At 64.9% G+C, this 54,429-nt stretch carries 55 protein-coding genes, 5 tRNA genes and 1 pseudogene (1 of these 61 only partly in view); 41 read left to right on the forward strand and 20 right to left on the reverse strand.

The window, feature by feature from the left end; translation table 11 throughout:
- Together A6723_RS32485 and A6723_RS22185 are read left to right on the forward strand one after the other, a co-directional pair.
- Positions 1 to 128 (forward strand): annotated as a pseudogene (locus A6723_RS32485) (DUF2802 domain-containing protein); the annotation flags it as partial.
- 166 nt (positions 129 to 294) lie between these two features.
- Positions 295 to 792: a hypothetical protein gene (locus A6723_RS22185; RefSeq protein ID WP_256233649.1), complete on the forward strand. Its 498-nt coding sequence runs from the start codon at positions 295 to 297 to the stop codon at positions 790 to 792.
- Between the two features lie 6 nt (positions 793 to 798).
- Here the strand turns inward: A6723_RS22185 and A6723_RS22190 are convergent, their stop codons facing one another.
- On the reverse strand, positions 799 to 1,140 hold the full coding sequence (locus A6723_RS22190) for an EscU/YscU/HrcU family type III secretion system export apparatus switch protein (RefSeq protein WP_054907298.1): 342 nt from the start codon (positions 1,138 to 1,140) through the stop codon (positions 799 to 801).
- Positions 1,137 to 2,747, reverse strand: a complete 1,611-nt coding sequence (locus A6723_RS22195) for a flagellar hook-length control protein FliK (RefSeq protein WP_054907299.1) — start codon at positions 2,745 to 2,747, stop codon at positions 1,137 to 1,139. The genes A6723_RS22190 and A6723_RS22195 overlap by 4 nt, the downstream gene beginning before the upstream one ends.
- 260 nt (positions 2,748 to 3,007) lie before the next feature.
- Here A6723_RS22195 and ccmA point away from each other — a divergent pair, with 260 nt between their 5' ends.
- From ccmA to A6723_RS22245, 10 genes are all read left to right on the forward strand, one after another.
- Positions 3,008 to 3,661, forward strand: coding sequence for a cytochrome c biogenesis heme-transporting ATPase CcmA (gene ccmA / locus A6723_RS22200; RefSeq protein ID WP_054907300.1), 654 nt, complete (start codon positions 3,008 to 3,010; stop codon positions 3,659 to 3,661).
- Complete coding sequence (ccmB, locus tag A6723_RS22205; protein WP_054907301.1) at positions 3,658 to 4,329, forward strand: heme exporter protein CcmB; 672 nt, start codon at positions 3,658 to 3,660, stop codon at positions 4,327 to 4,329. Before ccmA ends, ccmB begins: the two co-directional genes overlap by 4 nt.
- Positions 4,330 to 4,394: 65 nt before the next feature.
- On the forward strand, positions 4,395 to 5,141 hold the full coding sequence (locus A6723_RS22210; protein WP_139093035.1) for a heme ABC transporter permease: 747 nt from the start codon (positions 4,395 to 4,397) through the stop codon (positions 5,139 to 5,141).
- On the forward strand, positions 5,138 to 5,314 hold the full coding sequence (gene ccmD / locus A6723_RS22215; protein ID WP_024765945.1) for a heme exporter protein CcmD: 177 nt from the start codon (positions 5,138 to 5,140) through the stop codon (positions 5,312 to 5,314). The genes A6723_RS22210 and ccmD overlap by 4 nt, the downstream gene beginning before the upstream one ends.
- Positions 5,311 to 5,796: a cytochrome c maturation protein CcmE gene (gene ccmE, locus A6723_RS22220; RefSeq protein ID WP_024765946.1), complete on the forward strand. Its 486-nt coding sequence runs from the start codon at positions 5,311 to 5,313 to the stop codon at positions 5,794 to 5,796. The genes ccmD and ccmE overlap by 4 nt, the downstream gene beginning before the upstream one ends.
- 2 nt (positions 5,797 to 5,798) lie before the next feature.
- Entirely contained in the window at positions 5,799 to 7,772 is a 1,974-nt protein-coding gene (locus A6723_RS22225) for a heme lyase CcmF/NrfE family subunit (RefSeq protein WP_054907302.1), read from the forward strand.
- Between the two features lie 2 nt (positions 7,773 to 7,774).
- Positions 7,775 to 8,317: a thiol:disulfide interchange protein DsbE gene (gene dsbE / locus A6723_RS22230; protein WP_037013469.1), complete on the forward strand. Its 543-nt coding sequence runs from the start codon at positions 7,775 to 7,777 to the stop codon at positions 8,315 to 8,317.
- Entirely contained in the window at positions 8,314 to 8,784 is a 471-nt protein-coding gene (locus tag A6723_RS22235) for a cytochrome c-type biogenesis protein (protein WP_054907303.1), read from the forward strand. The genes dsbE and A6723_RS22235 overlap by 4 nt, the downstream gene beginning before the upstream one ends.
- Positions 8,781 to 9,992, forward strand: a complete 1,212-nt coding sequence (gene ccmI / locus A6723_RS22240; protein ID WP_054907304.1) for a c-type cytochrome biogenesis protein CcmI — start codon at positions 8,781 to 8,783, stop codon at positions 9,990 to 9,992. The genes A6723_RS22235 and ccmI overlap by 4 nt, the downstream gene beginning before the upstream one ends.
- A 23-nt stretch (positions 9,993 to 10,015) precedes the next feature.
- Positions 10,016 to 10,420, forward strand: a complete 405-nt coding sequence (locus tag A6723_RS22245) for a hypothetical protein (protein ID WP_054907305.1) — start codon at positions 10,016 to 10,018, stop codon at positions 10,418 to 10,420.
- Positions 10,421 to 10,529: 109 nt separating this feature from the next.
- Here the strand turns inward: A6723_RS22245 and A6723_RS22250 are convergent, their stop codons facing one another.
- A complete protein-coding gene (locus A6723_RS22250; protein WP_054907306.1) occupies positions 10,530 to 11,732 on the reverse strand; it encodes a GGDEF domain-containing protein in 1,203 nt (400 codons plus the stop codon).
- 221 nt (positions 11,733 to 11,953) lie between these two features.
- Here A6723_RS22250 and A6723_RS22255 point away from each other — a divergent pair, with 221 nt between their 5' ends.
- The 3 genes from A6723_RS22255 (at position 11,954) to A6723_RS22265 (ending at position 15,448) form a co-directional block, all read left to right on the forward strand.
- Positions 11,954 to 12,667 (forward strand): lipoate--protein ligase family protein, encoded by a 714-nt coding sequence (locus tag A6723_RS22255; RefSeq protein WP_054907307.1) that lies wholly within the window; start codon positions 11,954 to 11,956, stop codon positions 12,665 to 12,667.
- A gap of 58 nt (positions 12,668 to 12,725) precedes the next feature.
- Complete coding sequence (locus A6723_RS22260) at positions 12,726 to 14,540, forward strand: monovalent cation:proton antiporter-2 (CPA2) family protein (RefSeq protein WP_054907308.1); 1,815 nt, start codon at positions 12,726 to 12,728, stop codon at positions 14,538 to 14,540.
- A gap of 83 nt (positions 14,541 to 14,623) precedes the next feature.
- Positions 14,624 to 15,448, forward strand: coding sequence for an enoyl-CoA hydratase/isomerase family protein (locus A6723_RS22265; protein WP_054907309.1), 825 nt, complete (start codon positions 14,624 to 14,626; stop codon positions 15,446 to 15,448).
- Between the two features lie 19 nt (positions 15,449 to 15,467).
- Here A6723_RS22265 and A6723_RS22270 read toward each other — a convergent pair whose 3' ends face one another.
- Both A6723_RS22270 and A6723_RS22275 read right to left on the reverse strand, forming a co-directional pair.
- Positions 15,468 to 15,734, reverse strand: a complete 267-nt coding sequence (locus A6723_RS22270; RefSeq protein WP_024765952.1) for a hypothetical protein — start codon at positions 15,732 to 15,734, stop codon at positions 15,468 to 15,470.
- 248 nt (positions 15,735 to 15,982) lie between these two features.
- Complete coding sequence (locus A6723_RS22275; RefSeq protein WP_054907310.1) at positions 15,983 to 16,705, reverse strand: RNA pseudouridine synthase; 723 nt, start codon at positions 16,703 to 16,705, stop codon at positions 15,983 to 15,985.
- Positions 16,706 to 16,809: 104 nt separating this feature from the next.
- Here A6723_RS22275 and A6723_RS22280 point away from each other — a divergent pair, with 104 nt between their 5' ends.
- Positions 16,810 to 17,433, forward strand: a complete 624-nt coding sequence (locus tag A6723_RS22280; RefSeq protein ID WP_024765954.1) for a hypothetical protein — start codon at positions 16,810 to 16,812, stop codon at positions 17,431 to 17,433.
- Between the two features lie 22 nt (positions 17,434 to 17,455).
- Here the strand turns inward: A6723_RS22280 and A6723_RS22285 are convergent, their stop codons facing one another.
- The 3 genes from A6723_RS22285 to A6723_RS22295 form a co-directional block, all read right to left on the reverse strand.
- Positions 17,456 to 18,064 (reverse strand): DUF4893 domain-containing protein, encoded by a 609-nt coding sequence (locus tag A6723_RS22285; RefSeq protein ID WP_054907311.1) that lies wholly within the window; start codon positions 18,062 to 18,064, stop codon positions 17,456 to 17,458.
- A gap of 56 nt (positions 18,065 to 18,120) precedes the next feature.
- The gene (locus A6723_RS22290) at positions 18,121 to 19,230 is read right to left on the reverse strand and encodes an AI-2E family transporter (RefSeq protein WP_054907312.1); all 1,110 of its coding nucleotides are present in this window, start codon (positions 19,228 to 19,230) and stop codon (positions 18,121 to 18,123) included.
- A 182-nt stretch (positions 19,231 to 19,412) separates the two neighbouring features.
- Complete coding sequence (locus A6723_RS22295; protein WP_024765957.1) at positions 19,413 to 19,613, reverse strand: hypothetical protein; 201 nt, start codon at positions 19,611 to 19,613, stop codon at positions 19,413 to 19,415.
- A 157-nt stretch (positions 19,614 to 19,770) separates the two neighbouring features.
- On the opposite strand from A6723_RS22295, the gene A6723_RS22300 reads away from it, so the two are divergent.
- Both A6723_RS22300 and A6723_RS22305 read left to right on the forward strand, forming a co-directional pair.
- Positions 19,771 to 21,543, forward strand: a complete 1,773-nt coding sequence (locus A6723_RS22300; RefSeq protein WP_054907313.1) for an ABC transporter transmembrane domain-containing protein — start codon at positions 19,771 to 19,773, stop codon at positions 21,541 to 21,543.
- Positions 21,544 to 21,713: 170 nt separating this feature from the next.
- The gene (locus tag A6723_RS22305; RefSeq protein WP_024765959.1) at positions 21,714 to 22,550 is read left to right on the forward strand and encodes a S1 RNA-binding domain-containing protein; all 837 of its coding nucleotides are present in this window, start codon (positions 21,714 to 21,716) and stop codon (positions 22,548 to 22,550) included.
- A gap of 4 nt (positions 22,551 to 22,554) precedes the next feature.
- On the opposite strand, the gene A6723_RS22310 is transcribed toward A6723_RS22305, so the two are convergent.
- The 3 genes from A6723_RS22310 to A6723_RS22320 form a co-directional block, all read right to left on the reverse strand.
- Positions 22,555 to 22,968 carry a DUF5064 family protein gene (locus A6723_RS22310; RefSeq protein WP_054907314.1) on the reverse strand — a complete coding sequence of 138 codons (414 nt, stop codon included), beginning with the start codon at positions 22,966 to 22,968 and terminating at the stop codon, positions 22,555 to 22,557.
- A gap of 56 nt (positions 22,969 to 23,024) precedes the next feature.
- Positions 23,025 to 24,455, reverse strand: a complete 1,431-nt coding sequence (gene arcD, locus A6723_RS22315) for an arginine-ornithine antiporter (protein WP_054907315.1) — start codon at positions 24,453 to 24,455, stop codon at positions 23,025 to 23,027.
- A gap of 189 nt (positions 24,456 to 24,644) precedes the next feature.
- Complete coding sequence (locus A6723_RS22320; RefSeq protein ID WP_054907316.1) at positions 24,645 to 25,199, reverse strand: hypothetical protein; 555 nt, start codon at positions 25,197 to 25,199, stop codon at positions 24,645 to 24,647.
- Between the two features lie 220 nt (positions 25,200 to 25,419).
- On the opposite strand from A6723_RS22320, the gene def reads away from it, so the two are divergent.
- Positions 25,420 to 25,959 carry a peptide deformylase gene (def, locus tag A6723_RS22325; RefSeq protein WP_054907339.1) on the forward strand — a complete coding sequence of 180 codons (540 nt, stop codon included), beginning with the start codon at positions 25,420 to 25,422 and terminating at the stop codon, positions 25,957 to 25,959.
- A gap of 109 nt (positions 25,960 to 26,068) precedes the next feature.
- Here def and A6723_RS22330 read toward each other — a convergent pair whose 3' ends face one another.
- Positions 26,069 to 26,926 (reverse strand): MurR/RpiR family transcriptional regulator, encoded by an 858-nt coding sequence (locus A6723_RS22330; protein WP_024765963.1) that lies wholly within the window; start codon positions 26,924 to 26,926, stop codon positions 26,069 to 26,071.
- Between the two features lie 186 nt (positions 26,927 to 27,112).
- On the opposite strand from A6723_RS22330, the gene zwf reads away from it, so the two are divergent.
- Genes zwf through A6723_RS22345 form a run of 3 tightly spaced genes read left to right on the forward strand, consistent with a single transcriptional unit; the run spans position 27,113 to position 29,950 of the window.
- Positions 27,113 to 28,582 carry a glucose-6-phosphate dehydrogenase gene (zwf, locus tag A6723_RS22335; protein WP_054907317.1) on the forward strand — a complete coding sequence of 490 codons (1,470 nt, stop codon included), beginning with the start codon at positions 27,113 to 27,115 and terminating at the stop codon, positions 28,580 to 28,582.
- Positions 28,569 to 29,285, forward strand: coding sequence for a 6-phosphogluconolactonase (gene pgl, locus A6723_RS22340; protein ID WP_054907318.1), 717 nt, complete (start codon positions 28,569 to 28,571; stop codon positions 29,283 to 29,285). Before zwf ends, pgl begins: the two co-directional genes overlap by 14 nt.
- A gap of 17 nt (positions 29,286 to 29,302) precedes the next feature.
- Positions 29,303 to 29,950, forward strand: a complete 648-nt coding sequence (locus tag A6723_RS22345; RefSeq protein WP_054907319.1) for a bifunctional 4-hydroxy-2-oxoglutarate aldolase/2-dehydro-3-deoxy-phosphogluconate aldolase — start codon at positions 29,303 to 29,305, stop codon at positions 29,948 to 29,950.
- Between the two features lie 213 nt (positions 29,951 to 30,163).
- Here the strand turns inward: A6723_RS22345 and A6723_RS22350 are convergent, their stop codons facing one another.
- The 4 genes from A6723_RS22350 to A6723_RS22365 all read right to left on the reverse strand — a co-directional run bounded on the left by A6723_RS22350 (position 30,164) and on the right by A6723_RS22365 (position 34,410).
- Positions 30,164 to 31,996 carry an ABC transporter ATP-binding protein gene (locus A6723_RS22350; RefSeq protein WP_054907320.1) on the reverse strand — a complete coding sequence of 611 codons (1,833 nt, stop codon included), beginning with the start codon at positions 31,994 to 31,996 and terminating at the stop codon, positions 30,164 to 30,166.
- Between the two features lie 75 nt (positions 31,997 to 32,071).
- The gene (locus A6723_RS22355; protein WP_054907340.1) at positions 32,072 to 32,632 is read right to left on the reverse strand and encodes a peptidylprolyl isomerase; all 561 of its coding nucleotides are present in this window, start codon (positions 32,630 to 32,632) and stop codon (positions 32,072 to 32,074) included.
- A 28-nt stretch (positions 32,633 to 32,660) separates the two neighbouring features.
- Entirely contained in the window at positions 32,661 to 33,452 is a 792-nt protein-coding gene (locus A6723_RS22360) for an alpha/beta fold hydrolase (RefSeq protein ID WP_054907321.1), read from the reverse strand.
- Positions 33,453 to 33,483: 31 nt separating this feature from the next.
- Positions 33,484 to 34,410, reverse strand: a complete 927-nt coding sequence (locus tag A6723_RS22365; protein WP_054907322.1) for a LysR family transcriptional regulator — start codon at positions 34,408 to 34,410, stop codon at positions 33,484 to 33,486.
- 55 nt (positions 34,411 to 34,465) lie between these two features.
- Here A6723_RS22365 and A6723_RS22370 point away from each other — a divergent pair, with 55 nt between their 5' ends.
- The 9 genes from A6723_RS22370 (at position 34,466) to A6723_RS22410 (ending at position 42,135) form a co-directional block, all read left to right on the forward strand.
- Entirely contained in the window at positions 34,466 to 34,780 is a 315-nt protein-coding gene (locus A6723_RS22370; RefSeq protein WP_054907323.1) for a hypothetical protein, read from the forward strand.
- 147 nt (positions 34,781 to 34,927) lie between these two features.
- Positions 34,928 to 35,527 carry an FMN-dependent NADH-azoreductase gene (locus A6723_RS22375; protein ID WP_054907324.1) on the forward strand — a complete coding sequence of 200 codons (600 nt, stop codon included), beginning with the start codon at positions 34,928 to 34,930 and terminating at the stop codon, positions 35,525 to 35,527.
- Positions 35,528 to 35,724: 197 nt separating this feature from the next.
- A complete protein-coding gene (gene ihfB / locus A6723_RS22380) occupies positions 35,725 to 36,009 on the forward strand; it encodes an integration host factor subunit beta (RefSeq protein WP_003091441.1) in 285 nt (94 codons plus the stop codon).
- Positions 36,010 to 36,042: 33 nt separating this feature from the next.
- Positions 36,043 to 36,348, forward strand: coding sequence for a lipopolysaccharide assembly protein LapA domain-containing protein (locus A6723_RS22385; protein WP_054907325.1), 306 nt, complete (start codon positions 36,043 to 36,045; stop codon positions 36,346 to 36,348).
- Entirely contained in the window at positions 36,341 to 37,492 is a 1,152-nt protein-coding gene (locus A6723_RS22390; protein ID WP_054907326.1) for a tetratricopeptide repeat protein, read from the forward strand. The genes A6723_RS22385 and A6723_RS22390 overlap by 8 nt, the downstream gene beginning before the upstream one ends.
- A gap of 55 nt (positions 37,493 to 37,547) precedes the next feature.
- Positions 37,548 to 38,510, forward strand: coding sequence for an SDR family oxidoreductase (locus tag A6723_RS22395; RefSeq protein WP_054907327.1), 963 nt, complete (start codon positions 37,548 to 37,550; stop codon positions 38,508 to 38,510).
- On the forward strand, positions 38,507 to 39,532 hold the full coding sequence (locus A6723_RS22400; RefSeq protein WP_054907328.1) for a glycosyltransferase family 4 protein: 1,026 nt from the start codon (positions 38,507 to 38,509) through the stop codon (positions 39,530 to 39,532). The genes A6723_RS22395 and A6723_RS22400 overlap by 4 nt, the downstream gene beginning before the upstream one ends.
- 70 nt (positions 39,533 to 39,602) lie before the next feature.
- The gene (locus A6723_RS22405) at positions 39,603 to 41,591 is read left to right on the forward strand and encodes a nucleoside-diphosphate sugar epimerase/dehydratase (protein ID WP_054907329.1); all 1,989 of its coding nucleotides are present in this window, start codon (positions 39,603 to 39,605) and stop codon (positions 41,589 to 41,591) included.
- A 196-nt stretch (positions 41,592 to 41,787) separates the two neighbouring features.
- On the forward strand, positions 41,788 to 42,135 hold the full coding sequence (locus A6723_RS22410; RefSeq protein ID WP_054907330.1) for a ComEA family DNA-binding protein: 348 nt from the start codon (positions 41,788 to 41,790) through the stop codon (positions 42,133 to 42,135).
- 389 nt (positions 42,136 to 42,524) lie between these two features.
- Here the strand turns inward: A6723_RS22410 and A6723_RS22415 are convergent.
- Together A6723_RS22415 and A6723_RS22420 are read right to left on the reverse strand one after the other, a co-directional pair.
- Positions 42,525 to 42,600: transfer RNA gene (locus A6723_RS22415), tRNA-Asn, on the reverse strand.
- Between the two features lie 69 nt (positions 42,601 to 42,669).
- The gene (locus A6723_RS22420) at positions 42,670 to 43,866 is read right to left on the reverse strand and encodes an amino acid aminotransferase (RefSeq protein ID WP_054907331.1); all 1,197 of its coding nucleotides are present in this window, start codon (positions 43,864 to 43,866) and stop codon (positions 42,670 to 42,672) included.
- Between the two features lie 184 nt (positions 43,867 to 44,050).
- Between A6723_RS22420 and uvrB the strand changes: the two genes are divergently transcribed.
- Complete coding sequence (gene uvrB / locus A6723_RS22425; protein WP_054907332.1) at positions 44,051 to 46,066, forward strand: excinuclease ABC subunit UvrB; 2,016 nt, start codon at positions 44,051 to 44,053, stop codon at positions 46,064 to 46,066.
- A gap of 112 nt (positions 46,067 to 46,178) precedes the next feature.
- Here uvrB and A6723_RS22430 read toward each other — a convergent pair whose 3' ends face one another.
- The gene (locus tag A6723_RS22430) at positions 46,179 to 47,678 is read right to left on the reverse strand and encodes an MDR family MFS transporter (RefSeq protein WP_139093036.1); all 1,500 of its coding nucleotides are present in this window, start codon (positions 47,676 to 47,678) and stop codon (positions 46,179 to 46,181) included.
- 49 nt (positions 47,679 to 47,727) lie between these two features.
- Positions 47,728 to 48,762, reverse strand: coding sequence for an HlyD family secretion protein (locus A6723_RS22435; protein WP_054909153.1), 1,035 nt, complete (start codon positions 48,760 to 48,762; stop codon positions 47,728 to 47,730).
- 110 nt (positions 48,763 to 48,872) lie between these two features.
- On the opposite strand from A6723_RS22435, the gene A6723_RS22440 reads away from it, so the two are divergent.
- The 9 genes from A6723_RS22440 to A6723_RS22480 form a co-directional block, all read left to right on the forward strand.
- A complete protein-coding gene (locus A6723_RS22440) occupies positions 48,873 to 49,793 on the forward strand; it encodes a LysR family transcriptional regulator (protein WP_054909154.1) in 921 nt (306 codons plus the stop codon).
- Positions 49,794 to 49,856: 63 nt separating this feature from the next.
- Positions 49,857 to 51,341 (forward strand): glutamate--tRNA ligase, encoded by a 1,485-nt coding sequence (gene gltX, locus A6723_RS22445; RefSeq protein ID WP_054909155.1) that lies wholly within the window; start codon positions 49,857 to 49,859, stop codon positions 51,339 to 51,341.
- Positions 51,342 to 51,621: 280 nt separating this feature from the next.
- Positions 51,622 to 51,697, forward strand: a tRNA-Ala gene (locus tag A6723_RS22450).
- A gap of 53 nt (positions 51,698 to 51,750) precedes the next feature.
- Positions 51,751 to 51,826, forward strand: a tRNA-Glu gene (locus A6723_RS22455).
- 44 nt (positions 51,827 to 51,870) lie between these two features.
- Positions 51,871 to 51,946 (forward strand) — tRNA-Ala (locus tag A6723_RS22460).
- A 58-nt stretch (positions 51,947 to 52,004) separates the two neighbouring features.
- A tRNA-Glu gene (locus A6723_RS22465) sits at positions 52,005 to 52,080 on the forward strand.
- Between the two features lie 165 nt (positions 52,081 to 52,245).
- A complete protein-coding gene (locus tag A6723_RS22470) occupies positions 52,246 to 52,785 on the forward strand; it encodes a TetR/AcrR family transcriptional regulator (RefSeq protein WP_024766899.1) in 540 nt (179 codons plus the stop codon).
- 14 nt (positions 52,786 to 52,799) lie between these two features.
- Positions 52,800 to 53,639, forward strand: coding sequence for an alpha/beta fold hydrolase (locus A6723_RS22475; protein WP_054909156.1), 840 nt, complete (start codon positions 52,800 to 52,802; stop codon positions 53,637 to 53,639).
- A gap of 168 nt (positions 53,640 to 53,807) precedes the next feature.
- A protein-coding gene (locus A6723_RS22480; RefSeq protein ID WP_054909157.1) for a bifunctional 4-hydroxy-2-oxoglutarate aldolase/2-dehydro-3-deoxy-phosphogluconate aldolase crosses the window boundary here: on the forward strand, positions 53,808 to 54,429 show its 5' portion. Its footprint extends 29 nt past the window's final position; only the first 622 of its 651 coding nucleotides appear in the window; its start codon is at positions 53,808 to 53,810; its stop codon lies beyond the right edge, outside the window.

Genomic DNA, 54,429 nt, shown 5'->3' on the forward strand with positions numbered 1-54,429 from the left:
AGCTGCGCGAGCTGACCAAACAGGTCGCGCCGCTGCCGGAGCGCCTGGTGCGCATTGAGCAGCGCGACCCCACCAGCTTGTCCTTCAGCCAGGTCGCCCGCCTGCATGAGGGCAAGGCCCGCGACTGAGTGCGCACCGTCCCTTGTCCGCACGACTTTTCCGCGATCTCAGCCGTTTGTCGGGATTCCTGGTTTGTAGGAGTTTCACTACGTGCGATTAGGACTCGTCTGATAAGAAAGGCGGCAAATCGTCGCTAAATTGGCCTCGTCAAAAATTTCTCCCGAGGCCATCGATATGGCGACCATTTCCCGACGTGCCATGGTGCTGTGCTCGCATCCCGGTCGGCTGCTGAACTACAGCGTGCTGCTCAATCGTCTGGAGTTCTATCACCTGAGCCTGTGCCTGAACCTGGACGAAGTACGCAAGGCGCTCGCCACCCGGCAACGCTACAGCCTGTTCATCCATGACGACTTCCGCCCGGGCCCCAGCGAACTGCTGAGCCTCAAGGCGCTGAGCCAGAGCAATACCTTCCGCCAGTTCCTGCTGGTCGGGCACTATAGTGCCGAGGAAAAGCGCGGGCTGATGCAATGGGCCTGGGCCAACCGCGTGCCGCTGCTGGATGTTCTGGACAAGCCGTTGTCGCTGGCGCAGTTGCGCGAAGTGACCAGCGGCATGGTGCTCTATCACAGCGAGGACCGGCAGCCGATCCGTCAATCGGTGCGTGAGTTCTGCGACTTCGCTCCGGCAGGCGATCTTCCGCCGGCAAAGCCCGGCTGCGAGTGCCGCGGCTGAGGCAGGTCACTGGCGCCGGGAGTCCGGCCCTTCCAGCAACAGGGGCATCGCGTCCGGCGGCGCCCCTGGCGTGTCGTTCAGCGGGCTCTTGCCCTTGAGATACCAGGCGAAGGCGATGATTTCGGCGATGGTGCGGTAGAGCGCCTCGGGAATCGCGTCGCCCAACTCCAGGCGCGCCAGCAGGCGCACCAGTTCGCCATTCTCGTAGATCGGCACCTCATGGTGGCGGGCGATGGCGAGGATGGTTTCCGCCAGTTCGTCGTCACCCTTGGCGGTGAGGGTCGGCGCGCTCTGCCCGTCATAGTTGAGCGCGATGACCTGGCGCGGGGCTTTCCTGGCCTTCTTCATGCGGTCTCATCCACCCAGCGCTGTTCTACTGCCGTCCGCGCCCCCTGAGGCGGCTTGCCCTGGCGGCAGCTCAGCTCGCCCACGGTCAGGCCGGCGTCGCTCAGGCGTTGGCGCAGGGTGCCCAGTTCGCCATCGATGAGGTTGGCGGTGGTGCCGCGCTCGGCCCACAGCTGGGTGCCGATGCTGCCGTGGGCCAGGGTGGCCTGGACCTGCAGCGGGCCGAGGCTGTCCAGGTCGAATGCGAGGTCGACGCGCCAGAGCATGTCGCGGGTCTGCTGCTCGCGCTCGCTGGCCTGGCTGTCCTTTTCTTCCTGCTGGATACGCACTTGGATCGGCACCATCTGATGTTGATGGCGCAGGGGGATTTCCAGTTGCCAGGTATTCACCACGGTGCCGTCGGGGAGAACGTCGCTTTGCGCCAGGCTGCCCAGCTGGTGTGTCTGCAGACGCGAAACCGCGGCCGCGGCGAGCTTGAGCAGCGATTCGAGATCACCTTCCTGCTCCAGCTCACTGGCAAGCCGGCTGGGGAGCGGAAAGCTGATCGGTGACGGCGTGCGCCCGCTGGTCTGGCCGATGACACCCAGGGCGTTGCGCACGAAGGCCGGCATGGCCTGCGCCAGATTGCTGGCACCGGCCATGGCGTTGCCCGGCAGATTGTTCAGCACGGCCGCCGCCGTGCCGCCTTGTACGGCAGGCAGCAACTGGGCGATCAGCCGCAGCAGGTTGGCCTTGAGGTCCAGGGGAAGGCTTTCGACACCGCGCAGCATCTGCCCTTCGAGGAACGCGCCGCTCTGCTGGAAGGCCTGGGCCACGCCCTTGGCGTCACTGAGCTGGCGAATGTCCGGCAGTGCGCCGAGCAACTTATCCACCGACTGACGCAGCTCGGGGCTAACGTCCGGGTTGCTGCCGGCGCCCTGCAGCGCCTTGAGCAGCCCGTCCAGCGGGCCCTGGCGGCTCTGCTGGGCGCTGAGTTGCAGGCTCAGGTCGAGCTGTTCCAGACGGGCATTCATCGGCAGGAACTGCAAGGCCTGCTGGTCCTGCACACGGGCGCTGAGCAGGCTGTTGAGCGGTAGCGGGTTGGGCGATTCGATGCTCAGCTGGCGCCCGGCCAGCGGAGTGTTGAGCAGCGTCACCAGGACCTTGTAAACCACCTGTTCGGCCTTGCCGAGGACGACCAACTGGCTGGCATCGACCTTGCCCTGGATCAGCGTGCCGACCGGCAACACGTCGAGGTCGAGGCTGCCCAGCGGCGTCTGGCTAGTGCCGCCCAGGCCCAGCGAGCCCAGGCTTGGCTGGGTCAGCAGGGTGGCGGCGAGGCTGGTCTGGTTCAGTGTCGACAACTGTAGGGTGCTGCCCTTGGGCAGCGCCTGGGAGCTTTCTGCCACCACCAGCGCCTGCTGGCCGCTGGCCATGGTCAGGCGCAGCAGCAACTGGAAACTCACCTGCCCGTCACGTACCGCCAGCACTTCCGCATGGGCCTTGTCCCCCGGCGGCAGCAGGTCGCCCAGGCTTTGCGCGAGCTTGAGCGTCAGCTCGGCGGCGTTCTGCGTGCTGCGCAGCGACGGCGTAGGCGGTAGCGGACGGGAAGCGCCAATTTCGCTCGGCATCGGGGTCCTGTAGGCGGCGTGACGGGATTACGGCCAGTGTATCGGCGGCGACTGCAGGGACTTTAGACCGTCCGGCGGCCGCGGGGCAGGGCGCTTGAGGCTGGCAGGGTGCGCTGATTTGACGTTACAAGCTGTCGAAAAACCTGACGTCGGGTGTAGGAACGGCTGTGTATAATGCGCCGCCCGAGGCCGTGCTTGGCGGCCCGCGCGGCATGGCCGCGTTTTTGCACCACTGACTGTTTTCTGCCCGACGGTTGCCGATGCCCTTGAACCATCCCCTCCTCGAAACCGTGGCGCTCGCCTGCGAGCGGGACTGGCGCATGCTGTTCGAGCGTCTCGATTTGCGACTGGGCGCGGGCGAAATGCTACAGATCGTCGGCCCTAATGGCAGCGGCAAGACCAGCCTGCTGCGCTTGCTCAGCGGGCTGATGCAGCCCACCGCCGGTGAGGTGCTGCTCAACGGCAAGCCGCTCACCGAGCAACGCCACGAACTGGCCCGGCTGCTGTTGTGGATCGGCCACGCCGCCGGCATCAAGGGCCTGCTCACCGCCGAAGAAAATCTCGCCTGGCTCTGTGCGCTGCACCAGCCGGCCAACCGCGATGCCATCTGGCAAGCGCTGGAGGCCGTCGGCCTGCGCGGTTTCGAGGACGTTCCCTGCCATACCCTGTCCGCCGGCCAGCAGCGCCGCGTGGCCCTGGCGCGCCTGTACCTCGACGCGCCGCCGCTGTGGATCCTCGACGAACCCTTCACCGCCCTGGACAAACAGGGCGTGGCGCAACTCGAAGAACACCTTGCCGGCCATTGCGAGCGCGGCGGGCTGGTGGTGCTGACCACCCACCACACCCTGGAGCGCATGCCTTCAGGCTATCGCGCCCTCGACCTGGGTCAGCACGCACGGGAGGCGGCGCGATGAGCAACGTCTTCACCCTGCTGCTCGCCCGCGAAGCGCGCCTGCTGTTCCGCCGTCCGGCGGAGCTGGCTAATCCTTTGGTGTTCTTCGCCATCGTCATCGCGCTGTTCCCGCTGGCGGTCGGCCCCGAATCGGAAATGCTCAAGAACCTTTCGCCCGGCCTCGTCTGGGTCGCGGCATTGCTGGCGGTGCTGCTGTCGCTGGACGGCCTGTTCCGCAGCGATTTCGAGGATGGTTCTCTGGAACAGTGGGTCCTTTCGCCGCACCCCCTGCCACTACTGGTCCTGGCCAAAGTGCTGGCACACTGGCTGGTTTCAGGGCTGGCCCTGGTGCTGCTTTCGCCACTGTTCGCCCTGATGCTGGGCCTGCCGGCGCGCTGCCTGCCGGACCTGCTGCTGTCGCTGCTGCTGGGTACACCGGTGCTGAGCCTGCTGGGCGCCGTGGGCGCTGCACTCACCGTCGGGCTCAAGCGTGGCGGCCTGCTGCTGGCCTTGCTGATTCTGCCGCTCTACATTCCGGTGCTGATCCTGGGCAGCGGAGCGCTTCAGGCGTCGCTGCAGGGGCTGCCCACCGCCGGGCACCTGTTGTGGCTGGCCAGCCTGACGGCGTTAGCATTGACGCTGACGCCCTTTGCCATCGCCGCCGGGCTGAAGATCAGCGTTGGCGAGTGAACGAACGATCGCCGGGCTGGGAAGCGGCACCGGCGGCAGACTAGAGCTTTGAAATACAGAGCCTGATGATGAACTGGACTTGGTTTCACAAACTTGGCTCGCCCAAGTGGTTCTACGAGATCAGCGGACGCTGGCTGCCGTGGTTCGCCGTCGCTGCAATCGTGCTGATGGCTGCCGGCACCGTCTGGGGCCTGGCCTTCGCACCGCCGGACTACCAGCAGGGCAACAGCTTCCGGATCATCTATATCCACGTACCGGCGGCGTTCCTCGCCCAGTCCTGCTACGTCATGCTCGCCGTGGCCGGCGCCATCGGCCTGATCTGGAAAATGAAGATTGCCGACGTCGCCGTGCAGTGCGCCGCGCCCATCGGTGCCTGGATGACCTTCGTCGCGCTGGTCACCGGGGCCATCTGGGGCAAGCCGACCTGGGGCGCCTGGTGGGTCTGGGACGCACGCCTGACCTCGATGCTGATCCTGCTGTTCCTGTATTTCGGCATCATCGCCCTGGGCCAGGCCATCACCAACCGCGACAGCGCCGCCAAGGCCTGCGCCGTGCTGGCCATCGTCGGCGTGGTGAACATCCCGATCATCAAGTACTCGGTGGACTGGTGGAATACCCTGCACCAGCCGGCCACCTTCACCCTGACCGAAAAGCCGCCGATGCCGCCGGAGATGTGGATTCCGCTGCTGATGATGGTCGCCGGTTTCTACTGCTTCTTCGCCGTGGTGTTGATGATGCGCATGCGCCTGGAAGTGCTCAAGCGCGAAGCCCGCGCGAGCTGGGTGAAGGCCGAGGTGGAGCGCGTGCTATGAGTTTCGAGTCTTTCTCCGATTTCCTCGCCATGGGTCACCATGGCCCTTACGTGTGGTCCGCCTACGCCATCTGCGCGGTGGTCCTGGCGATCAACGTCGTCTCGCCCATCGTGGCGCGCCGGCGTTACCTGCAAGAAGAGGCGCGTCGTCTGCGCCGGGAGGCCAGCAAGTGAATCCGGTCCGCAAGAAGCGTCTGTACATCGTTCTCGCCATCGTTGCCGGTGTCGGTGTCGCCGTCAGCCTGGCGCTGTCGGCCCTGCAGGAAAATATCAATCTGTTCTACACCCCGACCCAGATCGCCAACGGCGAGGCGCCCCATGACACGCGCATCCGCGCCGGCGGCATGGTGGAGAAGGGCTCGCTCAAGCGTTCGGCGGATTCGCTGGACGTGGAATTCGTGGTCACCGACTTCGCCAAGGAAGTCACGGTGAAGTACCGCGGCATCCTCCCGGACCTGTTCCGCGAAGGGCAGGGCATCGTCGCCCTCGGCAAGATCAACGAGGCCGGCGTGCTGACCGCCGATGAAGTGCTGGCCAAGCACGACGAGAAATACATGCCGCCGGAAGTCACCAAGGCACTCAAGGACAGCGGCAAGCTGGAGCACTACGAAGCCAGCCAGAACGGTAATGCCGCGCCGCAACAAGGGAGCAACTGACGATGGTCCCCGAACTCGGCCACCTCTCGCTGATCCTCGCGCTGTGCATGGCGCTGGTGATGTCGTTCTTCCCGCTGATCGGCGCCTGGCGCGGCGATCGCCAGTGGATGAGCCTGGCGCGCCCGGCAGCCTGGGGGCAGTTCGCCTTCCTGCTGTTCTCCTTCGGCTGCCTGACCTGGGCCTTCCTCCACGATGATTTCTCGGTGGCCTACGTCGCCAGCAACTCCAACAGCGCGCTGCCCTGGTACTACAAGTTCAGCGCCGTGTGGGGCGCCCACGAAGGCTCGCTGCTGCTCTGGGCGCTGATCCTCGGCGGCTGGACCTTCGCTGTCTCGGTGTTCTCCCGCCAGTTGCCGGAAGTGATGCTGGCCCGCGTGCTGGCCGTGATGGGCATGATCAGCACCGGTTTCCTGCTGTTCCTGATCATCACCTCCAACCCCTTCAGCCGCCTGCTGCCGCAGGTGCCGGCCGACGGCAACGACCTCAACCCGCTGCTGCAGGACCCGGGCCTGATCATCCACCCGCCGATGCTCTACATGGGCTACGTGGGCTTCTCGGTGGCCTTCGCCTTCGCTATTGCCGCGCTGCTCGGCGGCCGCCTTGACGCCGCCTGGGCGCGCTGGTCGCGGCCCTGGACGCTGGTGGCCTGGACCTTCCTCGGCGTCGGTATCGTGCTGGGCTCCTGGTGGGCCTACTACGAGTTGGGCTGGGGCGGCTGGTGGTTCTGGGACCCGGTGGAAAACGCCTCGTTCATGCCCTGGCTGGTGGGCACCGCGCTGATCCACTCGCTGGCGGTGACCGAGAAGCGCGGCGTGTTCAAGAGCTGGACCGTGCTGCTGGCCATCGCGGCCTTCTCGCTGAGCCTGCTGGGCACGTTCCTGGTCCGTTCCGGTGTACTGACCTCGGTGCACGCCTTCGCCTCGGACCCCGAGCGCGGCGTGTTCATCCTGGCCTTCCTGCTGGTGGTGGTCGGCGGCTCGCTGACGCTGTTCGCCCTGCGCGCGCCAGTGGTCAAGAGCCAGGTCGGCTTCGCCCTGTGGTCCCGCGAGACCCTGCTGCTGCTGAACAACCTGATCCTGGTGGTCACCGCCTCGATGATCCTGCTGGGCACCCTCTACCCGCTGGTGCTCGATGCCATCAGCGGCGCCAAGCTGTCCGTCGGCCCGCCGTACTTCAACGCGCTGTTCGTGCCGCTGATCGCCATCCTCATGCTGGCCTTGGCGGTCGGTGTGCTGGTGCGCTGGAAGGACACTCCGACCCGCTGGCTGCGCAACATGCTCACCCCGGTGCTGATCGGCACCGTGGTGCTGGGTGGCCTCGGCAGCTTCCTGTATGGCGAGCTGCACTGGGAAGTGCTGACCGTGTTCATGCTGGCGGCCTGGGTGGTGCTGGCCGGTGTGCGTGACTTCTTCGACAAGGTCCGCCACAAGGGCGTGATCGCCGGTGCCGCGGGCCTGAACCGCAGCTACTGGGGCATGCAGCTGGCGCACTTCGGTATCGCCATCTGCGCCATCGGCGTGGTGCTGACCAGCCAGTTCAGCGCCCAGCGCGACCTGCGCATGGCGCCGGGCGAGTCGGTTGAGCTGGCGGGTTACCAGTTCCGCTTCGAAGGCACCCACCATTTCGAAGGTCCGAACTTCACCTCCGACAAGGGCACCATCCGCGTCACCCGCAAGGGCTCGGAAGTGGCCGTGCTGCACCCGGAGAAGCGCCTGTACAGCGTGCAGAACTCGATGATGACCGAGGCCGGTATCCACGGCAGCCTGACCCGCGACCTCTACGTCGCCCTGGGTGAGCCGCTGGACGACGGTGCCTGGGCCGTGCGCGTGCACATCAAGCCCTTCGTGCGCTTCATCTGGCTCGGCGGCCTGCTGATGGCCCTGGGCGGCGTGCTGGCGGCGCTCGACCGTCGCTACCGGCTGAAAGTGAAAACGCGTGTACGCGAGGCCCTGGGCCTCGCCGGACAGGGAGCCTGAGTGTGAAGCGTGCGATCCTGCTGTTGCCCCTGGCGATCTTCCTGGTCGTCGCGGTATTCCTCTTCCGTGGCCTGTGGCTGGACCCCAGCGAGCTGCCCTCGGCGCTGATCGGCAAGCCGTTCCCGGCGTTCTCCCTGCCCAGCGTCACCGAGCCGGGCAAGACCTACACCGAGGCCGATATCAAGGGCAAGCCGGCGCTGGTCAACGTCTGGGGCACCTGGTGCCCGACCTGCCGCTTCGAGCATCCGGTGCTGACCGACCTCGCCGCCAAGGGCGTGGTGATCTACGGCATCAACTACAAGGATGACGGCGCCGCCGCGCAGAAGTGGCTCAAGGAGCTGCACAACCCCTACCTGCTGAACATCGCCGACGCACAGGGCACCCTCGGCCTTGACCTGGGCGTCTACGGCGCGCCGGAGACCTACATCATCGACAAGGACGGCATCATCCGCCACAAGCTGGTTGGCGCCGTCGACGAGAAGGTCTGGCGCGAGCAGTTGGCGCCGATCTACCAGGGGCTGGTCGACGAGGCGCAAGGTAAATGAAGCGACTTCTTGCCGCCGCAGCGCTGGGCCTGGCTCTCACTGGTATCGCCCACGCGGCCATCGACACCTACGAGTTCGCCAACGACGCCGAGCGCGAACGTTTCCGCGACCTGACCACCGAGCTGCGTTGCCCCAAGTGCCAGAACCAGGACATCGCCGACTCCAACGCGCCGATCGCCGCCGACCTGCGCAAGCAGATCTACACCCAGATGGCGGCCGGCAAGAGCAACCAGCAGATCGTCGACTACATGGTCGACCGCTACGGCGAGTTCGTGCGCTACAAGCCCGAAGTCAGCGAGCGCACCTGGCTGCTCTGGTTCGGCCCCGCCGCGCTGCTGGGGCTGGGCGTGATCATCATCGGCGCCATCGTCGTGCGCCGCCGTCGCCCGGCCGCTGCCACTTCCACCACGCTGTCCGCCGAGGAGCAGGCGCGTCTCGACCAATTGCTGGATAACCAAGACAAATGATCGATTTCTGGCTCGCCGCCGGCCTGCTGTTGCTGGTAGCCCTGGCATTTCTCCTCGTCCCTCTGCTGCGTGGCCGCAAGGCCCAGGCCGAGGAAGACCGTACCGCCCTCAACGTCGCCCTGTACCAGGAACGCCTGGCAGAGCTGACCGCCCAGCGTGACGCCGGGACTCTCGACGACGCCCAGCTCGAAGCCGGCCGCGCCGAAGCGGCCCGCGAGCTGCTCTCCGATACCGAAGGTGCCAGCGAGGACCGTCGCTCGCGCCTGGGCCGTGCGGCGCCGATGATCGTCGCGCTGGTCCTGCCGTTCCTTGCCCTGGGCCTGTATCTGCACTGGGGCGCCAGCGACAAGGTCGCCCTGGCCCGCGAATTCGCCACCGCGCCGCATTCCATGGAAGAAATGACCACTCGCCTGGAGCGCGCGGTGCAGGCCCAGCCGGATTCCGCCGAGGGCTGGTACTTCCTCGGCCGCACCTACATGACCCAGAACCGCGCCGGCGACGCCGCCAAGGCCTTCGAGCAGGCCGCGCGCCTCTCCGGTCGCCAACCGGAAGTGCTCGGCCAGTGGGCCCAGGCGCTGTATTTCGCCGGTGACAAGGCGCTGACCCAGCAGGTCCGCGAGCTGGCCGACGAAGCCCTGAAGAAGGACCCACAGGAAGTCACCACCCTCGGTCTGCTCGGCATCGCCGCCTTCGAGGACGAGAAGTACGCCGACGCCATCGACTACTGGGGCCGCCTGGTTGCCGTGCTGCCGCAGGACGATCCGTCCCGCAGCGCCATTGCCGGTGGCGTCGAGCGCGCCCGCCAGCGCATGGTCGAGAAGGGCGAGACCCCGCCGGAGGCGCCTGCCGCTGCGCAGACCGCCGGTGTGACCCTGAAGGTGAAGGTCGACCTGACCGCCGCCGTGAAGGGCCAGGTCAAGCCGGACGACAGCGTGTTCGTTTTCGCCCGCGCTGTGAGCGGGCCGCCGATGCCGCTGGCGGTGAAGCGCCTGAAGGTCTCCGACCTGCCCAGCGAGGTTTCCCTCAGTGATGCCGACGCGATGATGCCGCAGCTCAAGCTCTCGCAGCATCCGCAGGTGCAGCTCGTCGCGCGGATCTCCCGCGCCGGCAATGCCATCACCGGCGAATGGATCGGACGCAGCGAAGCGTTGTCTACTGCCAACGCGGGCGAGCAGAGCGTCACCATCGACAGCCCGGATCAGAAGTAAGACGAACAAGAGAGGGTTGAGCGATGAAGGGCAGAGTGCTGGCGCTGGGCGCCATGCTGGTATTGGGTGGTTGTGTGGTGCAGCCGCAGCAACCTGAGCAGCCGCCACAACAGACGCCTCCGCCCGCGCATCCGACCACTCCGACACCGCCGCCCAAGCAGTCGTCTTCGCCGATCACCCCGCAGCCGAGCTCCGCACCGGCTGCCAAGCGCCCGACCCAGTTCGCCCCGCCGCCCGGTGGCAAGGGGCGCTGGGATGCCAGCCTGGGCGTCTACGTGATCCAGGGCCAGAAGGACCTCTACTACCGCCAGCGGACCTATTACCACTGGGACAACGGCTGGTACTGGGGCGTCGGCCCGCAAGGCCCGTGGACCGAGACCGACAGCAGCGGCGTGCCGCCGGGGCTGACGCGCAAGTACGCGCAATAACGCGGGCTTTTCGTAGGAGCGAGCTTGCTCGCGAACCGCTTGACGCCGGTGTCGCCGGGAGTCTCGTGCGCGAGCAAGCTCGCTCCTACAGGTTCCACCGAGGCGGCGCTCAATCGAACGTCCCCATCTCCGTCCCCAGCTCTATCACTTCCACCCGGTTGCGCCCACTGGCCTTGGCCTTGTACAGCGCCTTGTCCGCCGCCGCGTAGAGGCCCTCGTAGGTTCCCGGCATGCCGGCTTCCAGGCAGGCAATGCCGAAGCTGGCGGTGAGATAGAGCAGGCCGTCCTTCATCGGCAAGGGAGTTTCCTCCAGCAGACGGCGCACCTTTTCGGCGATGGTGCGCGCCTGCGGCTGCGAGGTGTCGGGCAACAGCAGCAGGAACTCCTCGCCACCCAGACGCGCCACGCTGTCGCCGGTGCGTGTGTAGTTGCGCAGGAGCGTGGCGGTATGGCGGATCACTTCATCGCCCAGTGGATGGCCATAGCGGTCGTTGATGAACTTGAAATGATCCAGGTCCACCATGAGCAGGCTGATGGGCGCCGGCTGGCGCGCGGCGCGGGACAGTTCCATGCCCACCAGCTGGTCGAACTGGCGGCGGTTGAACAACCCGGTCAGCGGGTCGTGGCCGGCGAGGTATTCCAGCTGGCGGTTCTTTTCCTCCAGTTCCAGCCGCTGTTGGCGGAGGAACTCGCGCTGGCGCAGGTTGCGCACATGGCCGTGCCAGAGGATCAGCGAAAGGATCACGCCGATGCCACAGATGGTCAGCCCGCCCATCTGGTTGGACAGGCGCAGCTGCGGATCGGCCTGGGTCAGGCCGATCGTCAGTTCGAAGGCGGCGAAGGCGAGAATGTAGAGGGTGACCGCCAGTCGGGGGCGCATCAGCAGGATCAGGGCGGCGGCCACCGAGGCCATCAGGAAGGGCGTGATGCTGCTGGTGACCTGTTGGTCTGCGCCGGTTATGGCGACGCCGAAGCCCAGCAGCAAGGCGCTGCCCAGGATGGTCAGCAGTTGCATGTACCACAGCGGCGCGCTGCGCCTGGGTGGTAAGGCGAGCCATGCCAGCAGCCCGAGCAGGGAGAAGAGTACCGCGACCGTGGCATGCACGCGGATGATGTCCATCCTCCAGCCGTCGTGCGCCGCGCTCGCCCCTTGCAGATTGAGCTTGAACACGATGATGTGGATCAGATCGAAGAGCACGGCCAGCGGTGCCGACAGATACAGCCGCCTGAGGTTTTCCCGGGCGATCGGCAGCGCCAGCGCGTCGTTGACCGCGATGGCGTGGTGCAGTCGCTGGAGCAACGTCCTGGACACGGGCTCTGGCCTCCTGCGCAAAGTGCCGGGCAGTTGCAGAATAGTCAGCCGCTGCCACGCTGTCGTGGCGATCGAGCCTGACGTGACCTGGCCTTGCATTGAGGGAGTCACAGGCCGCTATCGATAAATTTCCGACCCTGGCAACGAATTGGCCTGGAACATTGTCGGATAAGCCCTCTGCGGGCATAGTCCGCAACCCGGATCGCTCAAGGATATGCGTCATGAATAGAGTGCAAAGACTGCCGACGGAGCAGGGCCTGGATGCCGAGCGCGCCCTGCTGGACGCCACCTTTGCCGGCCAGCGTGACAGCGGCCTGCTGTTCTGGCGCCCACAGGAGCAGTCCCTGGTGATGCCGCGCCGGCTGAGTCGACTGGAAGGCTTTTCTGCCGCCGAGGCCGCGTGTGCCGGGCTGGGGTGGCCGATAGCCCTGCGCGACACCGGTGGCGAACCGGTACCGCAGTCCCCTGGCGTGCTCAATGTCGCACTGGTCTATGCGATCCCGCCGGGCGATAACGAGCAGACGCGTATCGAAACCGCCTATCTGCGCCTGTGCCAGCCGCTGTGCGACTGGTTGGCCGCCCTCGGCCTCGATCCGGGCCTGGGGGAAGTGGAGGGCGCCTTCTGCGATGGCCGCTACAACGTCAACCTGGGTGGTCGCAAGTTGGTGGGCACCGCCCAGCGCTGGCGCCGCCGGCCCAGCGACGGGCGCTATGTGGTCCTGGCCCACGGCGCGATCCTGATGGAAAACCAGCGCGAGCCGATGGTCGATGCGGTGAACGCCTTCTACGAGAATTGTGGGCTCGACGCCCGCGTGCGCGCCACCAGCCACGTGGCGCTGGATGAGCGGTACGAGCAGCCCTGGGACCAGGTTGACGCCCTGGCCGGGCAGTTCCAGCGGCACTTGCTGGCCGAGGGCGTGGCGCTGGATGTGTGATACGAACGACGTGGGTGGATATTCGCTTCGCCCCAACCCTTCCAAGGAGTCTTGATACATGGAACATGGGACGAATTACCTGCAATCCACGGTGGTCTTCCTGATCGCCGCGGTGTTCATGGTGCCGTTGGCCAAGCGCCTGCAGCTCGGCGCTGTGCTGGGTTACCTGCTCGCTGGGGTGATCATCGGGCCGTACCTGCTGGGCCTGATCGACAACCCGGAAAGCGTCGCCAGTCTTTCCGAGCTGGGTGTGGTGCTGCTGCTCTTCATCATCGGCCTGGAGCTGTCGCCCAAGCGCCTCTGGGTGATGCGCAAGCAGGTATTCGGCGTGGGCCTGGCACAGGTGCTGCTGACCGCCCTGGCACTGGGCAGCCTCGCCGTGCTGGTGTTTGAGCTGCCGGTGAATACCGCCGTGGTGATCGGCGGCGGCCTGGCGCTGTCGTCCACTGCCTTCGGCCTGCAGATCCTCGCGGAGCGCAAGGAACTCAACAGTCCCTATGGACGCCTGGCGTTCGCCATCCTGTTGTTCCAGGACATCGCCGCGATCCCGCTGATCGCCATGATCCCGCTGCTGGGCGCCCGCGCCGACACCCTCGCTCCCGGTGGCGATGTCGCCCATGTGATCGAAGTGGTGGGCAGCATCGCCGTGGTGGTGATCGGCGGGCGCTTCCTGCTGCGCCCGGTGTTCCGCTCGGTGGCGCGCACCGGTCAGGCTGACCTGTCCACCGCTACTGCCTTGCTGGTCGTGGTCGGTACGGCGTGGTTGATGGAGGAGGCCGGTGTATCCATGGGGCTGGGCGCCTTCCTCGCCGGCCTGTTGCTGGCGGATTCCGAGTACCGCCATGAACTGGAAGCGCAGATCGAACCCTTCAAGGGCCTGTTGCTGGGGCTGTTCTTCATCAGCGTGGGCATGAGTGCTGACCTCGGCCTGCTCAAGAACGAGCCGTTCCGGGTCATTGGCCTGACCCTGCTGCTGGTGGCGATCAAGCTGCCGCTGCTGTTCGTCATCGGCCGTCTGGCCGGTGGCCTGGACAAGGTATCGGCGCTGCGCCTGGGCGTGCTGCTCGGTGCCGGTGGCGAATTCGCCTTCGTGGTGTTCAAGCTGGCGGCGGCGCAGGGTCTGATGGATGCCGACATGCATTCGCTGCTGGTGCTGGGCATCACCCTGTCCATGGCGATGACGCCGCTGATGGTGCTGGCCCTCGCACGCAGCATCAAACCCAAGCCCGAGGTACTGCGAGAGCCGCCGCCGGAGTACAGCCAACTGCCGGACGACGCGCCGCGCGTGGTGATCGCCGGTATGGGCCGGATGGGCCAGGTGGTTGCCCGTATCATGCGCGCCCAGGGCGTGCCCTTCGTCGCGCTGGATACCTCGGTGGACACCATCGAACTGACCCGCAGCTACGGCAATATCCCGATCTTCTACGGCGACCCGCTGCGCCCGGAAATCCTCCGGGCAGCCCAGGTGGAGAAGGCCGAGTTCTTCGTCGTCGCCACCGACGACCCGCAGACCAACATCGAGACCGCGCGCCTGGTGCGCAAGCTCTACCCGCACATCAAGGTCATCGGCCGGGCGCGTAACCGCCAGCACGTCTATCACCTGCTGGACGCCGACGCGACGCCGGTGCGCGAAACCTTCCACTCGAGCCTGGAAATGAGCCGCCTGCTGCTCACCGGCCTGGGCCTGAACGAAGAGCAGGTCGGCGCGCGCATCCGCCGCTTCAAGCGCCACGACGAGGCGGTGCTGATGGCCCAGTACCGCGTCTACGACGACGAGAAAGCCGTGGTCCAGACTGCCCGCGAGGCACGCAAGGAACTGGAAACCCTGTTCGAGGCTGACCACCTGGAAGACCAGGGTATCGGCCACCACTGACGGGCCATTCCGCGCATCGATAGTGCTGGGGCGGGCTGCCCGCCCCGGCGCATCCTCGGGTCTTCGCAACGGAGGCCCCATCGATGAGCGACTACCGCACCTTTATCCGGGAGGACCGCGACGGCGTAGCCGTGGTGAGCTTCCGTCACCCGCCGATCAACCTGATCGACCGCGCCATGGTCATCGACCTGCTGCACCTGGCCGATGAGCTCGAGCGCAATGCCGATATCCGCGTGGTGTTGTTCCGCAGCAGCAACCCGGACTTCTTCCTTGCCCATTACGACCTCGGCAGCCAGCTCGACGCGCCGCCGATGAAGCTGCCCGTCGGCATGGCCAGCCCGCTCAGTGCGCTGTTCAGCCGCTTCAGCCGGCTGCCGCAGGTGACCATTGGCGAGTTGCGCGGCCGCGCGCGTGGCGCCGGCAGCGAATTCCTCCTGGCGCTGGATATGCGCTTCGCTTCCCGGGAGCGCGCTCTGCTCGGCCAGCCGGAGGTCGCGGTTGGTTTGTTGCCTGGCGCGGGCGGTACGGTGCGCCTGGCACAGATGCTCGGGCGGGGCAGGGCGCTGGAGGTCTGCCTGGGTGGCGAGGACTTCGATGCGGACACGGCAGAGCGCTACGGCTGGATCAACCGGGCACTGGCGGACGCGGAACTGGAAGGATTCTGCGAGGCCCTGGCGCGACGGATCGCGGCCTTCCCGGCGGCGGGCATCGCCCATGTGAAGGCGGTGGTGGATCAGGTGACGGCGGCGGATCAGGCGGCGCTGGCGGAGGAATCGCAGCGCTTCGTCGGTGACATGTCTGCACCCGGAACGGTGGAGCGGGTGCGCTGGATGATGGACAACGGTGGCCAGCGGGACGGGGAGCTCGAACGCGACCTGGGGGCTGCGCTCGGGCGCTACCCGGGCTGAATCGCTGGCGAGGACGGCGTCACGCGGTCTTCGCCAGGATCGGCTCGTTCGCCACGGCGACCAGTATCGGCCGGGCCAATTGATGCTTGACCGCCGGACGCGGCTGGCGGCTGACCGAGGGGCGACGGTCGGGGATGACCACGGCCGAGCCCGGCGAGCGCAGGGTCAGCACGGCAATGACGCTGAGCAGCACGACGGCGGCGAGCACGATGCTGGCCAGGGCGACGTAAAGCAGCAGCTCCACCAGGGAGCCAACGAGCAGCAGGAAATCGAGAATGACTTGCATGGTGGTGTCCTCTTGACGATCCGTTGGGGGCGTCTCGCGAGTAGCTCGTTCGCCCCTGCGGCCCGACTGCGGGGCCGGCGAATCTCCTGCCAGCGAGTTGATGGGGCAAAGATGCCGCGCACGGACTATCAAGAGAACTGAATGCGTCGACTGGTGACTATCGACGTTATCGATAACGGCTGGAAGCCGCAGTTTAGAGAGGCACCCTGGCTAATTTCGGGCGCCTGCGACCTTGGTCTCGTAGACGCTCAGAACTTCTCGCCCGGCTGCAGGAAGCGCCACTGGCCGGCGGGCAGCTTGCCCATGGCCACGCCGCCCAGGCGCAGGCGGCGGATCGACAGGGCATGCAGGCCTACGGCGCGGCACATGGCGCCGATCTGGCCGGGGCGGAACTGCTTGCCGGCGAAGCGCAGGCGGTTCTCGCTCTGCCAACTGACCTTCAGCGGCGGCAGCTCGCGGCCGTCGATGACCAGGCCACGGCACAGGCGCTTCAGGCCATTGTCGGCAATCTGCCCGCTGACCTCGACCACGTACTCGTGCTCGATGTTGTCCGCCTCGTCCACCAGCCGGCGCTGCACGCCGCGGCTCTGGGTGTAGACGAGCAGGCCGCTGGCGTCGGTCTCCAGCACCGTGGTGTTGAACTGGTGGCCGAAGTGCTTGCGCAGCAGGCGCTGCTGCAGGTTGTCCTCGGCCCAGCGCTTGTCCGGCGTCAGCAGTTGCTGGGCGGAGTTGGCGCCGTTGCCGCTGCCCAGGCCGACCGGCTTGTGCACCAGGATGGTCACCGGCGGAATCGGGTCGGCGGAGGCACCCGGCAGCAGTTCGATGCGCTGGGCGTCGACCTTGAATTGCGGTTCTTCCACGCGCTGGCCGTCCACCGTGACCCAGCCGCCCTCGATGTACAGCTCGGCTTCGCGGCGCGAACAGGGCAGCAGCTCGGCGAGGCGCTTGGACAGGCGGATGGCTTCGGACATTTCGGGTAACCAGGCAGGGGAAAGCGATCATTGTAACCGCAAGCCGGTGGAATGATCCGCGCGGCTTCCGGTCACAACTCCAGAGCAAGCAATGAGGAAGCGCGATGCGGATCACCCTGATCGACGGCCTGGGCTGGGACCTGGACGAACACGGCAGCGGCGGCCTGATCAACAAGCGTGGCGAGAAGGTGCACCTGCGCCAGGGCGACATGGACGGCGCGTGCGGGCCGTACTGCCTGGTGATGGCGATGCTGGCGCGCAACCAGCTCGGCCGGCGCGCGGCCAAGGGCCTGGCGCCGGTGGATTCGCGCACCCGCTACGGGCGGCTGATGGAGGCGTTGAACGCGCACGAGACCCTGGTGCGCGTTGGCACCACCGGCGCGGATCTGCTGGAGCTGCTCAAGGTCATCAGCGACAAGGAATACCGCGTCGAACGCGGCAACGGTACGCGGATGGTCGAGCTGACCCGGCGGCACCTCGACGAGAATATCCCGGTGGTGCTGGGCTTCCACGGCCGCAAGGACAGCGATATCCGCCACTGGTGCCTGGCGGTGGGGATGAGCGACGACGCCTTTTTCCTTCTCGACCCGGCGCACGACCTGCAGCGCGGGCTGGCCTGGAACGCGGTGCTCACCACCCAGGCCAATGGTTCGCGCTTCGGTTATCGCTACCTCAACGCGAAAGGTACCTGGGCGGTGACGCTCAAGGAAATGGTGGCGCTGCTCTAGGCCTTTGCTGGTGTGGCAGGGCTCAGCGAGTGAAGCGGAACAGGTTGTAGCCACCCAGTTGCTCGGGTACCAGCAGCACGAAACCGTCGTGCGAGTTGCGCACCACGCCGACCACGTCGGTCTCGCGCGCCGCCGCCTGCTCCAGGCCGCTGTAACCCACCTGCGGGTCGTCGTTCACCGAAGCGCCGCCGACGAATACCAGCTGCTTGTCGTCCAGGCGTTGCAGATAGCCGCTGATGCGCTGCGAACCGCTGGTCTTCTCCAGGTACAGGCCCTTGGGCGTTTGCCGCACCGAGCACTTGAAGTTCGGGTAGCCGTACAGCGCTTCCGTTTCGATCTGCACCGAGCGGCATTTCCAGTTCCCGGTCAGGGCCGCGTCGGCCAGTGGTTCGGGATCTTCCAGCACGATGCGGTACAGATTCAGCGCTTCGTTGCGGGTGGTCTCGTCTTCGCTCTGCTGGAGCTGGTCGAGCAGGCGCTTGACCTCGCCATCGAGGGTCGTCAGGCGCTGCTGGTCGGCAGCGTTGACCACGGCGGGCCAGACGATCGCGGTGTCGTCGGCGAAGGCCAACGGGGAGAGCAGCAGGCCGGCGGCGAGCAGGGCAGCGGTGAGGGAGCAGCGTTTCGACATCTTGTGCATTCCATTGCAGGAGGAAATCCCGCGGCGCGCGCCGCGGGCGAGAGGTTTCAGGGGGCGTCCTGAACTGGTGGCTCGATGGGCGGAGCGACGGGCGCCTCGCGCTCGTGGACCCAGGACATGAACAGCTCGTAGCCCAGCGCCAGTACCACCGGGCCGACGAACAGGCCGATGATGCCATTGCTGAGCATGCCGCCCAGGGCGCCGATCAGGATCACCGGCATCGGCACCTTGCCGCCGCGGCCGAACATCAGCGGCTTGAGGACGTTGTCGGAGAGGCCGCCGGCCATGGTCCAGATCGTGAACAGGATGGCGACCAGCAGCGAATCGTTGGTCATGAACACATAGATGATCGCCGGGATGGTGATCAGCACCACCGGCAACTGGGTGATGCCCAGCAACAGGACGCCCAGGGCCAGCAGGCCGGCGCCGGGGATGCCCATGACGACGAAGCCCAGGCCGAGGATCATGGTCTGGATGAAGGCCACGCCGACCACGCCCTGGGCTACCGCTCGGATGGTGCCGGTGCATAACTCGGCCAGCCCCGGCCCGCGGTCCGGGCCGGAGATACGGATGGCGATATCGCAGGAGGTTCGGCTGCCCAGTTCGCCGTAGGCCATGATCACCCCGGCAATGACGAACGCGGCGAGGAACTGCATCAGGCCCATGCCCGCACCCGCCGCCTGACCCGCCAGGGTTTTGGCGACGCCCTGCAGGTGCGGGGCCATCTGGTGCACCACACCCATGAAGTCGGTGGCCACGCGTGTCCAGAAGGGATAGACGTACTGGCCGATCACCGGCCAGGTCTGCACCGAGTCGGGCGGCAGAGGTATCTGCAGGGTTCGGTTCTGGATCGCGTGCACCAGGTCGCGCACCGAATCGGCCATCGACATGCCGATCACCACCACCGGCACCAGCAGGATCACCAGGCCGAGGATCACGATCAGCGTTGCCGCGCTGTTGGGCCGTCCGCCTAGCCAGCCGCTGAGCAACTGATGCAGCGGGTAGAGGGTGATGGCGAGGATCACCGACCAGAGCATGAGGTCGAGGAAGGGATGGAAGATGCGGAAGCAGAACAGCGCCAGCAACAGGATCAGGCCGGCGCGGATCAGCACATCGAGCAGGTTGCGCGACAGCAGCTTTTCCGGGGAGGGCAGCATGGGGTGCTCCTTGCAGCGGGCGCGACGTGGCCCAGTCCTTAACTATCGGCGGACTCTGCCCGAGTGCAAGGTGTTCAGGCAATAAAGGAAGTTCGGTATTGCGGGGAGGATCGTGAAAAGCGCGGAGGTGGAGCGGGGGAGGCGGGCAGCCTGCCGAGGTTCGGCAGGCTTGCCAGCGGGTATTACTTCTTGCCGAGGCTGATGTGGCGGCTCGGTGCGCCGTAGTTCTGACCGGTCACGCCCTTGGCGATCTGCTGGATCTCACCGCCGGAGTTCAGGAAGGCGGCGATCTGGGCTTCCAGGGCTTCGCTGGTCGCGGTAGCGGCGGGAGCCTTGGGGGCGGCTTTCTGGCGGGTGGAGGGCTTGGTAGTCATATCTGCCATACCTGTCTGCGCAAATTGGCCGCCCATTGTACATCAAACGAGCAGCTTTCGGGGCGGTCATGGAACGAACGGTCCCATTCGGCTGCGTGAATCGTCCTTCGCGCGCGGTGTGGCGGCAGTGCTACCCTCTGCGCACTCCGGCCTTTCAGAGCCTGCCATGTCCCTGCTGTCGTCCCGCCAGCGCAATGCCTTGCGCCTGGCTCGCTCGTTCCTCGCACCTTACCGCTGGCGTGCCCTTGGCGCGTTGCTGGCGCTGCTGTTCACCGCCGCTATCACCCTGTCCCTGGGGCAGGGCATCCGCCTGCTGGTGGACCAGGGCTTCATCACCCAGTCCGAACAGCTGCTCACCCGCGCCATCGGTATCTTCTTCGCCCTGGTGCTGTGCCTGGCAGTGGGCACCTTCGTGCGCTTCTACCTGGTGTCGTGGATTGGCGAGCGGTTCGTCGCGGACATCCGCCAGCGCGTGTTCGACCACCTGATCGAGTTGCATCCCGGCTTCTACGAGAACAACCGCGCCTCGGAAATCCAGTCGCGGCTGACCGCCGACACCACGCTGCTGCAGTCGGTGATCGGCTCCTCGCTGTCGATGGCGCTGCGCAATGTGCTGATGCTGCTGGGCGGGGTGATCCTGATGTTCTTCACCAACGCCAAGCTGACCAGCATCGTGGTTGCATCGCTGCCGCTGGTGATCGCGCCGATCCTGCTGTTCGGCCGCCGCGTGCGCAGCCTGTCGCGGCTCAGCCAGGATCGCGTGGCGGACGTCGGCAGCTACGTCGGCGAGTCCCTCGGTCAGATCAAGACGGTGCAGGCCTACAACCACCAGGCGCAGGACCGCGCACGCTTCGGGCGCACGGTGGAAGACGCCTTCGACACCGCGCGCAAGCGCATCATGCAGCGCTCCTGGCTGGTCAGCGTGGTGATCCTGCTGGTACTTGGCGCAGTGGGGGTGATGCTCTGGGTCGGCGGCATGGACGTGATCGCCGGGCGCATCAGCCCCGGCGACCTCGCTGCCTTCGTGTTCTACAGCCTGATCGTCGGCATGGCCTTCGGCACGCTGAGCGAGGTGATTGGAGAGTTGCAGCGCGCTGCCGGTGCGGCCGAGCGCATCGCCGAGCTATTGCGGGCGCGCAGTGAAATCCACGCACCGGCCAGCGACCTGCTGCGTTTGCCCGAGCGCATTGTCGGCAGCATCGATCTGCAGGGCGTGCATTTCGCCTATCCGTCGCGCCCGGAGCAATGGGCCATCGATGGCATCGACCTGCGTGTGGAACCGGGCGAAACCCTGGCGCTGGTGGGGCCGTCGGGCGCGGGCAAGTCCACCCTGTTCGATCTGCTGCTGCGCTTCTACGACCCGCAGCAGGGGCGCATCCTGATCGACGGGCAGCCGATCGCACGGCTTGATCCGGCGGACCTGCGCCGAAGCTTCGCGCTGGTTTCGCAGAACCCGGCGCTGTTCTTCGGCACGGTGGAGGAGAACATCCGCTACGGCCGCCCCGGCGCCAGCGATGCCGAAGTGGAGGCTGCCGCCCGTGCAGCCCACGCCCACGAATTTATCCTGCGTCTGCCCGAGGGTTATCAGACTCATCTGGGGGAGAGCGGCCAGGGGCTTTCCGGCGGGCAGCGCCAGCGCCTGGCGATTGCCCGTGCGTTGCTGGTGGACGCGCCTATCCTGTTGCTGGACGAAGCCACCAGCGCGCTGGACGCCGAGAGCGAACACCTGATCCAGCAGGCGTTGCCGGGGCTGATGCGTGACCGCACCACGCTGGTGATCGCCCACCGCCTGGCCACGGTGCTCAATGCCGACCGCATCGCGGTGATCGAGCACGGTCGCCTGGTGGCGCTGGGGCGGCACACCGAACTGGTGGTCAGCAGCCCCCTGTATGCGCGCCTTGCCGAACTCCAGTTCGGCCAGAAGGAACACAGCCTTTAGGAGCGAGCTTGCTCGCGAACTGCTTAACTGCGGAGCTGCTGCACAGCCTGGTTCGCGAGCAAGGGCTGGGCGCCCCCCTCGGTCCTACATAAAGCCGGCGTTCGGCGGCTTGAGGCGCATCCTTGCGCCAATGCGCGTAGAATGCTCGCCCCGTTCACGAGGTAAGCGTCATGGCAGTCATAGGTCGGTTCAATTCGTTGCAGGTGGCCAAGCACACCGATTTCGGTCTCTACCTGGATGGCGAGAGCCACGGCGAAATCCTGCTGCCCAAGCGCTACGTGCCGAAGAACGAACCCACCGAGGTGGGCGACTGGCTGAACGTGTTCATCTACCTGGACAGCGAAGACCGTCTGATCGCCACCACCCAGAAGCCCAAGGTGCAGGTCGGCGGTTTTGCCAGCCTCAAGGTGGTGGAGGTCAATCGCATCGGCCTGTTCCTCGACTGGGGGCTGCCCAAGGACCTGCTCCTGCCGCACTCGGAAGAGAAACGTCCGCTGCAGGTTGGCGATTACTGCGTGGTCTACGTCTACCTCGACGAGCGCAGCCGCCGCATCACCGCCACCGCGCGCCTGGACCGCTACCTGGACAACACCCCGGCGAACTACAAGGCCGGCCAGGAAGTCGACCTGCTGGTCGTCGAGCGCACCGACCTGGGCTACAAGGCGATCATCGAAGGCAAGCACTGGGGGCTGATCCACAAGAACGAAGCGTTCAAGTTCCTGCGTGGCGGCCTGCGTGAGAAGGGCTACATCAAGGAAATGCGCGCCGACGGCAAGATCAGCCTGAGCCTGCAGCCGGCCGGCGCGGGGCTCTCGGATGCCCTGAGCGAGAAGATCCTCCAGGCTCTGCGCGATGCCGGCGGCAAGCTGGCGATCAGCGACAAGAGCCCGCCAGAGCTGATCGCGCAGCAGTTCGGCGTCAGCAAGGGCAACTTCAAGAAGGCCATCGGCGGCCTGTTCAAGCAGGGCCTGATCGTCATCCACGACGATCGCATCGAGCTGGCCTGACGGCTCAGCCGCGCCCGCGGACGATGGACTCGGCCACCGCGCAACGCGGCTCGGCCGGGGCCAGCGAGCCCATGCGCTGCAGGTCGACCGGCGTGCCCGGCTCGGCCTTCAGCTGGCGACGCAGGTCGTCGAACACCCGGTCATGCTCCTTGCGAAAGCGCAGTACCGGCCCGCTGCAGACCCGCAGGCCGTGCCGTCGCAAAATGCGCGTGGCGCTGCCGGCGAAGTTGAAGGCGAGGTCGCCGGGGAGTTCGAAGCCGTCATTGAAGGGCTGGCCGTCGATTTCGCCATCCAGCTCGAACTTCACTGTCGCATCACGGCTGGCGGCATTTTCCACGACGTAGCTCATGCGAATTCGGTACTGCTGCCGATCGAGGCCGGCGGTGGAGTGGATGGTGACCTGAGCGGGAACGGTCATTTTTTCTCCTGGTAACGCCAGCCCGCGACCGAAGCCGCGGGCGTTCGATATTGGGCTCAGAGGCTCAGCTGTCCGGAATAGAGACCGTAGCCGGCGCCCAGCGTTGCGGCCAGCAGGACGGCAAAGATCAGCCCTTCCGCCTTGCTGAACGCGCGTTCGCCGCGCTCGCGCTTGGCCATGATGAACAGCACCACGCCCGGGGTGTAGAGCAGCGCCGAGAGCAGCAGGTGATCCATGCCGCCGGCATACACCAGCCACAGGCTGTAGATGAGGGCGATGGCGCCGATTACCAGGTCCTTGCGGCGCTCGCGCAGCAGGCCTTCATAGTCTTCTCCGCGCAGGCACAGCAGCACGGCGTAGCCGGCGGAGAACAGGTAAGGCAGCAGCGCCATGGATGCGGCCAGGTACACCAGACTGGTGTAGGTGCTGGCGGCGAACAGGGTGACGATCAGGAATACCTGCACCGTGGCGTTGCTCAGCCACAGCGCGTTGACCGGCACGTCCGCTTTGCTCTCCCGGGCGAGGAACCTGGGCATGGTGTGGTCCTGGGCAGCGGCGAACATGATTTCCGCGCTCAGCAGAATCCACGCCAGTAGCGCGCCGAACAGCGAGACGACCAGCCCGGCGATGATCAGCACGGCGCCCCAGTGACCGACCACGTGCTCCAGCACGTAGGCCATGGACGGGTTGGGCAAGCCGGCCAGTTGCGCCTGGTTCATCATGCCCATGGACAGCACGTTCACCAGCACCAGCAGCGCCATTACCGAGACGAAGCCGATCACCGTGGCGGTGCCGACATCCGAGCGCTTCTTCGCGTGGCCTGAGTACAGGTTGGCGCCCTCGATGCCGATGAACACCCAGACGGTGATCAGCATCATGTTGCGTACCTGGCTCATCACGCTGTCGAAATCGACATGACCGTGGCCCCAGAAATCGGCAGTGAACAGGTCCATGTCGAACGCCACCAGGCCGATCAGGATGAACAGGACGATGGGTACGACCTTGGCGACCGTGGTGATCTGATTGATGAAGGCCGCTTGCTTGATCCCGCGCAGGATCAGGAAGTGCAGGCTCCACAGCAGCAGGGATGAGCAGACGAAGGCAATGGCGGTATTGCCCTCGCCGAACACCGGAAAGAAGTAGCCCAGCGCGCTGAAGATCAGCACGAAGTAGCTGACATTGCCGAGCATGGAACTGAGCCAGTAGCCCCATGCCGAATTGAAGCCGATGTAGTCGCCAAAGCCCGCCTTGGCGTAGGCGTAGACGCCGGCATCGAGTTCCGGCTTGCGGTTGGACAGGCTCTGGAAGACGAAGGCGAGCATCAGCATGCCGATACCGCTGATGGCCCAGCCGATGAGAACAGCGCCGGGGCTGGCGCTTTTCGCGACATTCTGCGGCAGCGAGAAGATGCCGCCACCGATCATGGAGCCGACCACCAGGGCGGTGAGTGCAGCCAGGCCGAGTTTCTGGTTGGGCGATGTGGTCATTTCCCAGCCTCCTGAATGTGAATGGATTCGCATATTTTCGAATCCGCTCGGAGGCACTCGGCTGATGTATATCAATAGCAAGCTAACGGTTTCTGAACCGACCCTGAACGAGTTCTGTTGCGGTTCAACAGCGCGCAGGGCGAAGGCCGCGGGTCACCAGAGCCGCGGAGAAGAGACTGGCGCTTGCCGCTACATCATGTGGCGGAAGCGATTCCAGGCCTGCTCGACGGAGAGCCACCAGGCCGGCATGGCGCTGCCGAAGCCGGCGATCTCCAGGCGCGGGTGGTGGCGCACCACCATGTCCAGCACCGGTTCCTGCTCGGGCTTCACGTCGACGAAGAACACGTGGCGGCCTTGCTGCAGGTTGCCCTGGAAGCGGCGCACGTCGCCACTGGGGCGTTGCAGGCCGAAGAAGCTGCTTTCCCACAGGCTGAAGCCCAGCAGCACCGCGGCGAGGAAGACCACGGGGATCCAGCCGGCCGCCGTCTGCGTCCAGCCACTCAGGTAGCCGACAACCAGTACCAGCACGGCCAGTGCGGCACCGATCACCAGGCCGATCTTGCCCCAGTGCACCACGTCTTTCTTCATCACCGACGGCACTTCATGCAGGCGGTGCTCTTCCAGTTCCGCGTCGCTGTCGCTGAGCACATGCATCTGCTCGATGCCGATGCCGCTTTCGGAAAGCTCCTGCTCGACCTGTTCCAGGTCGTCCAGGTTGTCGCTGATGTAGTAATGCCTGTTCATGACGAACCTCGCGCCCCTCGGAAATAAAAGATCCCCCCAGGGTTTCGTCCGTGATCTGCCGCGTTTCCCGGCAAATCTCCGGCGTTCGAAGAATGTCGTCGTGCACCAGTCTAACACCGGGCTGGCGTGGCTCGCGGGGCGCTGCCGGGCGGTCGCGGGCTTGCCAGGCGGCGTGGGAGGGCAGAGGATGCCGGTCTCACTCCCTGGCGACGAGGCCAAGATGATCCGCGAGATTCTCAGGATGGGCGACGAGCGCCTGCTGCGCATCGCCCCGCCAGTGCCCGAGTCGATGATCGGTAGCGCCGAGTTGCAGCAACTGATCGACGACATGTTCGAGACCATGCATCACGTTGGTGGCGTTGGCCTGGCCGCGCCGCAGATCGGCGTGGACCTGCAGTTGGTGATCTTCGGTTTCGAGCGCAGCGAGCGCTATCCGGATGCACCGGCGGTACCACCGACCATCCTGCTCAACCCACTGATCACGCCTATCGGCGACGAGCTGGAGGAGGGCTGGGAAGGCTGCCTCTCGGTCCCCGGCCTGCGTGGTGCGGTGGACCGTTACCGGGCTATCCGCTACCAGGGCGTCGATCCCCAGGGCCAGCCCATCGACCGTACGGTGGAGGGCTTCCATGCGCGGGTGGTGCAGCACGAGTGCGACCACCTGATCGGCCGGCTGTATCCGTCGCGTATCACCGATTTCAGCAAATTCGGCTTCACCGAGGTGCTGTTCCCCGGGCTCGATCCGAACGCGGATGACTGACGGCAGCTTGAGCTGTTCTCCGTAGGAGTGAACTTGCTCCTACAGCAGGTGATGGTTCTGCGCGCGATTGCAGGAGCGGGCTTTTCCAGAGCCGAGGGCGGTGCCGCCCTCAACTTTCCTCGTCGAGTTGGTAACGGGTCGGCACCAGGCTCTCCTTGATCTTGCGCAGGTGCGGCTGGAAATCCACGCCGCGGCGCAGGGTCACGCCGGTGGCGAGCACGTCGAGCACGGTGAGCTGGATGATCCTTGAGGTCATCGGCATATAGATGTCGGTGTCCTCGGGCAGCGGGATGTCCAGGCTCAAGGTGCTGGCGCGGGCCAGCGGCGAGTCCGCGGCGGTCAGGCCGAGTACCGAGGCGCCGTTCTGTCGCGCCAGGTGGGCCACGTCCACCAGCTCGCGGGTGCGCCCGGTGTAGGAAATCACCACGAACAGGTCGCCGGTGTGTGCTACCGAGGCGATCATCCGCTGCATCAGCACATCGCTCTGCGCTGACACCGCCAGGTTGAAGCGAAAGAATTTGTGCTGCGCGTCGAGGGCCACCGAGCTGGACGCGCCAAGGCCGAAGAAGTGGATCTGCCGGGCCTGGATCAACAGGTCCACGGCGCGGTCGATCACCTTCGGGTCGAGCAGCTTGTGGGCACTGTCCAGCGAGGCGATGGTGCTGCTGAATATCTTGCGCGTGTAGGCCTCGGGGCCGTCGTCGGCCGCCACGGCCTGGGTCACGAAGGCTGCGCCGCTGGCGAGGCTTTGTGCCAGTTGGATCTTCAGCTCCGGGTAGCCACTCATGCCGAAGGAGCGGCAGAAGCGATTCACCGTCGGCTCGCTGACACTCGATGCCTGGGCCAGCGCGGCGATGCTGAAGCGCGTGGCCTGCTGCGGGTCGTGCAGGATCACCTGGGCGACCTTGCGCTCGGCCTTGTTCAGCTCTTCCAGACGGCTCTGGATCTGCTCCAGCAGGTTTTTCATCCGTGCTCCTTGGGCAATCGACGGTTGACCGGGTAGGTGCGGCCAGCGGCGCTATCCTAACGTCAGGCTGGCAAGCGACCAACAACGGCGCGAGACGGCAGAATTATGTTGTTTAATTACTACATATTTGTCTTAATGCCGGCGTAGAAGGCTAACTATCGTTCAAAATTTGGTTGGTAACAACAAATGCCTGAAGTCCGCGTTCTGCCCTGCACCCTTGCGCTGTTCGGCGCCCTGGGTGATCTCGCCCTGCGCAAACTGCTGCCGGCGCTCTACCAGCTCGACCGCGAAGACCTGCTGCACCGCGATACCCGCATTCTCGCCCTGGCCCGCGATGACGGCGCCACGGAAGAGCCATTGGCAACCATTGAACGCCGTCTGCGCCAGTATGTCCCGGCGAAAGAGTGGGATGAACAGGTCTGGGCCCGCTTCCAGGCGCGCCTGCATCACCTGAGCATGGACTTCCTCGATGCCGGCTCCTACCAGGCGCTGGCCGAGCTGGTGGGCGACGAGAAGACCCTGGTTGCCTACTTCGCCACCGCCGCCTCGGTGTTCGGCGGCATCTGCGAGAACCTTGCCGCTGCCGGCCTTGCCGAACGCACCCGGGTGGTGCTGGAGAAGCCCATCGGCCACGACCTGGAATCGTCCCGTGCGGTGAATGACGCCGTGGCACGTTTCTTCCCGGAAAACCGCATCTACCGGATCGATCACTACCTGGGCAAGGAGACGGTGCAGAACCTCATCGCGCTGCGCTTCGCCAACAGCCTGTTCGAGACTCAGTGGAACCAGAACCACATCTCCCACGTGGAGATCACCGTGGCCGAGAAGGTCGGTATCGAGGGCCGCTGGGGCTACTTCGACAAGGCCGGCCAGCTGCGCGACATGGTGCAGAACCACCTGCTGCAACTGCTCTGCCTGATCGCCATGGACCCGCCGGCCAACCTCACCGCCGACAGCATCCGCGACGAGAAGGTGAAGGTGTTGCGCGCGCTGGAGCCCATCGCTCCCGAGCAACTGGCGACCCGCGTGGTGCGCGGCCAGTACACGGCCGGCTACATCGACGGCAAGCCCGTGCCGGGCTACCTCGCCGAGGAAAATGCCAACCCCAACAGCGACGCCGAGACCTTCGTCGCCCTGCGCGTGGATATCCGCAACTGGCGCTGGTCCGGCGTGCCGTTCTACCTGCGCACCGGCAAGCGCATGCCGCAGAAGCACTCGCAGATCGTCATCCACTTCAAGGAACCGCCGCACTACATTTTCGCCCCGGAGCAGCGTTCGCTGATCAGCAACCGGCTGATCATCCGCCTGCAACCGGACGAGGGCATTTCCCTGCAGGTGATGACCAAGGACCAGGGCCTGGGCAAGGGCATGCAACTGCGCACCGGCCCGCTGCAACTGAATTTCTCCGAAACCTTCCAGACCGCCCGTACGCCGGATGCCTATGAGCGATTGTTGCTGGAAGTCACCCAGGGCAATCAGAACCTGTTTGTCCGCAAGGACGAGATCGAGGCCGCCTGGACATGGTGCGATGGCCTGATCGACGGCTGGGGCCGACTGGGCGAGGAGCCCAAGCCTTACCCGGCTGGAAGCTGGGGACCGCAGGCCTCGGTTGCCCTGATCGCTCGCGACGGGAGGGACTGGTATGGCGATCTTTGAACCGACACTGAAAGAAGGCATGGCCTGGAAGACCTGGAACAACGCCGCCGAGCAGGCCCGCGGCCTCGCCGAAGTGGTAGCCGACGCGCTGCGCGAGGCGCTGATCGAGCGCGGCCGCGCATTGCTGGTGGTGTCCGGCGGGCGCAGTCCGGTGGCTTTCCTCGAAGCCCTGAGCGGCGCGGTACTGGACTGGTCGAAAGTGGCCGTCAGCATCGCCGACGAGCGCTGGGTGCCCGAGTCGCACCCTGACAGCAATGCTGGCCTGCTGCGCCGCCATCTGCTCAAGGGCGCGGCAGGCAAGGCGCAGTTCATCGGCCTGTATCAGCCGGCGAGCAGCCTTGAGGAGGCGGCCGACAAGACCGATCGTTTCCTCCATGAGCTGACGCTGCCGATCGATGTGCTGGTGCTGGGCATGGGCGACGACGGCCACACGGCTTCGCTGTTCCCAGGCAGCACCAACCTGGTCGAGGCGCTTGACCCTGCCGGCACACGGCGATGCCTGCCGATGTGGGCGCCGACCGTGCCGCATCAGCGCCTGACGCTCACCCGAGCCGTGTTGCAGGGCGCGCGGGTGCAGATCCTGGCCATCCAGGGCGAATCCAAGCTGGCCACGCTGAGTCAGGCGCTCAGCGATAACGACGACCAGCGCATGCCGGTCAATGCATTCCTGCGTTCACCTCTTTCGATCCACTGGTGCCCCTGAAGCACGGAGTTACCGCTATGCCTGAACAACACATCCAGCAGATCGATGCCCTGGCGCAGCGTGCGCGCATCCTGCCGGTGATCACCATCGACCGCGAGGCAGACATCCTGCCCATGGCGGATGCTCTGGCAGCCGGCGGCATCACCGTTCTGGAAGTGACCTTGCGGACGGCGCTGGGTCTCACCGCGATCCGCCAGTTGAGCGAGCAACGCCCGGAGCTGATCGTTGGCGCCGGCACCGTGCTCGACCCGGAAACTTTCGCCCAGGCGGAAGAGGCGGGGGCGAAGTTCATCGTCACGCCCGGCTGCACCGAGGAGTTGCTGCAGTACGCGGTGACTCGCCCGGTGCCGTTGCTGCCGGGGGTGGCCACCGCTTCGGAAATCATGGCGGCATACCGTCATGGCCTGCGTCGTTTCAAGCTGTTCCCGGCGAAGGTCGCCGGCGGCGTGGAGGCGCTCAAGGCTTTCGGCGGGCCGTTCCCGGACATCCGTTTCTGCCCCACTGGCGGCGTCGGCCCGGACAACCTGAATGACTATTACCGCCTGGCCAACGTGATGTGCGTGGGCGGCAGCTGGATGCTGCCCAAGGCCGCCGTCGACAGCGGCGACTGGGCTACGGTCGAACGCCTGAGTCGCGAGGCGCTGGCGTTACTGGACACACACTGAGCTGTCCTGAATTTGGACGTGCCCGGCCTTGTGCCGGGCTTTTTTATGGGTGCTTCTGCGGTTGAACAGGTTTGCCGTGCGGGTTCGCGAGCAAGCTCGCTCCTACAGAAAAACGAGCCCGGTGCAGGACTGCTCCCTGCAGGAGCGAGCTTGCTCGCGAACAAAACCCGACGCGGGGCTGTTCGCGAAAGGGTCGCGCGTGACCCTCGGGCTTCAATCCACCCCGACGAACCCGCCCGTCTGGTGCCGCCACAGCCGCGCGTAGAGCCCGCCATGGGCAAGCAACTCGGCATGGCTGCCGCTCTCGACCACGCGGCCGTGCTCCAGCACTACCAGCCGGTCCATGCGCGCGATGGTGGAAAGCCGGTGGGCGATGGCGATTACCGTCTTGCCCTGCATGAGGGTTTCCAGGCTTTCCTGGATCGCCGCTTCCACCTCGGAGTCCAGCGCCGAGGTGGCCTCGTCGAGGATCAGGATCGGCGCGTCCTTGAGTAGCACGCGGGTGATCGCGATGCGCTGGCGTTGGCCGCCGGAGAGCTTCACGCCGCGCTCGCCGACGTGGGCGTCAAGGCCGAAGCGACCCTCGGCGTCGCTCAGTTGCGGAATGAACTCCAAGGCGCGCGCTTTCTGGATGGCGTCCTGCAAATCCGCCTCGCTGGCGTCCGGGCGACCATAGAGCAGGTTGTCGCGGATCGAACGGTGCAGCAGCGAAGTGTCCTGGGTGACCATGCCGATCTGCGCGCGCAGGCTTTCCTGGGTCACGTGGGCGATGTCCTGGCCATCGATCAGGATGCGCCCGCTCTCGAGGTCGTACAGGCGCAGCAGCAGGTTCACCAGGGTGGATTTGCCGGCGCCGGACGGCCCGACCAGGCCGATCTTCTCGCCGGGGCGTACGGTCAGGTCCAGCCCACTGATCAGGCCGCCGCCCTTGCCGTAGCTGAAATCCACCTGGTCGAAGCGCACTTCGCCATGGCTCACCACCAACGGCTTGGCGCCGGGCTGGTCGTTCACCTGGCGGGGCAGGGCGATGGTCTGCATGCCGTCCTGCACCTGGCCGACGTTCTCGAAGATGCCGCCGACCACCCACATGATCCAGCCGGACATGTTGTTGATGCGGATGACCAGGCCGGTGGCCAGGGCGATGGCGCCGACCGAGATCAGCGACTGGGTCCACAGCCACAGGGCAAGGCCGGTGGTACCGGCGATCAGCAGGCCGTTGAAGACGGTGATGGTGACGTCCATGGAGGTCACCACGCGTCCGGCCTGCTGGGCCTTGCGGGTCTGGTCGTCGATGGCTTCGCGGGCGTAGTCCTCTTCCTGGCGCGTGTGGGCGAACAGCTTGAGGGTGGTGATGTTGGTGTAGCCGTCGACGATCCGGCCCATCAATTTGGAGCGCGAGTCCGAGGCGACCACCGACCGATGCTTCACCTGGGGAATGAAGTAGCCCAGCGCGCCGACGTAGCCGACGACCCACAGCAGCAGCGGGATCATCAGGCGCCAATCGGCCTCGGCAAACAGCACCAGGGCGCTGACGGTGTAGATCACCACGTGCCAGATGGCATCCACCACCTGCACGGCGGAATCGCGCAGGGAGTTGCCGGTCTGCATGATGCGCTGGGCGATGCGCCCGGCGAAGTCGTTCTGGAAGAAGCCCAGGCTCTGCTTGAGCACGTAGCGATGGTTCTGCCAGCGGATCAGGTTGGTCATGCTGGGGTTGATGCTCTGGTGCACCAGCATGTCGTGCAGGCCGTTGAACACCGGGCGCAGGATGAGCGCGACGACGGCCATCCAGATCAGCTCGCGGCCGTGCAGGGTGAAGAAGTCCGCGGGCGCGGTGCCTTGCGCGAGGTCGACGATGCGCCCCAGGTAGCTGAACAGCGCGACTTCGATCAGGGCGACGATCAGGCCGACGAAGAGCAGGGCGAGGAAGACCGGCCAGACCTGGCGCAGGTAATAGACGTAGAAGCGGATGACATCGGACGGCGGCATGCGCTCGGGGACGTCGCGGAAGGGATCGATCAGACGCTCGAAACGACGGTAAAGCATGATAGGTCTCGGGTTGTCGGTGGGGCCGTCCTGGCCCCGCCTTGAATGGCCTCCGTCAGCCGTGATTGCGCAGAATCACAGACGCTTGGCGGAGAGGATGACCACCGAGGTGGTCGGTACGTCCTGGAACATGCCGCGGTTGCCGGTCTTCACTCCGGCGATCTGGTCGACCACGCCCATGCCGCGTACGACCTTGCCAAATACGGCATAGCCGAAGTCACGGGCGCCGTGGTTGAGGAAGTCGTTGCCGGTCAGGTTGATGAAGAACTGGCTGGTGGCGGAGTTCACGTCGCTGGTGCGTGCCATGGCCAGGGTGCCGCGCTCGTTGAGCAGGCCGTTGTCGGCCTCGTTCTTGATCGGCGCCTGGGTGTCCTTCTCTTTCATGGCCTCGGTGAAACCGCCGCCCTGGATCATGAAGTTGGGGATGACGCGGTGGAAGATGGTTCCGTTGTAGAAACCGCTGTCGACGTAGGACAGGTAGTTCTTCACAGAAATCGGCGCTTTATCGGCGTACAGCTCGATTTCTATTTCGCCAGAGGTGGTAGACAGCAGCACATGCGGGTTCTTGCTGTCGGCGGCGAACACCGAGCCGGCCAGGACCAGGGAGCAGGCAGCGAGCAGGAAGCGTTTGAACAGGGTCATTTGGTGGATGTTTCCTGAGGTTCTAGGGATGGTCGACCTGCTCGATGAAGTCGAGCAGGGTGGTGTTGAAGCGTTCGGGCTGGTCCAGCGGCGTCGCGTGGCGCGAATCCTCGATTACCACCAGGCGTGCGTTGGGCATCTGCCCGACATAGGCCTGCTTGAGAGAAACCGGGGTGTAGTCGCGGTCGGCGCTGATCACCAGGGTTGGACAGGTTATGCGCGCCAGGCGTTCCTGCACACCCCAGCCGATGATGGCATGCAGGCTGGACAGATAGGCGCGCTTGTCGTTCTGCGGCCAGCGCTGCTGGATCTTGCGGCGCAGATCGCCCTGTTCTGGCTTGGGGAAGAGCATCTTGCCCAGTGCCTTGCCCACGGTATCCAGGCCCAGCACATGGGCGAGGAACAGCCGACGCGCCACTTCGAGGTACTCGCGAGGGCTGCGTGGCTTTACCTCCGGCGCGCTGTTGACGATGGTCAGGCTGTTCAGCCGCTCCGGCCAGCGGGTGGCCAGTTCAAAGCCGATCATGCCGCCCATGCTGATGCCCACCAGGTGCACGCGGCCCAGGCTCAAGTGGTCGAGCAGGGCAATCACGTCCTCGGCGAAGGCGCCGATGCTGTAGCGCTGGCGCGGCTTGTCCGACTGGCCATGGCCGCGTACATCGAGGGCGATTACCCGGTGGTGCTTTTCCAGTTCCGGCACCTGGAACTCCCAGTCGCGGGTGCTGGAGCCGAGCCCGTGCACCAGCAGGACCGGCGTTCCAAAACCGCTTTCCTCATAGTGCAGACGGTGGCCGGCGTGGTCGAAGAACGGCATGACGGGCTCCTTTTCCGTGCGGCCTGTGTATTCAGGCCGGGCTTTCGGGGGCGGCGAAATGGGCGTCGAGTGGCACGTTGGCGAAGGTGGTCAGCAGTTCCACGAGGATCTGCGTGGCCGGGCCCAGGGGCTTTTCCTTGTTCGGGTAAAGATAGAAGCGGCTCTCGCGCACGCCGCCCTGTTTCATCGGCAGTGGCTTGACCTGGCCGTCGCGCAGCTCGCGCTCGATCATGTGCCGCGGCAGCCAGGCGAAGCCCAGGCCGTTGCTGACAAAGGTGGCGGCGGTGGCCAGGCTGCCCACCGTCCAGCGTTGCTCGGCGCCGAGCCAGCCGACGTCGCGCGGCTGCAGGCGACCGGAATCGCGGATCACCACCTGCATCTGGGTTTCCAGGTCCTGGTGGGTGACTTCGCGTTGCAGGCGGTGTAGCGGGTGATCGGGATGGGCGACGGCGACGAAGTCGACGATGGAAAGGTCGGCGCCCAGGTGGCCGGGGATGTTCAGGCCGCTGATGGCGAGGTCGGCGTGACCTTGCACCAGCGCTTCCTCCACGCCGGACAACACTTCCTCGCGCAACAGCACGCGGCAGCCGCGGCTCTGCGGCATAAAGGCGGAGAGGGCGCGCACCAGGCGCACGGTGGGGTAGGCGGCGTCGACCACCAGGCGTACTTCCGGCTCCCAGCCCTGCTCCATGTGATGGGCGAGCTCTTCCAGCTGGCCTGCTGATTTCACCAACTGCCGCGAGCGACGCAGCAGCACTTCACCCGCCTCGGTGAGCACGGCCTTGCGCCCGTCGATGCGCAACAGCGGTACGCCGAGCTGCTCCTGCATGCGCGCCACGGTATAGCTGATCGACGACTGCGAACGATGCAGGGCTTCCGCCGCCTGGGCGAAGCCGCCGTGATCGACCACGGCCTGCAGGGTTCTCCACTGATCCAGGGTAACGCGGGGCGCTTTCATCCTCGCTTCCTCTTGTCTAATCTGGCGGTCCGCAGAAGACCAACAAGAGACCGCCATGAAAAAATTCTGTTGTGCCGTTCTGGCACTGTTGCCGCTGACCGCCCTGGCCTATCCCATCGAAGTGGAGAAATCCCTCAAGGGCACCCAGGTGGACTATGACACCCAGGACATAGGCGACCAGATGGGTGCCATCATGCTGCGCAACAATGGTCAGGAGCAGGCGACCTGCACCGCAGTCTTCGTCAATGGCCCGGAAACTCCGCATGTCCGCAAGGCTTCCATCGCGCCGGGCAAGGAAGCCAACCTGACTTCCAGCTTCAGTCGCGCGGTAATCAAGCTGCGCATCAAGCTCACCTGCGTGCCGGGTTGAGTATTCTGCCGGACAAGACTAGAAGCAGTTTTGCGAGAAATCAATTTATTCGATAATTAGAAGCGATTATTTGCGCTTTTTTATCGATTTGTTCATCTCTAGGATGGCCTCCATCGACACATTCAATGACCGATGGAGGTCCAGTCCATGTCCCGCGTTCTCGTCATCGAAAGCAGTGCCCGCCAGGAAGGTTCCGTTTCCCGCCAGCTGACCCGCGATTTCATCGCGCAGTGGCAGGCTGCGCACCCGGCCGACGAGATCCAGGTTCGCGACCTGGCCATCGAACAGGTGCCGCACCTGGATGCCCACCTGCTGGGTGGCTGGATGAAGCCGGCCCAGGAGCACAGCGAGATCGAGCGCATCGCGCTGGAGCGCTCCAACCAACTGACGGCCGAACTGCAAGCCGCCGATGTGCTGGTGCTGGCCGCGCCGATGTACAACTTCGCCATCCCCAGCACGCTGAAGTCCTGGCTCGACCATGTGCTGCGCGCCGGTGTGACCTTCAAATACACCGAGACCGGCCCGCAGGGCCTGCTCACCGGCAAGCGCGCCTTCGTCCTGACCAGCCGTGGCGGCGTGTACGCCGGCGGCGCGCTGGATCACCAGGAACCCTACCTGCGCCAGGCGCTGGGCTTCGTCGGTATCCATGACGTGACCTTCATCCACGCCGAAGGCCTGAACATGGGCGGTGAATTCGCCGAGAAAGGCCTGGCCAAGGCCAAGGCGCAGCTCGCCGCCATTGCCTGACCCGCTTTCCGCTTGCGCGTCCTCCCGCTCCTGGACGCGACCGTGGCCGATTCCCTGCCTGGGAGTCGGCCATTTTTTATTCGCCGGCTACTTGACCGGCAGAAAACACATCCTTTCCGTTCGGGCTGTTCAAAGCATGATCAGCATGCTAAAAGAACCTAGAGCTGATCTAGCCGCTTGAAAAAGAAGGGAAAACCATGACCAAGTCGGAGTTGATCGAGAGAATCGTCACCCATCAGGGGCAGCTTTCCGCAAAGGATGTGGAGCTGGCGATCAAGACCATGCTTGAGCAAATGTCCCAGGCTCTGGCGACGGGGGATCGTATCGAAATCCGGGGGTTCGGCAGCTTCTCTCTGCACTACCGCGCACCGCGCGTGGGGCGTAATCCGAAAACCGGCGAGTCCGTGCGCCTGGACGGCAAGTTCGTCCCGCACTTCAAGCCCGGCAAGGAGCTGCGCGACCGCGTCAACGAACCCGAGTGACCCCGGGGTATCCGTCTTCAAGAAGGAGTGTCCATGCTTCGGGCAAAACGTTTCCTGCTGATTCTGGCGTTGGTCGTCCTGGCCGCCATCGTTGTGGTTTTCGTCCTGGAGAACCTGCAGTCCGCGCAGCTGACCTTCCTTGGCTGGCAGTCGCCGCAGTGGCCGCTGGTGGTCTTCATTTCCCTTGCCTTCATCCTTGGTGGCGTGATCGGCCTGCTGCTGAGCATCCCCTTCCGGGCGAAGGCGCATGCCCGCATGAGCGGCCTTCGCTCCGAAGTCACTCGTTTCCGCAAGGAGAATGACGCGCTGCGTGAAAAGTCGCTGACGGACCATGCCTAGCGTCATCGCCACGCTGTTCTTCTTCTGCGCCCTGGCCATCGGCTGGTGGATGGGGCGTCGTTCTCTTTCCCGGCCCCGGGAAGCCTCCGAAACCCATCTGCGGAGCCGTGTCCACAGCATGCACAACCTGCTGGAGCGACACTCCGACGATGCACTGGAAAGCCTGTCCCAGGGCTTGGTCGTCAGTCCGGAGACTCTCGAAAGCCACCTGCACGTCGGCAACCTGTTTCGCCGTCGCGGCGATATCGAGAAAGCCATCCACATTCACCAGGAACTGCTGGGCCGTGCCGGCGAGGATGGTTCGCTGGTTGCGCAGGTGCGCCTGGAGCTGGCGCGCGATTTCATCGCTGGCGGCCTGTTGGGTAGCGCCGAGGAGCTGCTGGACGACCTGACGCAGCAGCGCGATGAACCCATCTCCCTCGAAGCGCTGGATGAACAACGGCTGATCTGCGAGCGCGAGAAGAACTGGTCGCGCGCCATCGAGTTGGCCTCTCGCCTGGTCGCAAGTCGCCCCGAGCTGAGCGCGGCGTTGGCCAACTACTACTGCGAACTCGCCCAGGAGAAGGGCAGGACCGGCGATCGCAGTGCCATGCAGGAGCTGCTGCGTGAGGCTCGCCGTGTGGACAAGCGCTGCGTCCGCGCTCTGCTGATGCGGCTGGACTGCGAGTTGTGGCGCAAGGATCAGGTCGCTGCCGTGGCTACCGTCGGTGAGTTGGCGAGCGATGCCAAAGCCTTCCTCGGCGAGATCGTGCCGCTATTGCGTCGCCATGATGGCCTTGCCCGGCCCGAGTTGCTCGCCTGCCTGCGGGGGCTGGCCACCGGCGAGGAAGTGCCGCCGGCAATCCTCGCGCTACTGGCGCAAAGCGAGCAGCCGGTGGGGGCGTCCGGCTGGCGCGAGAGCCTGCTGGAGCGGGTGGAGCGTCATCCTTCCTGGCAAGGAGTCGGCGAGTACCTTGAAGTAGTCGGAAACGATGGCGAAAAAGACTCGGCAGCCGGAAAAATCGCTCCAATAATCATCGGTTTGTATAAGACAATGCCGCGCTATCGATGCGGCAAGTGTGGTTTCGCCGGCCGCGAACTGCACTGGCAATGCCCCAGCTGTCACGCTTGGAATGCGCTGCGACCGGTCATTTCGCCGCTCTGACGCGTTCGCTCAAACATGGAAGACGCCGCTGGCGTCAGGTTCTGCAGGTGCTGGATTGAAGGTTCTACTCACGGGCGCGACCGGTTTTGTCGGCCGAGGCGTGCTGGCTCGCTTGTGCCAGGAAGATGATGTGCAGGTTCGCGCCGCCCAGCGGAGCGCCAGCGTGCAACTCCCGGAAGATGTCGAGGTGGCGCTCATCGATGGGTTGAGCGTGGCGCAATCCTGGACGCAGGCCCTGCAAGGGATCGATGCAGTGATTCATTGCGCTGCCCGGGTTCACGTCATGGACGAGCGGGCTGCCGATCCGCTCGCCGAGTTTCGCGCAGTGAACGTCGAGGCGACCCGGCATCTGGCGCAGCAGGCCGCGGCGGCTGGCGTGAGGCGTTTTGTCTTTGTCAGTTCGATCAAGGTCAATGGCGAGGAAACGGCGCCAGGTCGGCCGTTCACGGCCGATGCCGAGCCGCAACCGCAGGACCCTTACGGCCAATCCAAGCTCGAGGCCGAGCAGGCCTTGTTCGAGGTTGCCCGGCAGACAGGGCTGGAGGTCGTGGTGGTGCGCCCGCCACTGGTCTACGGCCCAGGGGTCAAGGCCAACTTCGCCAGCCTGATGCGCGCCTTGCAGCGCCGTCTGCCGTTACCCTTCGGCGCTATCGACAATCGCCGCAGCCTGGTGGCCCGGGATAATCTGGTCGACCTGTTGGTGCTGTGCGCGCGCCATCCTGCGGCGGCAGGGCAGGTGTTCCTGGTCAGTGATGGGGAGGACCTGTCTACGGCCCGGCTGTGTCGCAGCCTGAGCAGGGCCATGGGCGTACACCCTCGTCTGCTGCCGGTTCCGGCGGGGTTGCTGCGCCTGCTGGGGCTGCTGACCGGGCGAGGCCAACAGGTTCAGCGCCTGCTGGGATCCCTGCAGGTGGATATTTCCGCAACTCGCAGCCGGCTGGGCTGGGCTCCTCCCGTCAGTGTCGAACAGGCCCTGCTGGAAACGGTGCAGGAGCGTGGTCAGGAGCAAGGACGATGAGTGCGGCATTGCTGCTTCTGGCTGTGTTCATTGCGTCCTGGGCCATGACGGCGGGGGTTCGTCGCTACGCGCTGGCGCGCAGCATCATGGATATTCCGAATGCCCGCAGTTCGCACCGGATTCCCACGCCGCGTGGTGGCGGTGTTGCAATTGTGCTGGGCTTTCTCGGCTGTCTGCCCCTGGCTGCCGTGCTCGGGATGATCGGCGGGGCCAGCCTGGTGGCTCTTCTGCCGGCCGGCGCCCTGGTTGCGGCCATTGGCTTCCTCGATGATCACCGCCATATTCCGGCACGCTGGCGGCTGCTGGGGCATTTTGTCGCTGCGCTGTGGCTGCTCTGCTGGCTGGGTGGCGTGCCTGTGTTGCCGCTCCCCTGGGGCGCGCTGGACCTGGGCCTGGCAGGCGACCTACTGGGACTGGTGTTCCTGGTGTGGCTGCTCAACCTTTACAACTTCATGGACGGCATCGACGGTATTGCCGGCCTGGAGGCCATCAGCGTCTGTTTGGGCGGAGCCCTCTGCGGCTGGGCCTTCGGGGCTGCGGAGCTGGTCTGGCTGCCGTTGCTGCTGGGCCTGGCGGCGGCGGGTTTCCTGGTCTGGAATTTCCCTCCCGCGCGAATTTTCATGGGCGATGCGGGCAGTGGTTTCCTCGGGTTGATCCTCGGCGGTCTGGCGCTGCAGGCCTCCTCGGTGGCCCCGCCGCTGATCTGGAGCTGGTTGATTCTCCTGGGTGTTTTCATCGTAGACGCGACGTTCACCCTGATTCATCGGCTGATGCGCGGCGAACGCGTCTACGAAGCGCATCGCAGCCATGCCTACCAGCGCGCTTCGCGGCGCTACGGCAGTCATCTGCGGGTATCGCTGGCGGTAACCGCGATCAACGTATTCTGGCTCCTGCCGCTGGCATTGCTGGTCGCGCTGGGGCATGTTTCAGGCTTGCTGGCGCTGATTGTGGCCTATGCTCCTTTGGTGCTTGTCGTAGCTCATCTGGGTGCAGGTCGTCCGGATGAACAGGATGTGAGCTGAACTCCGCCGGATTGGGTGGTCAATGTAGCGGGTGGAAAATTTCCTCTGCTCGGGAAAAGGACAAGCGCTGATGCTTCGAGAACGCCTGCTGAGGCTTCCGAGACGAAACAAACGGTTACTGCAGGTCACCACCGATATTTGCCTGGTGTGGTTTTCGCTGTGGCTCGCGTTCATCGTGCGACTGGGTACGGATGATCTGGAGTACCCGTTCCGCGTGCACGGCTGGTTGTTCTTCGCCGCCCCGGCAGTGGCAATTCCGCTGTTCATCCGCTTCGGCATGTACCGCGCGGTCATGCGCTATCTCGGCAACGACGCGCTGATCGCGATCTGGAAGGCGGTGACCATCTCGGCGCTGCTGTTGTCGCTGGTGGTTTACTGGAACCGCTCGGTAATCGAGGCGGTTCCGCGTTCATTGGTCCTGAATTACTGGTGGCTGAGCCTGCTGATGATCGGCGGATTGCGCCTGGCCATGCGCCAGTATTTCATGGGGGACTGGTACAGCACCGTGCAAGCCGTTCCGTTCCTCAAGCAACAGGATGGCTTGCCGAAGGTTGCCGTCTATGGTGCGGGCTCTGCCGGCAACCAACTGGTGGCCGCCTTGCGCCTCGGTCGCGCGATGCGCCCGGTAGCTTTCATCGATGACGATGACGAGATCGCCAACCGTGTCATTGCCGGCCTGCGCGTCTACAAGCCCAAGCATATCCAGCAGATGATCGACGAAACCGGCGTGCAGGAAGTGCTGCTGGCGGTTCCCTCTGCGACGCGCGCCCGCCGCCGCGAAATTCTCGGCTTGCTCGAGCCCTACCCGGTCCATGTGCGAAGCGTGCCGGGATTCATCGAACTGGCCAACGGCCGGGTGCGGGTGGATGACATCCAGGAAGTGGATATCGCCGACTTGCTCGGGCGTGACCCGGTCGAGCCGCGCAAGGAGTTGTTCGAACACTGTATCCGTGGCGAAGTGGTGATGGTCACTGGCGCGGGCGGCTCCATCGGCTCCGAACTTTGCCGACAGATCCTGGGTTCGTCGCCTACCGTGCTGGTGCTGTTCGAACACAGCGAATACAACCTCTACCGGGTGCACCAGGAGCTGGAGAGCCGCGTCAAGCGCGAGTCCCTCGCGGTGCAGCTGGTGCCGATCCTCGGCTCCGTGCGCAGTGCTGAGCGTCTGCTCGATGTCATGCGCACCTGGAAGGTCGCAACGGTCTATCACGCCGCGGCCTACAAGCATGTGCCCATCGTTGAGCACAATATTTCCGAAGGCGTGCTGAACAATGTGATAGGCACCTTGCATACCGCCCAGGTGGCGGTGCAGGCCGGTGTCGAGCACTTCGTGCTGATTTCCACCGACAAGGCAGTGCGCCCGACCAATGTGATGGGCAGCACCAAGCGCCTGGCGGAGATGATTCTGCAGGCCTTGAGCCAGGAATCTGCACCGGTGCTGTTCGGCGACAAGTCCGGCGTGCACCAGGTCAACAAGACCCGGTTCACCATGGTTCGCTTCGGTAATGTGCTGGGGTCCTCCGGTTCGGTCATTCCGCTGTTCCGCGAGCAGATCAAGCGCGGGGGGCCGGTTACCGTGACCCATCCCGGCATCACCCGTTACTTCATGACCATCCCGGAAGCGGCCCAACTGGTGATCCAGGCGGGCTCCATGGGGCGTGGCGGTGACGTCTTCGTGCTGGACATGGGGCAGCCGGTGAAGATTCTCGAGCTGGCCGAGCGGATGATCCACCTGTCCGGCCTGAGCGTCCGTTCCGAGCGCAATCCGCACGGTGACATTTCCATCGAGTTCAGCGGCTTGCGGCCCGGCGAAAAGCTCTATGAGGAGCTGCTGATCGGCGACAACGTCAGCGCCACCGAACACCCGATGATCATGAAGGCCAACGAGGAGCTGATGCACTGGGAGGGCTTCAAGCTCGTCCTGGCTGATCTGCTCAAGGCGGTAGACCAGGGCAATTACGCACGTGTGCGGCAGTTGCTGCGGGAAACCGTCAGCGGCTATTGCCCCGAGGGCGAGATCGTCGACCTGATCCATCAGCAGCGGCGGATGGAACCCTGAGTCGGGGTACTACCTAGCAGACAGCGCCGCTGCTGCGTCTGCGAGTCATGTCAGTCCTTTCTTGGTGAGCTGTCGGCGGCGCCGGAATCTGCCGCCGACTCTCTAAACCGGCGTTTTCATCAGTATTCCTGGCGATATGTTTTCCAGGCGGCGCAATCGCGCCTGCCTTGAAACCTGTTGCATCAAGGAACGATCCATGAAGAAGAGTCTGCTTTCCGTTGCGCGTCTGATTCTGTTGGCGGGCCTCTCGTTCGGTGGCGCCGCTCTGGCGGCCACCAATGGGGCCCCGGCCGTTAAACCTCCAGCCGAAACCACTGCTTCAGCCGAGAAGGCACCTGTTGCCCAGGTGGCGGCCGTGAATATCAACAGCGCATCGGCTGAAGAGTTGCAGCATTCCCTGAAAGGTATTGGCAAGGTGAAAGCCCAGGCCATCGTTGACTACCGTACAACCAACGGGCCGTTCACCACGGTCGATCAATTGCTGGAAGTGAAGGGCATCGGCAAGGGGACGCTGGACAAGAATCGCGACAAGATTTCGCTCTGAGCATTGCCAGGTGGAATGAAAAGGCCGGTCGTCGACCGGCTTTTTCATTGGGGCTCTTTCGAATCCTAAGGAAAAGACCCCGGCGTATGCCTAGGGCTTTGAATTTGGCTCCGCAACCTGGACTCGACGGCGTCAGCCGAACGCGCTTCAGCGCGGCCCCGAAGGGGAATCACCGAGGGCGCAGTCCCTGGCGAGAGTCCAGAGGCCCAATAAAAAAGCCCCCGGCGTGTGCCGAGGGCTTTGAATTTGGCTCCGCGACCTGGACTCGACGGCGTCAGCCGAACGCGCTTCAGCGCGGCCCCGAAGGGGGAATCACCTGGGACGTAGTCCCTGGAGAGAGTCCAGCGCCCAATAAAAAAGCCCCCGGCGTGTGCCGAGGGCTTCGAATTTGGCTCCGCGACCTGGACTCGAACCAGGGACCCAATGATTAACAGTCATTTGCTCTACCGACTGAGCTATCGCGGAACAACGGTGCGTATCTTACTGATTAAGAAGGGGAAGTCAACAATCAGGCGATGACTTCCCCTTAATTTTTTACAGCACCTGGACGATGGCGCGGGTGACGGTGTCCAGGTTGCCGTTGTTCAGCGCGGCCACGCAGATGCGGCCGGTGCCGACGGCGTAGATGCCGAATTCGTTCTTCAGGCGTTCAACCTGCTCGGCGGTGAGGCCGGAGTAGGAGAACATGCCGCGCTGCTGGGCAACGAAGCCGAAGTCGCGCTTGGCACCCTGGGCTGCCAGTTGGGCGACCATGGCTTCGCGCATGGCACGAATGCGGGTACGCATCTCGCCCAGTTCTTCTTCCCATACCGCACGCAGTTCCGGGCTGTTCAGCACGGAAGCGACGACGCTGGCGCCGTGGGTCGGCGGGTTGGAGTAGTTGGTGCGGATCACGCGCTTGACCTGAGACAGGACGCGGGCGGACTCCTCGCGGCTGTCGGTCACGACCGACAGAGCGCCAACGCGCTCGCCGTACAGCGAGAACGATTTGGAGAAGGAGCTGGAGACGAAGAAGTTCAGGCCGGACTGGGCGAACAGGCGCACAGCGGAGGCGTCTTCGTCGATGCCGTCACCGAAGCCCTGGTAGGCGATGTCCAGGAACGGCACGTGGCCCTTGGCTTTCAGAACGTCCAGCACCTGCTTCCAGTCGTCCATGGTCAGGTCGACGCCGGTCGGGTTGTGGCAGCAGGCGTGCAGAACGACAATGGACTGCGAGGGCAGGGCGTTGAGGTCTTCCAGCAGGCCGGCACGGTTCACGCCGTGGGTGGCGGCGTCGTAGTAACGGTAGTTCTGCACCGGGAAGCCGGCGGCTTCGAACAGGGCGCGGTGGTTTTCCCAGCTCGGGTCGCTGATGGCGACGGTGGCGTTGGGCAGCAGACGCTTGAGGAAGTCGGCGCCGGTTTTCAGCGCGCCGGTGCCGCCTACGGCCTGGGTGGTGACCACGCGGCCTTCGGCCAGCAGCTCGGAATCAGCGCCGAACAGCAGCTTCTGCACGCCCGAATCGTAGGCGGCGATGCCTTCGATCGGCAGGTAGCCGCGCGGAGCGTGGGCTTCGATGCGGGCCTTCTCCGCGGCCTGGACGGCGCGCAGCAACGGGAGGCGACCTTCCTCGTTGTAATACACGCCAACGCCCAGGTTGATCTTGCCCGGACGGGTATCGGCGTTGAAAGCTTCGTTCAGGCCCAGGATCGGGTCGCGGGGGGCCATTTCGACAGCGGAGAACAGACTCATTTTGGCAGCAGCTCTAAGGCGGGAGTGAAGTGCAATTGCAACCCACCCGCTCACGGCGCTGGGGGTTGCGTCGACGGGCCGGTATTATATAGGCCTCTATGGCAGGCGGCGAGTTGTCGCGCATGCTTTTCGACTGGTATGACGCTTTGGCGACCGAAGCGTCACACGTCAAAGCGAGGTTCCCATGTCGTTATTCCAGCTGGATTCGCGCTTCAAGCCCGCTGGCGATCAGCCAGAAGCCATCCGACAGATGGTTGAGGGGCTGGAAGCGGGCCTGTCGCACCAGACGCTGTTGGGGGTGACCGGCTCCGGCAAGACCTTCAGCATCGCCAACGTGATTTCCCAGGTTCAGCGCCCGACCATGGTGCTGGCGCCGAACAAGACCCTGGCCGCGCAGTTGTACGGCGAGTTCAAGACCTTCTTCCCGAACAACGCAGTGGAGTACTTCGTCTCCTACTACGATTATTACCAGCCCGAGGCCTATGTGCCGTCCTCGGACACCTACATCGAGAAGGATTCCTCGATCAACGACCACATCGAGCAGATGCGGTTGTCAGCGACCAAGGCGCTGCTGGAGCGCGAGGACGCGATCATCGTCTGCACCGTGTCGTCGATCTACGGCCTGGGCGACCCGGCGTCCTACCTGAAGATGGTCCTGCACCTGGACCGCGGCGACAAGATGGACCAGCGCGAGCTGCTACGCCGCCTGACCAGTCTTCAGTACACCCGCAACGACATGGATTTCGCCCGCGCTACCTTCCGCGTGCGCGGCGACGTGATCGATATCTTCCCGGCGGAATCGGACCTGGAGGCCATCCGCGTCGAACTGTTCGACGACGAAGTGGAGAACATCGCCGCCTTCGACCCGTTGACCGGCGAGGTGCTGACCAAGCTGCCGCGCTTCACCTTCTATCCCAAGAGCCATTACGTGACCCCGCGGGAAACGCTGCTGGAGGCGGTAGAGCACATCAAGGCCGAGCTGAAGGTGCGCCTGGAATACCTGCGCACCAACAACAAGCTGGTGGAAGCCCAGCGCCTGGAGCAGCGCACCCGCTTCGACCTGGAGATGATCCTCGAACTGGGCTACTGCAACGGCATCGAGAACTACTCGCGCTACCTCTCCGGGCGTGGTCCCGGCGAGCCGCCGCCCACCCTATACGACTACCTGCCGGCCAACTCGCTGCTGGTGATCGACGAATCCCACGTCAGCGTTCCCCAGGTCGGCGCCATGTACAAGGGCGACCGCTCGCGCAAGGAAACCCTGGTGGAGTACGGCTTCCGTCTGCCCTCGGCGTTGGACAACCGGCCGCTGCGTTTCGAAGAGTGGGAGGCGATCAGCCCGCAGACCATCTTCGTTTCGGCGACGCCCGGCCCGTATGAAGAACAGCACGCCGGTCGTGTGATCGAGCAGGTGGTGCGCCCCACCGGCCTGGTCGATCCGGAGGTGGAAATCCGCCCGGCGACCACCCAGGTGGACGACCTGCTCTCGGAGATCGGCAAGCGCGTGGCACTGGATCAACGCGTACTGGTCACCACCCTGACCAAGCGCATGGCCGAGGACCTGACCGACTACCTGGGCGACCACGACGTGCGCGTGCGCTACCTGCACTCGGATATCGACACCGTGGAGCGGGTGGAAATCATCCGCGACCTGCGCCTGGGCAAGTTCGACGTACTGGTGGGCATCAACCTGCTGCGTGAGGGCCTGGACATGCCGGAAGTGGCGCTGGTGGCCATCCTCGATGCGGACAAGGAGGGCTTCCTGCGTTCCGAGCGCTCGCTGATCCAGACCATCGGCCGCGCCGCGCGGAACCTGCACGGCAAGGCGATCCTCTACGCCGACAACATCACCGGTTCGATGCAGCGGGCGATCAACGAGACCGAGCGCCGCCGCACCAAGCAGGTGGCCTTCAACGAAGCGAACGGCATCGTGCCCAAGGGCGTCACCAAGGATATCAAGGACATCCTCGAAGGTGCCGTGGTGCCGGGCGCCAAGGGCAAGCGCCGCAGACTGGCGAAAGTGGCGGAGGAGAGCGGCCGCTACGACAACGAGCCGCGCACGCCGGACGAGATCGGCAAGCGCATCAAGCAGCTGGAAGAGCGCATGTACCAGTTGGCCCGTGACCTGGAGTTCGAGGCCGCGGCCGGCGTGCGCGACGAGATCGGCAAGTTGCGCGACCGCATCGTATCGATGGGCTGATCGACTCTTTGTAGGAGCGAGCTTGCTCGCGAATTGCCTGATGCCGGTGTGGCCGGCTGATTGAGCGTTCGCGAGCAAGCTCGCTCCTACAGCGTTTTGCGAGGCTAGGGACTCAATGCGCCCCGGCCGCCGCTCCAGAACCCACGCCCGCCGGCAACGGGCGCGTCAGCAACACCGCCACCATGCTGACTGCCAGCACAATGCCGATGGCATGGAAGGCGTCGTTGTAGGCCATGATCGCCGCCTGCTGGTGGACGATCTCGCTGATCTTGCCCAGTGCCGCCTGCTGTGTTCCCAACTGCGAAGTCAGCTGCGCCAGGCGTTCATCCACGGCGCCATTCACCGGCACCACCGCTTCGCGCAGGTAGTCGTAATAGACCTTGGCGCGGCTATCCAGCAGCGTGGCGAGTAGTGCGATGCCGATGGCGCCGCCCAGGTTGCGCAGAATATTGAACAAGCTGGAAGCCGAACCTGCGTCCTGCGGCTGCAGGTAGACGGTGGCGATCAGCGAGATGGTGACCATCACCATCGGTTGGCCAAGGGCGCGCAGCAGCTGGATCTGATTGAACTGCGGGCCGGCGAAGTCCGGATTGAGCACGCCGGAGAAGAAGCTCGCCATGCCGAACAGGCCAAAACCTACGGCGCACAGCAATCGCGGCTCGATGATCTTCATCAGCTTGGGGATCAGCGGGATGAGGAACAACTGCGGCACACCCATCCACATGATCACCTCGCCGATCTGCATGGCGTTGTAGCCCTGGATCTGCGCGAGATACAGCGGCAGCACGTAGATCGAGCCGTACAGTCCCATGCCCAGGCCGATGCTGGAAATGCTCGACAGGCCGAAGTTGCGGTTGCGCAGGATGCCCAGGTTGATCAGCGGGTTGGGCCGTGAGGTCTGCAGGATCACGAACAGAATCAGGCTGACCAGGGCGATGCTGCCCAGGCTGACGATCAGGTTCGATTCCAGCCAGTCCTTGCGGTGGCCTTCTTCCAGGAACACCTGCAGGCAGCCCAGGCCGATGGCCATGGTGACGATGCCGGCGTAGTCGGTGCTTTTCAGCAGTTCCCAGTGCGGCGGCTTCTTTTCCAGGCCGTAGAGCAGCCCGGCGATCATCAGCAGGCCCGGCGGGATGTTGATGTAGAAGATGTACTCCCAGCCGAAGTTCTCGGTCAGCCAGCCGCCCAGGGTCGGGCCGATGGAGGGCGCGAAAGTGGCGGTGATGGCGAACAGCGCCATGCCCTTGGGGCGGTGGTGCTCCGGCAGCTTGATCAGCGCCAGGGTGAACGCCAGCGGGATCAGCGCGCCGCCGGTGAAGCCCTGCATGGCGCGGAACACGATCATGCTCTCCAGGTTCCAGGCGAACGAGCAGAGCAGCGAGGAGAACAGGAAACCGACCGAGATCATCCACGCCAGCCGGCGCGCCGAGAGCAGCTGCACCAACCAGGCGGTGAGCGGGATCATGATGATTTCCGCCACCAGGTAGGAGGTGGAAATCCACGAGCCTTCCTCCAGGGTGGCGGCCAGCGCGCCCTGGATATCCTTCAGCGAGGAGTTGGTGATCTGGATGTCGAGAACCGCCATGAACGCGCCGAGCATGGCGCTGAACACGGCGATCCAGTCGCGGCGGGTCGGTTCCCCGACCGGCCGCACCAGGGCATCAGCGGACACGCAGCTCGACCTCGGCCTCGACGGACATGCCCGGGCGGATCAGGCCCTTGAGCGGGTTGTCGTCGGCGAAGGTGATCTTGACCGGGATGCGCTGCACCACCTTGGTGAAGTTGCCGGTGGCGTTGTCCGGCGGCAGCAGGCTGAACTGTGCGCCGGAGGCGGCGAACAGGCTCTGCACCTGGCCTTCGATGGGGGTGTCGGGGAAGGAGTCGAACACCAGTCGGGTGGTCTGGCCGGGGCGCATCTTGCCGATCTGGGTTTCCTTGAAGTTGGCCTGTACCCAGATGCCGTCGTCCGGCACCAGTGACAGCAGCTGGCTGCCGACCTGCACGTATTGGCCGACGCGGGCGCCGCGCTGGCCGACCAGGCCGCTGACCGGCGCGTGGATCTCGGTGCGGGCGAGGTTGATCTCGGCCTGGGTGATGTCGGCTCGGGCGCTCTCGATCTGCGCCTGCAGGCGCTGGATGTCGGTACCCAGGGTTTCGCGCTGTACGCGCTGGGCCTGCAGATCAGCCTGGGCCTTGGCCACCTGGGAGCGGGCGACGTTGGAGTCGGCGGCCAGGGTGGTGACGCGCTCTTCCGACACATAGCCGGGCTTGCGCAGCGCCTGGGCGCGGCCGAGATCAACTTCGGTGCGGCCGAGGGTGGCCTGGCTGGCGTTCACGTCGGCCGCGCTGGCGGCGATCATGCTGGTCTGGCCCTTGAGCTTGCTGCGCGCCTGCTCCAGCTCTGCCTCGCGGGTGGCCAGGGTGGCCTTGGCGCGGTCCAGCGCGAGCTGGAAGTCAGCGGCCTCCAGTTTTACCAGCAACTGGCCTTTCTCCACGTGCTGGTTGTCCTGCACCAGCACCTCGTCGACGCGGGCGCCGAGCTGGCTGGCAATGCGGGTGATCTCGCCCTGCACGTAAGCGTTATCGGTGGTCTCGACGAAGCGGCCGATGAAGTACCAGCGCGCCAGGAAGGCGAGGGCGACCACGGCGAGGATGACGAAGAACACGGTCAGGCGGCGTTGTAATTGTGCGGGCATAGGTAAACGAGCGTTTGGTTGGCCAAAAAAATGTTTGCCAATGTAACAGTGTTCCGTGGCGGCACGTAGCCGCTACACTTCGGAAACTTTGTTGCTTATAGGGAACAATCATGGGGCTGGATGATGCGCTGATCTTCACCCGCGTCGTGGAGCTGCACAGTTTCACCCAGGCGGCGCAAAGCCTGGGCATGCAGAAATCGACAGTGAGCCGGCGTATCGCTTTGCTGGAAGAGCGCCTGGGCGTGCGGTTGCTCAACCGCACCACGCGCAAGCTGCGCCTGACCGAAGTGGGGCAGGCGTACTACGACCGTTGCCGGCAGATCATGCATGACTTCGCCGAGGCCGAGCAGGCGGTGATGCAGTTGCAGCAGGCGCCCTCGGGATTGTTGCGGATCAGCGCGCCCATCGAGTTCGGCCAGATGTACCTGGCCAAGGTGCTGGGCGATTTCATGAACCTTTATCCACAGATCACCGCCGAGGTCGAACTGACCTCGCGCAACGTCGATCCGCTGGAGGAGGGTGTGGATATCGTCATCATGGTCGGCCAGCCGGAAGACTCGACCCTGATCGCCCGGCGCATGCTCACCACTAACCGCTGCCTGTGCGCCAGCCCGGACTACCTGGCGCTGCATGGCCGACCCGAGACGGTCGAGGAGTTGGCCGGCCATCGAGCGGTATTGTTGCAGGCCGATTCCCAACGCTACTGGCCGCTGCGCGGAGAAACCGTGCCGTGCCACCGGGTGCTCTCGTGCAACAACATCACCTTCGCCCGCGAGACAGTGCTGGCGGGGGCGGGAATCGCCTCGCTGCCGGAACTCATCGTTGACGAAGAACTGGCCAGCGGCCGCCTGGTCCGGGTGCTGCCACACATTCAGTTGCCGGTGGGCGAGCTCTACGCGGTCTACCCGTCGCGACGCTTCCAGGCGATGAAGGTGAAGGCCTTCCTCGACTTCCTGATCAACAACCTGCCTATCGATCCCGGTCGCTGGCTGGAGCCGAAGGCGGCCCGCCTGATACCATCGCACCCATGAGCGCGCGCGCCGTCGCGTGCTGTCGCCGCTTCACACGAAGAATTGCTTCACACGAGAGCCTTCATGACCACAGTCCGCACCCGTATCGCGCCGTCTCCCACCGGTGACCCGCACGTCGGCACCGCGTATATCGCGCTGTTCAACCTCTGCTTCGCCCGCCAGCACGGCGGTCAGTTCATCCTGCGTATCGAGGACACCGACCAGGTGCGTTCGACCCGCGAGTCGGAACAGCAGATCTTCGACGCACTGCGCTGGCTGGGTATCGAGTGGGATGAGGGCCCGGACGTCGGCGGCCCGCACGGCCCGTATCGGCAGAGCGAGCGTGGCGCCATCTATAAGCAGTACAGCGACGAGCTGGTCGAGAAGGGCCACGCCTTCCCCTGCTTCTGCTCTTCCGAGCGCCTCGACGCGCTGCGTTCCGAGCAGCAGGCGCGCAAGGAAACCCCGCGCTACGACGGCCATTGCATGCACATCCCGAAAGAGGAATCGGCCAAGCGCATCGCCGCTGGCGAATCCCACGTCGTGCGCATGAAGGTGCCGACCGAGGGCGTCTGCGTGGTGCCGGACATGCTCCGTGGCGACGTGGAAATCCCGTGGGACCGCATGGACATGCAGGTGCTGATGAAGGCCGACGGCCTGCCCACCTACTTCCTCGCCAACGTGGTCGACGACCACCTGATGGGCATCACCCACGTCCTCCGCGGCGAAGAGTGGCTGCCTTCGGCGCCCAAGCTGATCAAGCTGTACGAGTACTTCGGCTGGGAGCAGCCGGTGCTGTGCTACATGCCGCTGTTGCGCAACCCGGATAAGAGCAAGCTGTCCAAGCGCAAGAATCCCACCTCCATCACCTTCTACGAGCGCATGGGCCTGCTGCCCCAGGCGCTGTTGAACTACCTCGGCCGCATGGGCTGGTCCATGCCTGACGAGCGCGAGAAGTTCAGCCTCGCGGAGATGATCGAGCATTTCGACCTGTCCCGCGTGTCGCTGGGCGGGCCGATCTTCGACATCGAGAAGCTCTCCTGGCTGAACGGCCAGTGGATCCGCGAGCTGTCCGTCGAGGACTTCGCGAAGGAAGTGCAGAAGTGGGCGCTCAACCCCGAGTACCTGATGAAGATCGCCCCGCACGTGCAAGGCCGCGTGGAGAACTTCAGCCAGATCGCTCCGCTGGCCGGTTTCTTCTTCAGCGGCGGCGTGCAGCTGGACGCCAAGCTGTTCGAGCACAAGAAACTCGATGCCACCCAGGTTCGCCAGGTGCTGCAACTGGTCCTGTGGAAGCTCGAAGCGCTGCGCCATTGGGAGAAGGATCGCATCACCGCGACCATCCAGGCTGTGGCCGAACACCTGGGTCTCAAGCTGCGTGACGTGATGCCGCTGATGTTCCCGGCGATCACCGGCGCGGCCAGTTCGGTGTCGGTGCTCGACGCCATGGAAATCCTCGGTGCCGACCTGTCGCGCTATCGCTTGCGCCAGGCCCTGGAACTGCTGGGTGGTGCGTCGAAGAAAGAAGCCAAGGAGTGGGAAAAGATTCGCGACGCCATCGGCTCCTGAGTTCTTTCCTACACTGAAAAAGGCCGGGCGCTGCAAAGCCCCGGCCTTTTTCATACCCGCGTCGTTGATTGCGGACGTACCGGGGGAGGGCAGCCGAGCCGCGGATTTCGCCGGCCGGAAACCGCGGTGGTCACTTAAGTGATTGTTCTGTGGGAGAAAAAAATAAGAAATCTGAAAAAATGTTGTTGACAGGGGTTCGCCTCGCCCCTAAGATGCGCCCCGTTCCAGCGACGAACTGAACTGACAGGGCGAAGCGGAACGGTAGATCCAGCGGTACTTTGGGGCTATAGCTCAGCTGGGAGAGCGCTTGCATGGCATGCAAGAGGTCGACGGTTCGATCCCGTCTAGCTCCACCAAATTACCAGTAGGTCTTGCCTGGTCCGGGCAAGGCTGAAATCGAAGGTTTTGCGTCCCCTTCGTCTAGTGGCCTAGGACACCGCCCTTTCACGGCGGTAACAGGGGTTCGAGTCCCCTAGGGGACGCCACTATTCCAGCGACGATGCGTTCGCGTCGTCAGCCAGAGTCATCTGGGGCTATAGCTCAGCTGGGAGAGCGCTTGCATGGCATGCAAGAGGTCGACGGTTCGATCCCGTCTAGCTCCACCAAATTCCCATACGGGATGAAGCCAGAATCCACCGCCTGGTGGGTTTCTTCGAAGGATATGTCCCCTTCGTCTAGTGGCCTAGGACACCGCCCTTTCACGGCGGTAACAGGGGTTCGAGTCCCCTAGGGGACGCCATTTTTATCGCTCTGCGATGCCTATAGGGCCACTGAGACTTTCAGTGGCCCTTTTGTTTTTATCCCTCCCGAAAATTTTCTCCCGACCGGTGGTCGCAATTTCTGCTTGTCGATTTTTATTATGAGAATAATATTCTATCCATAATATTTCAGCCGGAGGCCCGCCATGAGCGACAAGAAAGCCCAGACCCGCGAACGCATCCTGTCTGCTGCCACCAGCGCGCTGCTGCAGCGCGGCCCGGTCGGCCCGAGCGTGGGCGAGGTGATGTCGGCGGCGGGGCTGACGGTGGGCGGCTTTTATTCGCACTTCGAGAGCAAGGATGCGCTGATGCTGGAAGCCTTCCGCGAGCTGCTCGCCAAGCGTCGCGAAGGGCTCAAGCGTTTCGATCCGAAGTTGAGCTTCGCCGAGCGCCGCGCGCTGACGGCGCAGTTCTACCTGTCGCGCAAGCATCGCGATACCGAGGAGGAGGGTTGCCCGATTCCCAGTTCGCTCAACGAAGTGGCCAACCTGCCGGAAGCTTTCCGCCAGACCCTGGAAGAGCACGTGGAATTGATGGTCGCGGCTTTGGCCGGGCGTCCTGAAGAGATCGACACGGTGCTCAGCGACATGGCCCTGATGATTGGTGGCTTGGCGCTGGCACGGGCCCTGGGCGACGGCGACCTGTCCGATCGCGTCCTGCGTGCCGCGAAGAAAGCGGTGGTCTGAGGAGGTGCGAAAAAATGAATAGCCTGAGCTGGGTTCGAGGCATCAATGCCACCCTGGGGCGCGTGGCGCCGCAATGGGCGGCGGGGCGCATGCGTGAGCTGTTCGTGACGCCTAATGAACATGCGCCGCGTGACTGGGAGCTGCCGCTGCTGGCCAGCTCGGAGCGCGTGACCCTGCGCTTTGGTTTGTCCGCGTTGCGCTGGGGAGAAGGGCCGGCTGTGTTGCTGATGCACGGTTGGGAAGGGCGGCCCACCCAGTTCGCCACCCTGATCGAGAATCTGGTGGGCGCCGGTTACGGCGTGATCGCCCTGGACGGACCGGGGCATGGGCGCTCGCCAGGTCGGGAAGCGGATATCGTGCTGTTCGCCCGTGCGCTCCTTGAGGCGGCTGGCGAGCTGCCTCCGCTGCGCGCCGTGATCGGCCATTCCATGGGCGGCGCCAGCGCCTTGCTGGCCACCCAGATGGGCTTGCGTACCGAAACGCTGGTCACCATCGGTGCGCCCAGCAACGTGCTCGGCGTCCTGCGGGGCTTCTCCAAAGTCGTCGGCTTGCCGCCGGTAGCGCGCTCGCGCTTCATCCGGATGATCGAAAGCCGCGCGGGGATCGCCGCCAGGCAGTTGGATGTGGCGCGCTATCAGCTGGACTTTCCTGGCCTGGTGGTTCACGCCGAGGATGACCGCTACGTGCGCGTGAGCGAGGCGGCGGCCATTCATGAAGCCTGGCCGCAAAGCCGGCTGCTGCGCCTGCCCGCTGGTGGACATCACCGGGTGATGGCGGACGCAGCTGTCATCGACGCGATCCTCGAGTTGCTGGAAGCGGTCGAGGAGCCGCTGCCCCTGGCCCTGGTTTCCTGAGTCATTCACCCAGGTGACGGCGGCGGCTACAGGCCGCCGTTTTCGTTTCGTGATGGCCCCTTGCGGGTCGTCAGGCCCGGCGCGCTGGCGTAGACTTTCGGGCATTTCCGGCCGCCCCGGCCTGGGCGCGACGTCTTGCGCACGTGGGTGGTCGATTGGGGGGAATGCATGAATCTGTCGCTGGATTGGGTACTGCAGAAGGCGCGCCCTGTCATGCCGGTGCTGGTGATCGACGATGTGGCGCTGGCCACTGACCTGGCGCGCGCACTGTATGACGGGGGTGTGCGGGTGCTGGAAGTGACCCTGCGCACGCCGCAGGCGCTGGATGCGGTCGCGGAGATCCGTCGCGAGCTGCCGGAGATGATCGTCGGTGCCGGTACCCTGATCCACACCGAGCAATTCCAGGAAGCCCGCGATGCCGGCGCCCAGTTCGCCGTCAGTCCCGGCTGCACGCCGCGTCTGGTGGCTGCTGCCGATGACGCGAAGTTGCCATTCCTGCCGGGTGTGATGACGCCTTCGGAAGTGCTGGTGGCGCTGGAGTACGGCTATCGCTCGCTGAAGCTCTTCCCCGCCGACGGCAATGCCGCGATCAAGATGCTCAAGAGCCTCAAGGCACCCTTCGCTGGCATCCGCTTCTGCCCGACCGGCGGCATCACTCAGGAAAACCTGCTCAACGTGTTGCGCCTGCCCAATGTCGCCTGCGTCGGCGGCACCTGGATCGCACCGCCCAGCCTGGTACGCGCCCGCGCCTGGGATCAGATCACCCAATTGGCCAGCGAGGCGCGCGCGC

It is taken from the genome of Pseudomonas sp. AU11447 (assembly GCF_001672555.2).
GTDB classification, from domain to species: domain Bacteria; phylum Pseudomonadota; class Gammaproteobacteria; order Pseudomonadales; family Pseudomonadaceae; genus Pseudomonas; species Pseudomonas nitroreducens.

Bases quoted from the DNA above. Each gene is read 5' to 3' on its own strand.
- A6723_RS22210 (WP_139093035.1), top strand. From the start codon at position 4,395: ATGATGAACTGGACTTGGTTTCACAAACTTGGCTCGCCCAAGTGGTTC.
- zwf (WP_054907317.1), top strand. From the start codon at position 27,113: ATGCCTGAAGTCCGCGTTCTGCCCTGCACCCTTGCGCTGTTCGGCGCC.
- A6723_RS22290 (WP_054907312.1), bottom strand. From the start codon at position 19,230: ATGCTGCCCTCCCCGGAAAAGCTGCTGTCGCGCAACCTGCTCGATGTG.
- arcD (WP_054907315.1), bottom strand. From the start codon at position 24,455: ATGACCACATCGCCCAACCAGAAACTCGGCCTGGCTGCACTCACCGCC.
- A6723_RS22370 (WP_054907323.1), top strand. From the start codon at position 34,466: ATGAAAAAATTCTGTTGTGCCGTTCTGGCACTGTTGCCGCTGACCGCC.
- A6723_RS22405 (WP_054907329.1), top strand. From the start codon at position 39,603: ATGCTTCGAGAACGCCTGCTGAGGCTTCCGAGACGAAACAAACGGTTA.
- A6723_RS22350 (WP_054907320.1), bottom strand. From the start codon at position 31,996: ATGCTTTACCGTCGTTTCGAGCGTCTGATCGATCCCTTCCGCGACGTC.
- A6723_RS22300 (WP_054907313.1), top strand. From the start codon at position 19,771: ATGTCCCTGCTGTCGTCCCGCCAGCGCAATGCCTTGCGCCTGGCTCGC.
- A6723_RS22305 (WP_024765959.1), top strand. From the start codon at position 21,714: ATGGCAGTCATAGGTCGGTTCAATTCGTTGCAGGTGGCCAAGCACACC.
- A6723_RS22440 (WP_054909154.1), top strand. From the start codon at position 48,873: ATGGGGCTGGATGATGCGCTGATCTTCACCCGCGTCGTGGAGCTGCAC.
- A6723_RS22330 (WP_024765963.1), bottom strand. From the start codon at position 26,926: ATGAAAAACCTGCTGGAGCAGATCCAGAGCCGTCTGGAAGAGCTGAAC.
- A6723_RS22435 (WP_054909153.1), bottom strand. From the start codon at position 48,762: ATGCCCGCACAATTACAACGCCGCCTGACCGTGTTCTTCGTCATCCTC.
- A6723_RS22270 (WP_024765952.1), bottom strand. From the start codon at position 15,734: ATGCAAGTCATTCTCGATTTCCTGCTGCTCGTTGGCTCCCTGGTGGAG.
- uvrB (WP_054907332.1), top strand. From the start codon at position 44,051: ATGTCGTTATTCCAGCTGGATTCGCGCTTCAAGCCCGCTGGCGATCAG.
- ccmB (WP_054907301.1), top strand. From the start codon at position 3,658: ATGAGCAACGTCTTCACCCTGCTGCTCGCCCGCGAAGCGCGCCTGCTG.
- gltX (WP_054909155.1), top strand. From the start codon at position 49,857: ATGACCACAGTCCGCACCCGTATCGCGCCGTCTCCCACCGGTGACCCG.
- A6723_RS22420 (WP_054907331.1), bottom strand. From the start codon at position 43,866: ATGAGTCTGTTCTCCGCTGTCGAAATGGCCCCCCGCGACCCGATCCTG.
- A6723_RS22400 (WP_054907328.1), top strand. From the start codon at position 38,507: ATGAGTGCGGCATTGCTGCTTCTGGCTGTGTTCATTGCGTCCTGGGCC.
- A6723_RS22320 (WP_054907316.1), bottom strand. From the start codon at position 25,199: ATGAACAGGCATTACTACATCAGCGACAACCTGGACGACCTGGAACAG.
- ihfB (WP_003091441.1), top strand. From the start codon at position 35,725: ATGACCAAGTCGGAGTTGATCGAGAGAATCGTCACCCATCAGGGGCAG.
- A6723_RS22360 (WP_054907321.1), bottom strand. From the start codon at position 33,452: ATGCCGTTCTTCGACCACGCCGGCCACCGTCTGCACTATGAGGAAAGC.
- A6723_RS22310 (WP_054907314.1), bottom strand. From the start codon at position 22,968: ATGACCGTTCCCGCTCAGGTCACCATCCACTCCACCGCCGGCCTCGAT.
- ccmA (WP_054907300.1), top strand. From the start codon at position 3,008: ATGCCCTTGAACCATCCCCTCCTCGAAACCGTGGCGCTCGCCTGCGAG.
- A6723_RS22470 (WP_024766899.1), top strand. From the start codon at position 52,246: ATGAGCGACAAGAAAGCCCAGACCCGCGAACGCATCCTGTCTGCTGCC.
- A6723_RS22195 (WP_054907299.1), bottom strand. From the start codon at position 2,747: ATGCCGAGCGAAATTGGCGCTTCCCGTCCGCTACCGCCTACGCCGTCG.
- A6723_RS22475 (WP_054909156.1), top strand. From the start codon at position 52,800: ATGAATAGCCTGAGCTGGGTTCGAGGCATCAATGCCACCCTGGGGCGC.
- A6723_RS22365 (WP_054907322.1), bottom strand. From the start codon at position 34,410: ATGAAAGCGCCCCGCGTTACCCTGGATCAGTGGAGAACCCTGCAGGCC.
- A6723_RS22255 (WP_054907307.1), top strand. From the start codon at position 11,954: ATGAATAGAGTGCAAAGACTGCCGACGGAGCAGGGCCTGGATGCCGAG.
- A6723_RS22410 (WP_054907330.1), top strand. From the start codon at position 41,788: ATGAAGAAGAGTCTGCTTTCCGTTGCGCGTCTGATTCTGTTGGCGGGC.
- A6723_RS22295 (WP_024765957.1), bottom strand. From the start codon at position 19,613: ATGGCAGATATGACTACCAAGCCCTCCACCCGCCAGAAAGCCGCCCCC.
- ccmI (WP_054907304.1), top strand. From the start codon at position 8,781: ATGATCGATTTCTGGCTCGCCGCCGGCCTGCTGTTGCTGGTAGCCCTG.
- A6723_RS22375 (WP_054907324.1), top strand. From the start codon at position 34,928: ATGTCCCGCGTTCTCGTCATCGAAAGCAGTGCCCGCCAGGAAGGTTCC.
- A6723_RS22280 (WP_024765954.1), top strand. From the start codon at position 16,810: ATGCGGATCACCCTGATCGACGGCCTGGGCTGGGACCTGGACGAACAC.
- A6723_RS22185 (WP_256233649.1), top strand. From the start codon at position 295: ATGGCGACCATTTCCCGACGTGCCATGGTGCTGTGCTCGCATCCCGGT.
- A6723_RS22275 (WP_054907310.1), bottom strand. From the start codon at position 16,705: ATGTCCGAAGCCATCCGCCTGTCCAAGCGCCTCGCCGAGCTGCTGCCC.
- A6723_RS22345 (WP_054907319.1), top strand. From the start codon at position 29,303: ATGCCTGAACAACACATCCAGCAGATCGATGCCCTGGCGCAGCGTGCG.
- A6723_RS22260 (WP_054907308.1), top strand. From the start codon at position 12,726: ATGGAACATGGGACGAATTACCTGCAATCCACGGTGGTCTTCCTGATC.
- A6723_RS22265 (WP_054907309.1), top strand. From the start codon at position 14,624: ATGAGCGACTACCGCACCTTTATCCGGGAGGACCGCGACGGCGTAGCC.
- def (WP_054907339.1), top strand. From the start codon at position 25,420: ATGATCCGCGAGATTCTCAGGATGGGCGACGAGCGCCTGCTGCGCATC.
- A6723_RS22285 (WP_054907311.1), bottom strand. From the start codon at position 18,064: ATGTCGAAACGCTGCTCCCTCACCGCTGCCCTGCTCGCCGCCGGCCTG.
- ccmD (WP_024765945.1), top strand. From the start codon at position 5,138: ATGAGTTTCGAGTCTTTCTCCGATTTCCTCGCCATGGGTCACCATGGC.
- A6723_RS22225 (WP_054907302.1), top strand. From the start codon at position 5,799: ATGGTCCCCGAACTCGGCCACCTCTCGCTGATCCTCGCGCTGTGCATG.
- pgl (WP_054907318.1), top strand. From the start codon at position 28,569: ATGGCGATCTTTGAACCGACACTGAAAGAAGGCATGGCCTGGAAGACC.
- A6723_RS22190 (WP_054907298.1), bottom strand. From the start codon at position 1,140: ATGAAGAAGGCCAGGAAAGCCCCGCGCCAGGTCATCGCGCTCAACTAT.
- A6723_RS22235 (WP_054907303.1), top strand. From the start codon at position 8,314: ATGAAGCGACTTCTTGCCGCCGCAGCGCTGGGCCTGGCTCTCACTGGT.
- A6723_RS22390 (WP_054907326.1), top strand. From the start codon at position 36,341: ATGCCTAGCGTCATCGCCACGCTGTTCTTCTTCTGCGCCCTGGCCATC.
- A6723_RS22385 (WP_054907325.1), top strand. From the start codon at position 36,043: ATGCTTCGGGCAAAACGTTTCCTGCTGATTCTGGCGTTGGTCGTCCTG.
- A6723_RS22245 (WP_054907305.1), top strand. From the start codon at position 10,016: ATGAAGGGCAGAGTGCTGGCGCTGGGCGCCATGCTGGTATTGGGTGGT.